General features: G+C 38.4%; 54 protein-coding genes, 1 riboswitch and 1 other annotated feature (2 of these 56 only partly in view). Of the genes, 31 read left to right on the top strand and 23 right to left on the bottom strand.

The features are described from left to right. The 20 genes from ABE099_RS08785 to ABE099_RS08690 form a co-directional block, all read right to left on the bottom strand. Window positions 1–946: the 5' portion of an SPRY domain-containing protein gene (locus tag ABE099_RS08785; RefSeq protein ID WP_430029403.1), read on the bottom strand. It extends 320 nt beyond the left edge of the window; 946 of the gene's 1,266 nt are visible here — the first part of the coding sequence; it begins with the start codon at window positions 944–946; the stop codon falls past the left edge of the window. 35 nt (window positions 947–981) lie between these two features. Further along, the gene (locus ABE099_RS08780; protein WP_430029401.1) at window positions 982–2,226 is read right to left on the bottom strand and encodes an SPRY domain-containing protein; all 1,245 of its coding nucleotides are present in this window, start codon (window positions 2,224–2,226) and stop codon (window positions 982–984) included. Window positions 2,227–2,263: 37 nt separating this feature from the next. Further along, on the bottom strand, window positions 2,264–3,556 hold the full coding sequence (locus ABE099_RS08775; protein WP_430029399.1) for a hypothetical protein: 1,293 nt from the start codon (window positions 3,554–3,556) through the stop codon (window positions 2,264–2,266). 4 nt (window positions 3,557–3,560) lie between these two features. Continuing rightward, the gene (locus ABE099_RS08770; RefSeq protein ID WP_430029397.1) at window positions 3,561–4,652 is read right to left on the bottom strand and encodes a hypothetical protein; all 1,092 of its coding nucleotides are present in this window, start codon (window positions 4,650–4,652) and stop codon (window positions 3,561–3,563) included. After that, window positions 4,653–5,240 (bottom strand): hypothetical protein, encoded by a 588-nt coding sequence (locus ABE099_RS08765; protein WP_430029394.1) that lies wholly within the window; start codon window positions 5,238–5,240, stop codon window positions 4,653–4,655. It abuts the gene before it with no gap. 48 nt (window positions 5,241–5,288) lie between these two features. Beyond that, window positions 5,289–5,621, bottom strand: a complete 333-nt coding sequence (locus tag ABE099_RS08760; RefSeq protein WP_430029392.1) for a hypothetical protein — start codon at window positions 5,619–5,621, stop codon at window positions 5,289–5,291. 24 nt (window positions 5,622–5,645) lie between these two features. After that, window positions 5,646–6,278, bottom strand: coding sequence for a hypothetical protein (locus ABE099_RS08755; protein ID WP_430029389.1), 633 nt, complete (start codon window positions 6,276–6,278; stop codon window positions 5,646–5,648). 148 nt (window positions 6,279–6,426) lie between these two features. Then, complete coding sequence (locus ABE099_RS08750; RefSeq protein ID WP_430029387.1) at window positions 6,427–6,972, bottom strand: hypothetical protein; 546 nt, start codon at window positions 6,970–6,972, stop codon at window positions 6,427–6,429. Between the two features lie 71 nt (window positions 6,973–7,043). Next, window positions 7,044–8,195 carry a hypothetical protein gene (locus ABE099_RS08745; protein ID WP_430029385.1) on the bottom strand — a complete coding sequence of 384 codons (1,152 nt, stop codon included), beginning with the start codon at window positions 8,193–8,195 and terminating at the stop codon, window positions 7,044–7,046. Between the two features lie 25 nt (window positions 8,196–8,220). Beyond that, the gene (locus tag ABE099_RS08740) at window positions 8,221–8,856 is read right to left on the bottom strand and encodes a hypothetical protein (protein WP_430029382.1); all 636 of its coding nucleotides are present in this window, start codon (window positions 8,854–8,856) and stop codon (window positions 8,221–8,223) included. Between the two features lie 9 nt (window positions 8,857–8,865). Continuing rightward, window positions 8,866–9,579, bottom strand: a complete 714-nt coding sequence (locus tag ABE099_RS08735) for a hypothetical protein (RefSeq protein WP_430029379.1) — start codon at window positions 9,577–9,579, stop codon at window positions 8,866–8,868. Between the two features lie 24 nt (window positions 9,580–9,603). Further along, the gene (locus ABE099_RS08730; RefSeq protein WP_430029377.1) at window positions 9,604–10,236 is read right to left on the bottom strand and encodes a phage tail domain-containing protein; all 633 of its coding nucleotides are present in this window, start codon (window positions 10,234–10,236) and stop codon (window positions 9,604–9,606) included. Between the two features lie 14 nt (window positions 10,237–10,250). Further along, a complete protein-coding gene (locus ABE099_RS08725; protein WP_430029375.1) occupies window positions 10,251–10,733 on the bottom strand; it encodes a hypothetical protein in 483 nt (160 codons plus the stop codon). Window positions 10,734–10,790: 57 nt separating this feature from the next. Then, window positions 10,791–14,276: a phage tail spike protein gene (locus ABE099_RS08720; protein WP_430029373.1), complete on the bottom strand. Its 3,486-nt coding sequence runs from the start codon at window positions 14,274–14,276 to the stop codon at window positions 10,791–10,793. Between the two features lie 46 nt (window positions 14,277–14,322). After that, on the bottom strand, window positions 14,323–19,962 hold the full coding sequence (locus ABE099_RS08715; RefSeq protein WP_430029371.1) for a phage tail tape measure protein: 5,640 nt from the start codon (window positions 19,960–19,962) through the stop codon (window positions 14,323–14,325). Between the two features lie 3 nt (window positions 19,963–19,965). Next, window positions 19,966–20,508, bottom strand: coding sequence for a hypothetical protein (locus ABE099_RS08710; protein WP_430029369.1), 543 nt, complete (start codon window positions 20,506–20,508; stop codon window positions 19,966–19,968). A gap of 133 nt (window positions 20,509–20,641) precedes the next feature. After that, window positions 20,642–21,388 (bottom strand): hypothetical protein, encoded by a 747-nt coding sequence (locus ABE099_RS08705; protein ID WP_430029366.1) that lies wholly within the window; start codon window positions 21,386–21,388, stop codon window positions 20,642–20,644. Window positions 21,389–21,427: 39 nt separating this feature from the next. Then, window positions 21,428–22,156: a hypothetical protein gene (locus ABE099_RS08700; protein ID WP_430029364.1), complete on the bottom strand. Its 729-nt coding sequence runs from the start codon at window positions 22,154–22,156 to the stop codon at window positions 21,428–21,430. Between the two features lie 16 nt (window positions 22,157–22,172). Continuing rightward, window positions 22,173–22,451 carry an HU family DNA-binding protein gene (locus ABE099_RS08695; protein WP_430029362.1) on the bottom strand — a complete coding sequence of 93 codons (279 nt, stop codon included), beginning with the start codon at window positions 22,449–22,451 and terminating at the stop codon, window positions 22,173–22,175. 255 nt (window positions 22,452–22,706) lie between these two features. Further along, window positions 22,707–25,286, bottom strand: coding sequence for an RNA dependent RNA polymerase (locus ABE099_RS08690; protein ID WP_430029359.1), 2,580 nt, complete (start codon window positions 25,284–25,286; stop codon window positions 22,707–22,709). Window positions 25,287–25,481: 195 nt separating this feature from the next. On the opposite strand from ABE099_RS08690, the gene ABE099_RS08685 reads away from it, so the two are divergent. Continuing rightward, window positions 25,482–25,736, top strand: coding sequence for a hypothetical protein (locus ABE099_RS08685; RefSeq protein WP_430029356.1), 255 nt, complete (start codon window positions 25,482–25,484; stop codon window positions 25,734–25,736). Window positions 25,737–25,863: 127 nt separating this feature from the next. Here the strand turns inward: ABE099_RS08685 and ABE099_RS08680 are convergent, their stop codons facing one another. Beyond that, the gene (locus ABE099_RS08680; RefSeq protein WP_430029354.1) at window positions 25,864–28,182 is read right to left on the bottom strand and encodes an endo-1,4-beta-xylanase; all 2,319 of its coding nucleotides are present in this window, start codon (window positions 28,180–28,182) and stop codon (window positions 25,864–25,866) included. Window positions 28,183–28,587: 405 nt separating this feature from the next. Further along, a riboswitch (FMN riboswitch) is annotated at window positions 28,588–28,765 on the top strand. A gap of 339 nt (window positions 28,766–29,104) precedes the next feature. Between ABE099_RS08680 and ribE the strand changes: the two genes are divergently transcribed. From ribE to ABE099_RS08610, 14 genes are all read left to right on the top strand, one after another. Next, window positions 29,105–29,764: a riboflavin synthase gene (ribE, locus tag ABE099_RS08675; protein WP_430029352.1), complete on the top strand. Its 660-nt coding sequence runs from the start codon at window positions 29,105–29,107 to the stop codon at window positions 29,762–29,764. Between the two features lie 14 nt (window positions 29,765–29,778). Then, the gene (locus ABE099_RS08670) at window positions 29,779–30,996 is read left to right on the top strand and encodes a bifunctional 3,4-dihydroxy-2-butanone-4-phosphate synthase/GTP cyclohydrolase II (protein ID WP_430029350.1); all 1,218 of its coding nucleotides are present in this window, start codon (window positions 29,779–29,781) and stop codon (window positions 30,994–30,996) included. A 76-nt stretch (window positions 30,997–31,072) separates the two neighbouring features. Then, on the top strand, window positions 31,073–31,540 hold the full coding sequence (ribH, locus tag ABE099_RS08665; protein ID WP_210091103.1) for a 6,7-dimethyl-8-ribityllumazine synthase: 468 nt from the start codon (window positions 31,073–31,075) through the stop codon (window positions 31,538–31,540). Between the two features lie 107 nt (window positions 31,541–31,647). After that, on the top strand, window positions 31,648–32,445 hold the full coding sequence (locus ABE099_RS08660; protein ID WP_430029348.1) for a segregation and condensation protein A: 798 nt from the start codon (window positions 31,648–31,650) through the stop codon (window positions 32,443–32,445). Further along, window positions 32,414–33,040 (top strand): SMC-Scp complex subunit ScpB, encoded by a 627-nt coding sequence (scpB, locus tag ABE099_RS08655; RefSeq protein ID WP_430029346.1) that lies wholly within the window; start codon window positions 32,414–32,416, stop codon window positions 33,038–33,040. Before ABE099_RS08660 ends, scpB begins: the two co-directional genes overlap by 32 nt. Window positions 33,041–33,184: 144 nt before the next feature. Then, on the top strand, window positions 33,185–33,874 hold the full coding sequence (locus ABE099_RS08650) for a DUF2953 domain-containing protein (RefSeq protein ID WP_430029343.1): 690 nt from the start codon (window positions 33,185–33,187) through the stop codon (window positions 33,872–33,874). Next, complete coding sequence (ytfJ, locus tag ABE099_RS08645; RefSeq protein WP_210091099.1) at window positions 33,847–34,326, top strand: GerW family sporulation protein; 480 nt, start codon at window positions 33,847–33,849, stop codon at window positions 34,324–34,326. Before ABE099_RS08650 ends, ytfJ begins: the two co-directional genes overlap by 28 nt. 134 nt (window positions 34,327–34,460) lie before the next feature. Beyond that, window positions 34,461–35,639: a D-alanyl-D-alanine carboxypeptidase family protein gene (locus tag ABE099_RS08640; protein ID WP_430029340.1), complete on the top strand. Its 1,179-nt coding sequence runs from the start codon at window positions 34,461–34,463 to the stop codon at window positions 35,637–35,639. A 54-nt stretch (window positions 35,640–35,693) separates the two neighbouring features. Next, window positions 35,694–36,275 (top strand): nucleoside recognition domain-containing protein, encoded by a 582-nt coding sequence (locus ABE099_RS08635; RefSeq protein ID WP_430029337.1) that lies wholly within the window; start codon window positions 35,694–35,696, stop codon window positions 36,273–36,275. A 27-nt stretch (window positions 36,276–36,302) separates the two neighbouring features. Beyond that, a complete protein-coding gene (locus tag ABE099_RS08630; RefSeq protein ID WP_430029335.1) occupies window positions 36,303–36,836 on the top strand; it encodes a spore maturation protein in 534 nt (177 codons plus the stop codon). Window positions 36,837–37,043: 207 nt separating this feature from the next. After that, window positions 37,044–38,072, top strand: coding sequence for a DUF2167 domain-containing protein (locus tag ABE099_RS08625; protein WP_430029332.1), 1,029 nt, complete (start codon window positions 37,044–37,046; stop codon window positions 38,070–38,072). A gap of 170 nt (window positions 38,073–38,242) precedes the next feature. Beyond that, on the top strand, window positions 38,243–38,995 hold the full coding sequence (locus ABE099_RS08620) for a pseudouridine synthase (protein ID WP_430029329.1): 753 nt from the start codon (window positions 38,243–38,245) through the stop codon (window positions 38,993–38,995). 162 nt (window positions 38,996–39,157) lie between these two features. After that, window positions 39,158–39,874, top strand: coding sequence for a response regulator transcription factor (locus ABE099_RS08615; protein WP_210091094.1), 717 nt, complete (start codon window positions 39,158–39,160; stop codon window positions 39,872–39,874). After that, window positions 39,875–41,272: an ATP-binding protein gene (locus tag ABE099_RS08610; protein ID WP_430029326.1), complete on the top strand. Its 1,398-nt coding sequence runs from the start codon at window positions 39,875–39,877 to the stop codon at window positions 41,270–41,272. Window positions 41,273–42,138: 866 nt separating this feature from the next. Here the strand turns inward: ABE099_RS08610 and serA are convergent. Together serA and ABE099_RS08600 are read right to left on the bottom strand one after the other, a co-directional pair. Further along, window positions 42,139–43,728 (bottom strand): phosphoglycerate dehydrogenase, encoded by a 1,590-nt coding sequence (gene serA, locus ABE099_RS08605; protein ID WP_430029324.1) that lies wholly within the window; start codon window positions 43,726–43,728, stop codon window positions 42,139–42,141. A 254-nt stretch (window positions 43,729–43,982) separates the two neighbouring features. Then, window positions 43,983–44,213 (bottom strand) — a binding site (T-box leader). Window positions 44,214–44,292: 79 nt separating this feature from the next. Then, window positions 44,293–45,207 carry a hypothetical protein gene (locus ABE099_RS08600; protein WP_430029322.1) on the bottom strand — a complete coding sequence of 305 codons (915 nt, stop codon included), beginning with the start codon at window positions 45,205–45,207 and terminating at the stop codon, window positions 44,293–44,295. A 91-nt stretch (window positions 45,208–45,298) separates the two neighbouring features. Between ABE099_RS08600 and ABE099_RS08595 the strand changes: the two genes are divergently transcribed. The 16 genes from ABE099_RS08595 to ABE099_RS08520 form a co-directional block, all read left to right on the top strand. Continuing rightward, on the top strand, window positions 45,299–45,871 hold the full coding sequence (locus ABE099_RS08595; RefSeq protein WP_210091090.1) for a CPBP family intramembrane glutamic endopeptidase: 573 nt from the start codon (window positions 45,299–45,301) through the stop codon (window positions 45,869–45,871). Between the two features lie 56 nt (window positions 45,872–45,927). Further along, entirely contained in the window at window positions 45,928–46,185 is a 258-nt protein-coding gene (locus ABE099_RS08590) for a hypothetical protein (RefSeq protein ID WP_430029319.1), read from the top strand. Then, window positions 46,172–46,693, top strand: a complete 522-nt coding sequence (locus ABE099_RS08585; protein WP_430029317.1) for a pyridoxamine 5'-phosphate oxidase family protein — start codon at window positions 46,172–46,174, stop codon at window positions 46,691–46,693. Before ABE099_RS08590 ends, ABE099_RS08585 begins: the two co-directional genes overlap by 14 nt. Window positions 46,694–46,755: 62 nt before the next feature. Beyond that, complete coding sequence (locus ABE099_RS08580; RefSeq protein WP_430029314.1) at window positions 46,756–47,112, top strand: hypothetical protein; 357 nt, start codon at window positions 46,756–46,758, stop codon at window positions 47,110–47,112. Window positions 47,113–47,305: 193 nt separating this feature from the next. Continuing rightward, complete coding sequence (locus ABE099_RS08575) at window positions 47,306–47,923, top strand: genetic competence negative regulator (protein ID WP_430029311.1); 618 nt, start codon at window positions 47,306–47,308, stop codon at window positions 47,921–47,923. Window positions 47,924–47,967: 44 nt separating this feature from the next. Then, entirely contained in the window at window positions 47,968–48,657 is a 690-nt protein-coding gene (prsW, locus tag ABE099_RS08570; protein WP_430029308.1) for a glutamic-type intramembrane protease PrsW, read from the top strand. 293 nt (window positions 48,658–48,950) lie between these two features. Continuing rightward, window positions 48,951–50,291: a germination protein YpeB gene (ypeB, locus tag ABE099_RS08565; protein WP_430029306.1), complete on the top strand. Its 1,341-nt coding sequence runs from the start codon at window positions 48,951–48,953 to the stop codon at window positions 50,289–50,291. Between the two features lie 193 nt (window positions 50,292–50,484). Next, the gene (locus ABE099_RS08560) at window positions 50,485–51,138 is read left to right on the top strand and encodes a flagellar brake protein (protein ID WP_430029303.1); all 654 of its coding nucleotides are present in this window, start codon (window positions 50,485–50,487) and stop codon (window positions 51,136–51,138) included. Window positions 51,139–51,243: 105 nt separating this feature from the next. After that, on the top strand, window positions 51,244–51,441 hold the full coding sequence (locus ABE099_RS08555; RefSeq protein ID WP_430029301.1) for a hypothetical protein: 198 nt from the start codon (window positions 51,244–51,246) through the stop codon (window positions 51,439–51,441). 127 nt (window positions 51,442–51,568) lie between these two features. Next, window positions 51,569–52,273, top strand: a complete 705-nt coding sequence (cmk, locus tag ABE099_RS08550; protein WP_430029299.1) for a (d)CMP kinase — start codon at window positions 51,569–51,571, stop codon at window positions 52,271–52,273. Next, complete coding sequence (locus ABE099_RS08545; protein ID WP_430029297.1) at window positions 52,270–52,851, top strand: lysophospholipid acyltransferase family protein; 582 nt, start codon at window positions 52,270–52,272, stop codon at window positions 52,849–52,851. Before cmk ends, ABE099_RS08545 begins: the two co-directional genes overlap by 4 nt. A 114-nt stretch (window positions 52,852–52,965) precedes the next feature. Continuing rightward, the gene (gene rpsA / locus ABE099_RS08540; RefSeq protein ID WP_430029294.1) at window positions 52,966–54,201 is read left to right on the top strand and encodes a 30S ribosomal protein S1; all 1,236 of its coding nucleotides are present in this window, start codon (window positions 52,966–52,968) and stop codon (window positions 54,199–54,201) included. 237 nt (window positions 54,202–54,438) lie between these two features. Beyond that, window positions 54,439–55,761 carry a ribosome biogenesis GTPase Der gene (der, locus tag ABE099_RS08535; protein WP_430029292.1) on the top strand — a complete coding sequence of 441 codons (1,323 nt, stop codon included), beginning with the start codon at window positions 54,439–54,441 and terminating at the stop codon, window positions 55,759–55,761. Window positions 55,762–55,775: 14 nt separating this feature from the next. Further along, window positions 55,776–56,384, top strand: a complete 609-nt coding sequence (gene plsY, locus ABE099_RS08530; protein ID WP_430030542.1) for a glycerol-3-phosphate 1-O-acyltransferase PlsY — start codon at window positions 55,776–55,778, stop codon at window positions 56,382–56,384. Beyond that, window positions 56,377–57,417 (top strand): NAD(P)H-dependent glycerol-3-phosphate dehydrogenase, encoded by a 1,041-nt coding sequence (locus ABE099_RS08525; protein WP_430029290.1) that lies wholly within the window; start codon window positions 56,377–56,379, stop codon window positions 57,415–57,417. The genes plsY and ABE099_RS08525 overlap by 8 nt, the downstream gene beginning before the upstream one ends. A 142-nt stretch (window positions 57,418–57,559) precedes the next feature. After that, window positions 57,560–57,671, top strand: partial view of a stage VI sporulation protein F gene (locus ABE099_RS08520; RefSeq protein ID WP_210091075.1) — the 5' portion only. Its footprint extends 161 nt past the window's final position; the window shows 112 of its 273 coding nt (coding positions 1–112); it begins with the start codon at window positions 57,560–57,562; its stop codon lies off the right edge, out of view.

The raw sequence follows: 57,671 nt of genomic DNA, 5'->3' as shown, positions 1-57,671 counted from the left end.
TATACTCTTTATCTGTATTGATAGCTGTCCAAGATTTACTAGTCTGAGTATCTAACACATCCCAATTAACACCATCATTTGAACCTTCAAAAGTCCAATCTTTAGGAAGTTCGTGTAAATAAGTAGTATGAGCCCCGCTCCTGACGATATATTTAAATATCATAATTTGTTTCTCAAATTCATAACCAAGATAACCAATTCCACCTGAACCATTTGCACTTACAAATCCCTCATAATCATCAAACCTATTGAATGCTCTCCATGCATCATAGTTAGTAGTATTATAAACACTACTAGAAAAAGCCCTACCACTAGGAGTAGTATTTGATGTCATTTGTGGAACGGCTGTTTCTGTTGCATAAACTTCTGGAATAATACTGTAGTGTTCATCTCCATATGAAATCAAGATTTTATGTGAAGGGTACATTGTGTATGCCTTAAAGCCACTAGGCATGTTATAGGTAAAAGGAGTTGCACCAAAATTTGCTGTTAATCTAGTTGTGTTACCGCTATCGCCTCTAAATGTAGGATAAACCTCACCTAATTCTTTTACATTAGTATGGCTTACACCCATACTTACACCATTTTTATAGAACTCTAATGTTCCGTTATCTAGATCAAGCGCAACACCTATGATATTTCCTACTGCCCAAGCATTATTAAATGAGACATTTTCAGGATACTTTTTTCCACTTCCTCCATAGTATGACCTCCAGTTTGTACTACCTACAAGAAAGGTAATATTTTCGGTTTTATTCGAGACTCCAATGAAAATCGAAGCATGACCACTATCTAATTTTACTTCCCAATACCATTTGCCATATGTTTTTCCATGAGTAGCACGAACTGCTGTACTTGAACTTATAGTCATTGTTAAATTCTCATTACTTAATACAATGCTTGACCCCATATCACTAGGATTTAATGTAACTGGATTTATCTCCATAACTTATTCATCTCCTTTCTACATATTGTTCTTGTCTATGAAAGTATTATTTTATCTACTCTTCGTTTTGATAGGTCAACTGTGTGAATAAATTTTTTTCCTGATTCGTGGGCTGTAGAGTTGGATTCGATAGATTTAATTCCGTCAAGTTGAGTTATATTGATAGGTGATTCCATACCATGATTGATGAAGGTTTGTTCTGAATAATTGGGAAGACTGATTAGCTTAGAGGATATGTATTCATACATTTTGAATAAACTAAGACGAGTATATGTTCCACCACCATTATTAGCAGTCCAATTTAAACGGTACATCTTATAGCTATTAATCTTACTGATATCAATCACATATTCTTTTTCTATATTGACAGCAACCCAAGTCTGATTAATTTGAAGATCTAATACTGTCCAATTACTTCCATCATTAGAACCTTCAAACGTCCAGTCTTTAGGTGCGTAAGTATGAATACCTGCTGAACTTATAGCATATTTCCCAATTTTAATTTTATTTATAAATTCATATCCTATGTAACCACTATTAGAGGTGTTTTGTGCACTGGCATATTCACTATTAGTCCCAAAAACTTTCCAAGGCTCGTAATTAGAACCATAAATGCTACTCGCAAAAGCTCTACCACTTGGGGCTGTATTACTAGTCATCTGTGGAATAGCTGTTTCTGTTGCATAAATTGGTGGTGTTATTGAGTATGTTTTATTACTGGATGAAAGTAAGATTTTATGTGAAAGTTTACTGTTGTAAGGTAAAAAGCCACTAGGTAAATTGTATACAAACGGTGTTGCGCCAAAATTACTGGATACAGTTTTAAAATTGGTAGACCCTGCTGTGCTTAACGTAGGATATACTTCTCCTAATTCTTTAACATTAGTATGACTAATACCCATTGATACACCATTTTTATAAAACTCTAATATTCCATTATCTAAGTCAAGAGCTACACCAATAATATCATTTACCAACCAAGTCGTACCATAGGTAGCGCTTTCGGGGTATTTATTACCACTAGCGCCCAAATATGATCTCCAGTTGGGATTAGTGGTAATATAGTTATTCGTTAAAAAGACTTTATTAGATATTCCTATGAATATATTTGTAGCCCCTGCATCTAATTTAACTTCCCAATACCATTTACCAGATGTTCTCCCATGAGTTGCGCGTATAGCTTGACTATTTGTACTTGCGCTAAATGTTAAATTACCATTGCTCAATGTAAATCCTGACCCCATATCATTAGGATTTAATGTAACATCAATTATCTCCATAGCTTATTTCATCTCCTTTCTAAATAAAATCATTATTTCATTCAATCTCAATTTTTCTTATCTCAAATAGTTTTTTTAAATCAATAGTACTCTTAAAAACCTTGCCTTCACCTAACACTCCATTATTACTCATATCTTGTTTAAACTTAGTTTCTTTTCTATCTAAGATTGATAAATCTTGCATTCCATCACTTATAAAAATAGATTCAGAAGGTAGCGTTGTGGAAATATTATTCCACTGATTGTTTTTAAATGTTTTATATTGATTATTAGATTTGATAAAAGAGTGAGTTTTTAAAGTGTCTTCTATGACTAGAATAGGATGGAAACCATAATTAGCATTAGTACTACCGAAAGAGTGTGTCCCAACAGCACTATTTCCTCTAACTACTCTATTGGAAGCTGTAGAAGTAGTTGATGTACTAACCCAAGACCAAATTCCATTCCAATTCCATACATTATTATCTCCTGCTACAATACTTCCATTAAGTGTAGAACCAACAATATATCCATCCCATTCATTGTCCTTATCTGTGTTGTTAATTCCACCAGTTAAAAGTCTAATAGAAGTGTTATATCGACTATTATCAATCCAATTGACAGATAATCCACTACCACTAGCAATACCTGCACTATTTAATGTGTCCCAAGAGATACTATGTTGAATATTTCTATCTGCAATTAACTTTTTTTTCTTATTTTCATCATCAACACAGATAAAATAAAAATCTCCATTAGGCACATTTGAACTTGAAACAGGAATAAAATCGGATGTTTCTTGACCTAGATTGCTAAAAATTCCTACAGTATTAGCAGTAGATGTTTGATAGTGACATCTGATTCGTTTGCCAATCTCAAGGTCTTTAATATCTGTTACTTCATCTGGATGGAGAAGACGACCTGTAGAATCAATGTCTATTGCGTCAAAATAAAAATCGTAAGTACTGCCTATACCAGAACTTTTTTGTTCAATTTCCACTTTGTGCATTCCAAAATTTAAATGAATTTCATATATTAAGACCTGATTAAGTTGACTGGAACCAGAAGGAGCTTTTACAGAAAAATTATATGATATATTATTAATTTTAATTTCTATACTTTCTGAAAAATATTGTGCAAGTGAGCCAATTATTCTAATATTAGAACCAATAAAATTAAATTTTATTTTATTCCCAAGATTACCTGTTTTATTGAGAGTTAAAGAACTTCCATAATAGTTTGCACTATTTGTTCTTACCCAAGTCCCAACATATTTAATAGCAGAATCGGTATCATCATACCTTTTCCAACCTTCTTCTGGTTGTACTAACGGTTGTCCTATTGTAGCCATATAATTACACCTCTTTCCACTCGAAGACTGGACGAAAACCTCCATCAGTTCCAGAATTACCTGATTGACGAATGCCAAAATCTCCCCAAATTCCTGACTTGCCACGCATAGTTCTAAATGTGCTATTAACGGTGGCTGAACTTGTTCCACTAGAAGATATGTAGATGCCATTTGATGCAGTATCCTGTGTCAATGTGTACATATCTAGGTAATGCCACACATCATCCAATGATTTACCTGATTGAATTTTTGATGTAGGAAAATTAATAATATATTTATCCCATTCATTGTTAGTTGGAAAGCAACCTTTATTTAAATTAGTCAATGACATGTTCCCAATTTCATCAGCATAAGCAACTCCACCAGTTAGCGATCTAATAGCCCCTGAAACACCACTAATTGCTATAGGCAATCCTTGAATCCTTTTCTGTGAATTTAAAGTGTCCCAAATAATAGTGTGTTCAGTAACTCTATCGCTAATTAATAGTCCAGTATCTACCTTAATAGCATAGTGAAAATGCTTTGTTGGTAATGATGAAGAGACTACTCCTGTTGTTGAAATTTCTGTATAACCATCTATACTTCCACCAAAAGAATGAGTGTTTCCATCTCGTTTCCAAACAATGTAATCTCCAATATCCATCTCACCTAATGTGTTACATAGTTTACCTGTAGTTGCAGGAGGGATAGGTAATAATCCTCCTGTAGAATCTATGTCAATTGCATCAAGATCAAGACTAGCTGACTCAAAGCCTATCTCTACTTCATGTTTTATTTCTGGAAGACCTGTCTTTTCATACACCAGCGTTTGAAATTGACTTGCGCCATTCTGGTTATATATTTCTTTTATCCCATCAATTTTAATATAGACATTACCTCTTGCTATATCACGAAGTCCTATTATTCTTAATTTAGTCCCTATAAATCTAAATGAGATTTTAGCATTTATATCTGTACTATAAATATTGTCGCTATTGTGATACGAAGCATGGTTGGCTATTAACCAATTACCGCTAAATGTAATAGATCCTATTTGCCCATTATACCTACGCCATCCTGCTTCTGGCTGTAATAATTGATCTCCTACAGTTGCCATTTAAATCACCTCAATCCTGATCTTATCTATTTTCTTAAACCTAGTATTAGGCACTGTCTTTATGTATACATGACTCTCATTATTTCCCTGATTCACATCATTTTTAGTCATCTCAAACTCATACTTCTTCTTTAATTCCAAATATCCATTGGTATTATCAATAAATTTATTATCAAACTTTTCTACATCCTTAAATGTATCAATAACAACTTCGCTTTCATTTTCCTTTGCTGTGATTTCAATTTTAACCCTAGCAAATAGTCCAAGAGGGGAGAGGATGTTACCTGTTTCGTAGTTGATTTCTTGCCATTCTGTCCATATGTATGAATCAAGTGAAGATTGGGTAAATATTTTGAATTGACCATTCGTTCCAGTCATTGTTTTCACAAGATGTTTGAATGACTTAAATTTATCCTTCAGTTTAATTGGTTCAGAAATCCATTCACCATGTTTCTCATAAATGGGATTGTTGTTAATGTCTCTTCCTAGTTCAATTAGTTGTAGTTTTCCATCCTTAAATACGGTTTTCGTAAATTCACCAGTTGAAGCACTAATAGGTATTCCTATCTCTATTTCTTGAATTGCCATAATGTTTTGTTCACCACCTATAATATGAAGAGAATAATTATCCTTTTGTTACATAAAAGAATCCACAAACGTTCCACTAATACTTGTAATTTCTTTTCCATCAGATGATCTAAAAACAACACTACTATACTTAATATCTCTATGTACTCGACCTAAATAAGCATCCACAAGAACCAGATCATCTTCAAATTGTTGATTAATGACATTGATGAGATCAGAGGTGTGTCGAGTATAAATAGTTTCATAGATTCCTGTTGGGATAGTTGCAGTATATTCTTCTTCTCCGATTAAAAAGTGGATATTGTTATTTGATGAAGTGATTTCAGCCATTCTAGGGATATCTTTTTCTCCCCAAACTCGATTATGAGCATCTGTAAACATTAACTTAATCCTCCTTCTATTTATTTAAATAAGTTGCCAATTGTAGACGCCAGCTTTATCCTTGACCAAAGGAGCATGTACTTTATTAGCAATCAGTCCATTTACTCTAAACACTAATTGTCCATCCATATCTTTGTCTGATGATATTTTGATTTCTAGATAAGGGGCAACATTTTTATCTTGAGGAATGTGTAATATATTTTTAAAATGAATATTTGCATCGACAAGGAACATAGACTTTTTGTAGCCAACAGATTGACTAGCAATATTATTTTTTAATGCGCCTCCTGTAGAAGTGGGAGAAAGTCTCATGTCCCCATATGCCTCTTTGTACTGAATAATATCGTTATATAAAAATGTTCTACCAGTTAAAGGATATTCTTCTTTATTAACAACATAAGATATTTGTATTCTGTTATTGTTAATATTAAAAATACCATTAGCAACATCAAAATACATTTGAGAACCCATACCAATCAATCCGAATTTCACTAGTTTTGTGCGATCTATACTATAGTAGTCATTGCTTTTTTTGTCATTCAAGTTGTATTCACATAAATAGTTTCCATCATAATACTCAGCCACCCAGATAAAGTTCTGAACATGGGGCATAGGTGAATATTTGCATTCATAATTATTTTTATTAAAAATCATCATTTTTATTGTTTCCCTCCACATTGTATTGTTGAGATCGTTATGTTTGTTCGGTTATTTATTATGTTGTTATCTTATATAAAAAAATAGAGAGCATGATTATATAAAATCACACTCTCTATTTGCATTAGTATACGAAAAGAAATATGTATTAGACGTATTGATAAAGAAAACGCCATTTAAATAATTGTTGTCCAGATGGTGCATCCAGTGGTGGATGTGCTTGGACTGTTAATGTAACAAAGTTACCAGCAGAATCAACAGCTACACCATTATTATTTATACCTAACACCTCTTGAGCAGCAGGTTTAACAGGAGTTTGTAATAATTCTCCTGCATGATTTTTTGTGGTAGCTCCAGTTGTTCCAACTGGTTTTGATCTATCCTTCCCAACACTATTAGAAGGGTCTTGTAGGTTTGTTTCCCCTAATGAATCAACTTGACAATGGAACCAGTTTCCAGATACAACTGGAACATTGTATTCATTTGTGTTTCCTTCTCCACCACTCATATCTCTAGTTGTAATCGTGCATTTTTCCAATTTCGGTAAATCTGTTTTACCATTTTTGTTATTCCAAATGTTAAATGTGAAAATTTCTGACCACTCATCTGCGGTAACAGTGCCAAAATCATATGTTGTGGTTTCTGGTATTTCTACATGGTTAGCAGTGTGCCATCTTACTAAAGGTGTTGCCATATCTATCATTTCCTCTCTATGTGTAAAAATGTTTATTTTATGATTAGTAATAATTTAGGTTCTAAGTAGTTCTAAGTTTTGATTCTAAATGTAATCGTCAAATTATCCATTAGTAAACCTTGTTGAATCATATTCACTCTAAAAATATCTTTAGGAGCTACACGTTTATCTTTGAACGTAATTTGTTTATCATCAAATCTAGCACCAATCGGAAAAGTTAATCTTCTGTCTGTTAGCTCTGTCCAGTCCACCATATTTCTTGTTTTTTCAATAGAGATGATGGTGGGTGTTTCTCCTGAAGTCGCACAACTAGCGTAAACCTCAACAATTTCACCTTCATATGGAAAGCTAAAGTTGTTCACAATGACTCCTTGAACAGCATCAGGTAGTGACATGACAACGACTCTTTCAGACAGTGTACTTGGATATGATTTTAACTTTAAATGCTCTGCAACTGACATAAGTCCATCTTTGTGCTCATTAACGGTCTGTAGATTACTACCGAAAATATCGATCAGAACCCATTTGCTACCGTCAAACCGATAGCGCTTGCCGTCATTTGTGGTTTGGGCTGTCCAACCCACATTAGGGTGGGGGTAAGCCAGGTATAGGTCCTTGTCACTTTGTACAGGCTCTTTCCAGACTAGCTTTGTCGTCACATAAGCATCTCGCGCAAAGGCGGCTGCCTCGTTGGTGGCATCAATTGCCTCTGCGGTTTGCTCTATGGCAAGCTTAGCTTGTTGTGTTGTTGCTTTCATTTCAGCCAAGGCAGCTGTAATTTGCTCAACAAGTGAAGTGTTTTGTGTAAGCTTAAGCTCAATTTCATCGATGTAGTCCTGCAATGTGACAACGACATCGGGATTTCTTGATATCATCGCATAAATGCGAGAAGCAGGATACATAATTAACCCTTTACCATAGTAGGTACATAGCTTGGTTGTGCCTTCTAAAGAGGGATGAAATTGAATCATTCCTGTCTGGTAATGGACGAGGAACTCATTTGGTGCTAGCTGTTTTTTTTGCTCAAAGTAGGACTGATCAACCTCCAGCATGTCTGAAATTTGTACACGTTTTGTAGTTGATGGGATTTCAAATAATGTGATGCAGCCATTAATAATGGGGAGTGAGTCGCTGCGACGCACATAGGGATCTTGATCATCACCCTTTCGACTAATAATGACTAACGGATCGTTGTACTGGAGTTGGGTAATTAAATCAGGCAAATTTTCACCTCCTTTCATATGATTTTCATAGATACGTATATTGATACCTAAATGAAAGATTTGCGTGTCCATCAACATGAAGCCTATTTTTCCCAGGGGGGAGCTGTAAATAGTGATCATTAAAATCTTTATAGCGGTATACAACAGGTAAGCTCGTTTCAATATGCTGCTGCTCGTTGTTAATATACAGCTGTTCTTCATCCAATAACTGAGTAAAGATAAAGGGGGGCTGTGCAGTAGATAGGTTGGTAATTGTGAGATCACCTTGATTTACCTTAGTAATCCACAGTTCAGGACGGCAATGCTGATCACCTTGATTATCAAATATAATAATTGGCTTCATATTAAATTGAATTTGATGGAGGGAGGGGCTGACCTCATAGCTGTTCGACCACATTGTAACTCTGTACATTAAGCTCACTTGATGGAAGGGAGTTAACTCATTTAAGCCTGGAATTTCAGCTTTAGCTATGCAGGTCCGCCATGGCGACCAATCACGTCCACCGATTTGGAATCGGGTTTGAACAACAAGCTGTGTCCCATTTGGTACGTTGGCTTGCCAATCCATGGAGCTAACCACTCCATCTGAGGTTAAGGGAATGGGAAAGGGGAGAGAGGTGTAAGTTCCACTTAGGTTTAATAATGTTGCCCATTTTGCCATAGGATCACCTTATTCTATCTTCCCGAAGGGTCTAAATAATGCTGCTGGTCCATGCTCTTCCCATACTGCAATCCGATAACCATGCCATGACGTATTATAGTCATAGGTGGTGGAGCCTTCTACGATGGACCAATTTGGTTCACGATCGCCACTTTCCCCCGCTTGAATACATACATAAAAAAATCCGTTCTCCAAGGATGGAAAAACGAGATCATTTACCTCATAAAATTCATTTGTCCGCCACATACCTGCACCACGTATATCCTGAACCAGCCCTTTTTCAGATACAGGAAAGATAGGCTCAGTGAGTCCTGAATGTCCTGACTGCCTGCAAATATACACATGACCGTTGTCTCGCGCAGGAACGACTTGATCGCCGTTATTATATCTGGTGAGTTCGCTCCATAGTGGGGCAGCAACTCCTGTTCTTAAATTCACCCACCCGATGTGCTGATCGATCTCAGGCTGATCGTTATAAATCATATGCTTGGCTTGCCATGTCCCCGCTGTAGGTGGAGTCTCCGCATAATTTGGTGCAAGCACCTCATCTATTTTGTCAAAGTTATCTGCTAAGGATTGAAGCGTATAGGCAATTTCATCGGTTGCCCAATTTGGCTTAATTAAGCTAAGCTTGGGTGTTTCATTATTGTTTTTATGTTGATTGTTATCGCCATTTTGATCTTTATGTTCAATTGAATTTGATTCTGAATTTAAGTTTGCCATTCCAAACATCACCTGCCTTAAAGTTTAAAATTGTTGCTCAAGCTCCTGTTCAAGTCTCTGCCAGCTTAAAGCTTGCCCCAAATCACTCCATTTTGCATGATGAGAGGGGAGAGTGAGCGCACCTGTCTCTGTTGGATGTAGAACGATTTTTTGCCCCTCCGTAAATTGTTGATCCTGCTTATCAAAGCTGCTTTCCCTACATGCATACAGTGGAGAGGTGATAAAGGGGGAATAAGCGTAAGGACTACTACATTCAAAGGTTAAAGTAATATAACCCTGCTGTAGGCTGTTGTGAATAAGTGTAGGATCATTTACAACAAGCGCATAATAAATTTTTTCAGGCTCTTGCCCTAGCTCATTTGTAAAATATAGCTCTTGATAGTAGCTGTAATCACCTGCAAGCCACCTTTTCACTTCTCGTAGCTTTCTTTCATCAAAGAAATCCTCAAAAGCAAAGGAGACATTAAACTTGAGTACATCCTTTTCTACCGATTGGAAGTAGGGAGTATCTCTCCCTTTGGTAGACAGCTTGTTGATTGCTCTGCTGTATGAGAGCGCTTCTTCTTGCATCCCAGAGCTAAGATCAATATTAATAATTCCAAAATCTACGGACTTTTTACCTGCATAGCTGAAATATAATGCATCACGTATCGTCACATGTTCACCTCCTCCTATTTTGAAAAATTCATTTTTGTATTGCCGGTTTCAATGGTGGTGATCGTGTCAAGGCATGTAAGAACCTGTGAGCCGATGAGGGCAATGGGTTTTCCGTCTAGGTTGACTTTGCTGCTACCGGAGAGGATTTTACCTTGACCCTTATCGGTAACCTTCCCTTGAGGAGGATCGTATCTATATCCAGTTGGAGGAGAGGGGATGGTTGCCTCCCACGTTTCAATCGTTATATCATCAACTCTAGCAACGTTAACACCTTGAAGTTTCATTTTTGATGAAGGTATGGATACAGTACCAGTAATTATGGCATCTGCACTTCCAGTCCCTGCATCTACCCAAGTTTCTTCTTGCCAATCAATGCAATTTCCATTTTCATCTCTTTCTTTACATCTTCGTTCAATATGTCTCTCAATCTTATATTTTACATGACCAGCTTTAATAACAGGAGCAATCTTCGAACCATTTATTGCAACACCAGCCAATTTCATCACCTCATTGCTTTAGTTCTTATATAAAACTATCTATTACCTATGTATAACTCAATTAAAATTATAACTAGTCGCCTCGACATCCAGCCTACCCGTTGCCTTTATCTTAATATTCCCATTCTCCAGTGTAATCATAGAACCACTAGCATCTGCGATGGTAACTTTTCCGCCTTGTGCCTTGACTTCAAAGTCTTTGCCTTGAATTTGCACTTTGTCCGTTTCAGCATTGACATAGACGCCATTATCCTTGAAATCGATACTCATATCTCGGCCAGAGTTGGAGGTATTGTAGGATACCTTGAAGCCACCGTTATATTTTTTTAGGTTAGCTTTACCGCTAGTCTCGCTACTGCCATCGCCTGCACCCATTGTAATAAAGGGGTTATTATCACCACTATCATCAAAGCCTTGCTCCATTTTTGTTTTGGTGGTTTCTTTATCCAAAATATATTCGTACACAGGATATGGGGTTGTGTCTGTGGTCATTTTGCCAGTCTGCGAGGCATCTAGCCAAAATAAAGGTCGTCCATCAGACAGCTTTTTTTGCTCTCCTTGAACGACCTTGCCTGTAATCCATTTGATGTTGTTTTTTTCAATATTGATAAAATTGGCGTATGCATTAATGGCACTTCTGGACATAGTGGATAGCTTACTAGCTGTAAGATCGGAGATATAACCAAATTCAGCAGAGACAAGATTAGCTGCAAGTAGCTCAGTATCCACCATACCTGCACCAACTAAATCCCAATTATCCATAAATATTTTTTTGGCTTCGGAATCGATCATCAGCCCGTCATCTTTGTCTTTGACAATGAGCTTTTTGAAAATGCCTGTTCCGTCCATTTTGATCCAAGTAGGGGCATCTTCTGCCTTTTCAGCACCAAACCATAACCCATACTGAGGGAACATGCTAATGATGCCACCCTTGCCATCTTCTAAAATTAAGTCAGAGCCTTTGATATGACCATCAGTAAACTTGCTCTTTTTGATGTCTGCTTCAAATGCAAAGAGTTTATTCATCCATACATTACCCTTGTAATCCGCATGAAAAGGGGCATTTTCCCAATCAGAGCTACCTAAAGCAAGTCCTTGCTCATTGATCGTAAATACCTCATCATCTGTACCTGCTCTAACATATAAATCACCCTCTGGGGTTGTTTTAAATATAGGCTGAAATTCTCCGTTTACGTTCCGTTCGATTCTAAAACCATTGTTATTAGTCATAGTAACTTTGTTAATAACAGTATTGTCACCACTATTTTCGGTGTTGTAATGTAAAACCTCTGTGCCAAATAAATCAGGATTTGTCGCCAATAATCCCATTTGTTGAACTAGTCTTCCTTGACGATCAAAAATCATAAACTTAGGCCCCGTAATCTCTAGCAACCCATCCACGTCACCTAACGTGAGACGTTCACCTACAAATAGCTTACCCCATACATTTTCAGCCACGATATGAGTAGGGGTAATTGCCATTTTGTACAGCAAACCACCGTTGTCCGTCATGCCAATTGCGCCGTGCGTCATCCGCACAAATTTGTTCGGATCATGGATGTCGTAGATCGTAATACCCCGATGGTCGATATGGACAAATTCGTTATTTGCCATATTAATTTGCTCTGTTACGTTGTTCCAGAAGTTTTCAAAAAGCTTGGTCATGTTGTTCGAAGAGATGACGGCTTTGCCCCATTTGCTTTTGTTGGTATCGACAATGATGTTGGTGGATTTGGCGTCGTGTAGAAATTTTTCTAAGCTTTTGCTCTCATCATGGACATCTTTAATGTTAGATAACGTTAATTTAATATCACTTTTTTCATAATCAAAAGTAATGTTAACGATACGAGCGGTGATCTTCGTTTGTGTTGGCTCGTATTTAATGTTTATAAAGTCACCCAACATGAGCTTGTCCCAATTGCGTTGTTCTTCTATAATTTCTAGAAAATTAACGATGTCAATATCAAGTGAGAGAGCGGGTCTTTGAAGCTCTGCAAATTTTTCTTGTGCTGCTAAGTAAAGATCATGCTCGTCTACATATGTATCATCACTAAATTCACGTTCAATCACATAAGGGTTGAGTTCTTGAAGCTGAGCAGGGGTAAAGTTGTTATGCGCTAGCAATTTGTCTTGCAAAGCATCAATTTGTGCTTGAACTCCTTTGATTTGATTCTGTTTTTGTGTTATTTGTTGTAATTTAAAGCCGATTTCATTTTCTTTGTTGTCTAGGCTATATTTTTGAATGATTACATCATGATTGTTAGGCGAGCTCCATTCATCTAGCGTGATATTGGCAACTTGAATAAAAACATTACTTTTAGCTCCTTCGACGTTGACCTGTAAGGATTCAATATCTTTAACTTTGCCAAGTAGCGTCCACTTATTAGCTGGAATTCTCTGAATAAGATCACCTACAGCAGCATTTACAGCATCTTGATCGACTTTAATCAAAACTGCAAAGGGGTACAATTTATTTATTTCGAAGGTTTTGGAGGAGCTACCGACATGGGCATAACGCTCAAAAAACATTTTTCCATCGAATTGCTGACTAAGCACCACATCTGTAATTACAGCTTCATTATTTTTGAGCTTATTAAGCTCAACTTCAAGCTGACCTAACTCTTGCTCGTGCTGTTTTAACTGTTTTAAGCGAGCTTCAAATTGTCCTGTGCTTTCTTCAACAAGTAACTGATAGTCTAAAATCGCATGACATAAAGAATCGCTCATATGATAGGAAGAGCTTTTCACTTGCTGTTGATCATTGCGTTCAAAGGGATACATAAAGTAACTAAAATCTTCAATATAGCCTTGTCCAGTAGGGTTGACCTTATGAATACTAAGCTCATCCTTACCTTTAGCAACCAATCTAGTTACCATTTGTTCTGCACTAATCGTTTGATTCATTGATTTCATATACTTGCCATAGCTGATCGTTAGCCCTTTATTTGTGCCAAATAGCTCAGGTTTTTTAAAGCTAATTTTTCTCTGATCTGTATTAAACTCGACAATGGCATTATACGTGTCTGCGACGGAATAAATTGCTTCTAACACATTACTTGAAGGGAAATCAAAAGCTCTGTAAGTGAGATCAAAATCAGCATCAATGTAGTCAATTTCCCAAATTGTGTTGGCTAATAGATCCTTAAGTACTTGACGACAATAATAGGATTCAACGGAGTAGCTTTTAATTAATTTATTAGTCAACTCGTGTGAGCATGAATAGCATTTTAGTGTTTTAACGTCGCTATTATTTGAAACCTCTTCTGATATTTCATGAATGATAAACCAAGCTATGTCTTTATTTGTTACCATTTTGATTAAGTATTTCTCATGAATGAGATCTACATTTTTGTTACGAGTAAGCTGATGGCGAATTTCTATTTGATAGGGAAGACTTAAGATAAGCTCATCTACACTATTTAACGAAATACTTAAGCGATCATTAAAGGCTTCGCTTAACTTGCTTATGATTTCTCGATTTGGCTTACATAAAAAATATTGTGGTTGAATCGGCTTCTTATGGTAGTCAATTTCTCCAAGCATATATTCACCTCCTGAATGGGGAAGAGTTCATTAACTTCATGTAACTTTAACTTCCACTTTTAAAAATACCAAGCTTATTTGCATTATTTAATGCCGTACTAAACTTGTCTAATAGCGTATTCGCTGTATCTCGATCATTTGCTTGAATGACAATGGTGTCTATGTTCACATCTCCTGAGCTTGTTTGCGCCATAGGAGAGGGGGCGGTGGAGGGACGTACTGTATTCATAAGGTTCTGTGCTGTATTCATTACGATTTCTTTAATAAAGGAGAGAGGATCATTTAGTACAACCTCGCCTTTTCTTAAAATAGAAGGGACCTCATCAGATTTTAATATGTTGTTCCACCACTTTTGAGTACTTGTACCCGCAATTCCAACCTCGCCACCTGCATGATACACGGCTAAATCCTTTAAGTCCGCATAGCTTTTATCAGCAAAACCAAATTGCGCTCTAAGCCGATCGTTTTCTTCCTTTAGCTTGTCGATTATAGCTTTATTTGTTTTATAGTCGGATGATTTTTTATCTAAGTTAGCAGTCTTTTCATAAAGAGCCTCTGCTTCATATTTATTATTTAAATACTTTGTCCATCCACTTGCTCGATCTGCAATCGGATTGGCAGGGGAAGGTGATGACGGTAATGGGGATGAGGTGTTACCTGTATCCGTTTGGAGATTATTATAATGATTTAACTTGTTTTTATCTTGTTCAAAGCTATACTTTAAGTTCTCGAACTCCTTAGCAGTAGTAAACATTTCAGTGGTCAATGATTTGAAAAAGGTCTCATATTCACCCTTTAAAGTAGCAATTGTTGAGCTAACCGTATTTTTATCATTACTGAGTAAGGCGTTTTTCATGTCATAAAATTTTTGCTCATTAGTCAAAATATCTTTAAAGTTTTGCTCTGTTTTCCTTTTCTTCTCATCCAAATTGTCCAGTAGTTTAGTATGATGATCGTTTTCTTCTGACTGTAACTTGCTAAGATAATTTTTGCGATCCTCTAGTTGATCACTTAATCCTTCTTTTCTAAGTTCCCGCTCTCGATCAAGCTTAAAGCGTTCAATTTCTTGATTTTTTGTATTTAATTGCTCTTGCAAGCCTTTCTTTTTCGCTTTAGCTTCCATGGAGTTATCAAGAGAGAGGGTATTAATGTTATCTACGAGAGTTTGACGTTCATTTAGCTTTTTACGAAGCTCATCTTCATAATCATCTGTAGCATCCTGACGATTCATCAATTTAAGCTTGTGATTAATATATTCTTCGAATTGCTTTTGCTCTTTATCTAGGTTGTCAGTGTAAGTTTTGTGCCTGTCGTTTTCAGCTTTAATTGAATTTTCAATGCCTTGTAGTTCCAAATCTCGTTTTTTCTCAAGCATTCGCTTGTAGTTGTTGACAATATCATTTGCATAAGTTTCAGCTAGAGTGCGAGCTGCTTTTTGCGCGTCTAGCAAGGCAAGCTTGTTTTTTTTAAGATAGTCATTGTAAAGCTCAATTTGCTCGTTAGTGAGATCACCTTGCTTTAATTTTTGCTCCGTTGCGACGATTTCTTCTTGATAAAACTTGATTTTAGCCTTCGTAACCTGATTTTGGAGAGCTTGCTGCTCGTTATACTCTTTTGTGCCTTCTGTATAAGTCGCTTGTGTTTTCTCTGCGACAGTAAGGTTATGATCCAACTCCTCAAGCACTTTATTTCGCGCATCTAGCTCTTGATTAGATTGACTTAATTTCAGTCCATCTAAATTTTTTTCTGTATCTGGTAAAGCATTATTTAAAGTTGTAATTTTTTCTTTATTTTCTTTAATGGCATTGCTGAATAATTTCCATTGATCAAAAGAAGTTTTTAATTTTTTTTGAGTTTTTTCGGATGAAGAGTTATATAACTTAACAAAGGATAAGCTCTCTTCACCTTTACTATCTAACCACCCAGACATGTTATAGCCCGTGTTTTTTTGGAGTTTCGTTCGTTGGCTCTCTAGTGTTTTGTTAGCTTTATTAAGAAGGTCTATTTCAATCGCTTGTGATTTAAGAGACATTGTAGTTTTGTTTATGGCATCGGAGTATCGTTTTTCATCTTCGAGTTTTTTTGCTCGATCTAAAATTGTTTTGTTAAGTTCTTCTCTAGCCTTGGCTTCTTTATTGATGTCATTAATTAGGGCAGTTGTAGTATCTTTTGTATCTTTTTCCTTGATTGTAGAAGAAGATGAAGGTGTAGTCGCCTTTTTAGTTCCACCAGAGCCTTTTTTATTAGATGAGGCGTTATCTGATTTTAGACGAGCTATTTCTTTTTTTTCTGAATCTATATATGCGAATAACCCCTGTATTCTTTTTTCTTCTTTACTGATTTGAGCTTCTAGATTGGTATTAATACCTTCTGTAAGTTTTGAATTAAGTAGAAAACTAACTAAATTAAAGGCTAACATTTGAGCCTTCAGCATTTCGATACGTTTTTTGGCTTCTTTTATTGTAATCTCAGTTTTATTTATTTCTGATTGTCTTGTAACGATTTCATCTTTTTTTACCTGTTTAATTAACTCTCCAATGCTTTCCCTTGTTAAATTCGTGACATCTATTCGATCTCCATATTTATCAATAACCTGTTGCAAAGTGGATGCCGACAGAAGATTGTTATCTGTTAGCTCTTGTTGAGCCTTTTCTAATAAAGAAATCCCACTTTTAGTGTTATCAACATGTTTTGCTAAGGAGAGAAAACGGTTCGTAATATTATCAATGGCGCCTGTATAACCTCGAACGTTACCGTTAGCGTCTAGCTTTTCTTCTAAATCAATAAAGCTATTCGCAGCTTGATCTGCTTTGCCACTAATTTCACCGATTATTTTTCCAAACTCATCCCATACAGGAAGTTTAGCAGTAGGGGCATTCATGGCTGTGTCAGCACTCGTTCGCATCTTCTCAAATAAAGCTTCATATTGTGGGAACTGCGCTTTAAGCCCATCCAAAACCTCATTAAGATTGCCGTTGTTAATCGCTTGGGATATATCAATTTTATTTTCTGCTAAATAGCTGTTCACTGAGGTTGCGAAATCTTGATAGTCATAAATTAATTGTTGAGTCCCATTCTCAGTAATTGTAGAGCCTTCTGCAAATGAGGTCGCAATCTTATTGAAAAATAGCTTCATATTGCCATCTGTATTGTTGCTTTCAGCTAACAATTGATTGTTAAACGACGCAAAATGACTGGAGTATTGTGAAACACCATTTTGAATCGTTTCGTTGTAACCTTGTATGTCATTGTTTACGTTGGTTAAATTCATACGTACATTAGCAGCAAATTGATCTAATTGATCATAGTCTCCACCAATTTGATTCATTAACCAAAAATCAGGCATAACTATATTGTTATTTGCAAAAATTTCTTTTATTTTATTGTTTAATTCCGTAGCTTTCGTAATATAATCTTGTGAATTTTTATCTAGCTGATTTAAATCATTATCATTAACAAATTGCTGTGCATAGGTAACGGCTTCATAGGCAGTGGAAGCATAATTTTGTGGATTCTGCTTTTTGTTTATATCGCTTTTAGCTTTTTCTACCTGTTCTCCAACTTGCGCTAAACTATCTCCTTTTTCAGCATACAGTCTTTTTTCACGTGCAAGATTTAGTTTCTTTTCCGATTCGATCATTTCATCAATCGCTGCTTTTGATTTGTAGACTGCATTTCCTTCACTATCATAATGATCGATCAATTCAGGAATTAGACTGGAGCTTTGAGAAAATAAACTATTCAGTTCTTCTTGTGATTTAGAGTTATCATCTAAGGCACTTTTAAGATTTTGTAGTGAATTAATCTTTTCATTGGACTGATTAATGTTTTCATTAAGATGATTAAAATATTGTTCTTGTTTATCGTCTGCGTTGGTAAATTTATTGATCAGCCATTCTAATCCAGTTCCGATCAAAGTAAATAATGCACCCACGACAGTAGCCGACATCAGTCCTTTGAATGCAACCTTTGCTGCGGTAGTAGCTGCGCCTAGACCACGCATACCTAATGCACCTGCCGTTGCTGCCGCGTTTACACCTGAAATGCCAGTTGCAGCGCTAACGCTAGCTGCGGGTAAGCTAAGCATTGTCTTCACTGTGTTTGAGATGCTTGTCATTAAAGCTGTGAACGATGTTTTTAACAATGATAATACAAAAGTCGTTGCGCCTAATGCGACAGGTAAAGCACCAAATTTTTCGGTTAAGTAGGTCACTCCATTTGTTAGGCTAGTTAGAAGGCTTGCAAGCATACCAATTGCAGTATTAACCCCACCATCCCCCAAACTCACCGCCAACCCATCCCAAGCGGTCTTCATCCCCTGAATTCGCCCACTTAGCGAATCCATATAAACTTCATTGCTTTGCATCGCAGTGCCTTGGGCATACAGGGAAGAGGTGGTTGCTTGACTGGAAAGATCGTATTGTCCCATCAGGGCAATAAAGGCGTTTAGCCCGTCTTTGCCTGCAATTTGCGTTGCAAGGTTCGTTTGCTGGGCTTGGGTCAATGAAGACCATTTGCCTGCGAGTTCAGCTAAAATAGCAGATCCACTTTTCATATTCCCACTTACATCCTGCATGGAAATGCCAACATTAGATAGGAGAGGACCTGCGGTAGACAAGGAGGTAATCCCTGCGTAAATTGACTGTAGTGAGCTTGCGATTGCTTCTCCACTTTGGTGGGTGACGTTAGAAATGGCGGCGGTATTGCCAAGTACGTCATCAATGGAAAAGCCATAGCTACGTGCCGCCTCGGCGGCGTTTGCTAAGCTGGTGGACAATACTGTAGTGGAGGTGCCAAAGGTTTGATTCACACTTGCGACCTTGTCGGCAATGCTTGTGCTTTTTTCAGCTTCAATCTGGAAGGCAGACATCGCAGCAGTAACCGTCTGGATACTTTGTTCTGGAGATAGATTCGCAATATTTTGGAATAAAGCAGCGGTATTGCTTAAGGCAGTGGTGTCACTTTCGTTATACCCTAACCCAGCAAAGCTAAGCATATGCTGATTAATCTCTTGAATCGAACGTCCATATTGACTTGCCGTTTGCTGACTGCTATCTAGCATTGCCTTTAAATTGGCTGTATTCCCCATTGTAGCGCCAAGGGAGGTCATTTGGGCATCGATCTCAATGATCGTTTTTACAATATCCTTTGCACCTGTCCATGCCAACTGCTTACCCCAAAGACTGACCTTTTCCAATGCTTTACTCAGCGCTTGTGATTTACCATCTGCTACGGTTAATTCATTGGAAAAACTAGCGATTTCTTGCTCTAATCCTGCGATAGGGGTAGAAAAATCCCCGATATTCGTAATTTGCTTAAGCTTGCCCTCTAGTGCTTGCAGGGAGCTAAGTGCCTCTGAATTTACAGGTAGACGACTTTTAATCTGTCCTAATTTTGCTTTAGCTGAAGCAATTTGCTTGTAATAGTCTAAATCTCTTGCCGCATTTTGCTGTAAGGCGAAGTAATGGGCTTTATCTATAGCGAGCGCCTTGCTATTGTAAACAGCCTGCTCCTTCAATGCTTCCTTTAGCTTCTCTTTTAGAGTGGTGTCTACAGAGAGATTTAAGGTCAGCCTTTTAAGCGTCGCATTTTTTTCGATCATTTTAATGGCTTTATTTAACTGAGAAATAGATTGCTTCTGATCGATATCTAACGTGATCTTTATTGGAGTGCTTTTAGAGGCCATAGGTTATTCCTCCTTTGCGGAGCCAGTTCCTAGCAAAACTTCCTTAATGACATCACGATTTTCTAAATTCAACTCATCAATATGATTAGCAAGGGTGGCACGAGCCGCCTCGTTATTTTCTAATAGCAGCTGGTATTGTTCGATTTTTTTGAAAATCCGCGTATATACCTTAGTTAGCTCACTGGCTGGAAAGGCCTCGAAAATTTGCTCAGTGAGATCGCTTTGTAGCATTTTTTCAAATAGCTGAACCTTTTCCTCAAAGGCGTATTCTCGTTCCACTGTAAGTGTGGAGAAATGGAAAATAATATGTAGAGATAAATAATCGAGAAATTTAGAATCGGGAAGTTGACTGATTTGTTCATTATAGCTTGCTACAAATGTAGATAAGTCGTCTAGCATCACATCGATTTTGGCATGAGAAAAGCTTTTGTATACTTCGGTATATGTATGGTTGTCCAAGGTAACTTTGATCTTTTTATCGTATTGCGCGGCATCCTTTGTAAGCATATCTAGCGTTAACATTTTTTTGCGTGGAGTACGTGCCATGAATATAAACCTCCTGTAAATTTTATGATCAAAATAAAAGAAGCGTAGGAGGGGGCTGTCAATATGCCCCACATTCTACGCTTTTAGTGGTTGAGCGATAGCTAACTTCGTCGATCTACCGCATTCCTTCATTTTATTGCTCTAGCAAATCAATAATCACCATGGAGGTAGACTTGTTATCCTTTAATACATCGGCAGTAAATGTGAATGGTTGTGGGTCACCAGAGCTCGCCATACCAATCTTGAAACCTGGTTGAATTTTAAGCTTAGGAATAGTGTATAGTGCTTCTACATCTTGACCTGCTTCATTTTTCCAAATCGTAGTGCCTTCGAGCATGTACGTGCCAGGGAATACATTGGAGTTAACAGTTAAGCTTTGAGTTGTATTTGGTGCAGTATAGTAGTAATCCGCGATAATTTGATCGCCAGCAGCTACACTAGTGACATCCTTAAGATCGATGATGTTGGAAGCAGACGCAGGTGTAATTTCCAGCTTTTCATCCATAGAGGTACCGTCAGCACTTTTGTAGAAAAAGCTTTTTTGAGAAGACATTGGTGCTTTAGCAAGTGTGATTTTCTTATCTACATCTACGACGATAACTTCTTTTTTATGTACAATTTTAGCTGCCTTTGCAAATTTAGAGCCAGTAAGCACGGCTAAAGATTCCTTAGAGATTAAAGCATCCTCCATCGTCATCGTAATATCCTTTTCAGAATCCCAGCCGATGAGCTTCGGATGACCTTTGCCACCACGCGCATAAACGGTAGAGCCAGCAAATTCGAGTGAGCTAGTTGTAAGACTTTCAAGGTATACCTTAGGCTCCTTTGTCACAACATCCTTTAATACTACATCCATAATTTCACGAGTTCCATAACGCATATGTAATTTCCTCCTTAAATTTGCAACCCTAACTTTTTGTTATGATTTGCTGATCCAATGTTTTAGTTTAATATGTTTTGAGTCTGCACCATGCAGTAATGCTTGTATGTTAAGCTCATAATCAGACACTAGCTTCATCCGATAGAACTGGTCGTTGAACTGGAAAATATTCAAGTCAAATACGTTGAAAATATGTATCCCATTTGCATGGCTGCATAAGCTGGATACCAAATCATAGAAGGTGGGGGTATCTTGATTTTCCAGTTGCTCATTTTTGAGACGTCTAATTTTTTGACGATTTGCCTGCATTTTTTGCTGTAGCATACGCACACGTTCTGTGGCAGGAGCAAACGTAGTTGTTGTTTCTTGTGGTACACAATTTTGAGTCTGAATGATCCTGATGAGCTGTTGATACATAGGGATATCCACTTGTACATCATCGATGAACAGCCCATTGTCATAATAGATGTTATCCGTTCCGATTAGGAACCTAAGTGCCGTATAAAATAATGAATACAATGGGTGGGATGACCCAAACATCTCAATCACATCATATACAGCGATATGCTCTGGCACACTGTCAGCAAACTGCGGCTCTAATAGATGCTCCTTTTGCAAGGCAGTAATAGACAAATACTGCTGATAGCTTTCATAGCCAATACGGGCAATCTCTCTGAGCACAACAGGCTGGATGGTTACACCAGAGAGAATAGTAGGGAGTCCTGCGAGTGCACTAAGCTTAATATCTGCTTCATTGATCTTCATCATCACATGTCATCCTAATTTATTTCTTATGCATCCTTTTTTTTAATGAAAGGGAAGGGGAGAATACTAGTCTGTGCGATGGCGGTAAATGAATAGGTTCTCCAGTATGAATGTTTCTTGCTTTACGAGCGGCTACAGGCTTAACGGCAAATTTACCGAAGCGCGTAATATGTACGTTTTTCCCCACTGCAACCGTGTCTGCCAACGTATCAAAAATCGTGGTGACATAATTTGCAGCTTCTTTTTTAGGGATATCTAGCTTAGTTGCAATAAGTGAAATAAACTCAGATTTGTTCATGTAATCAACTCCTTTCTAATTGGAATTAGGAAGAGGAACGAACTTATGTTCCCCTTAGAGGCAATCAAGAAATTAAGAACTTATTTACCGTTTTGGTTGATCTATCAAGTCTTTTAAGCTTTCTAGCATACAGGAGATACGATGAACAGATGGTTTACCACGTGCAAAAAATATTGATTTATCAAGCAAAAATACATTTTTTTAAAATGCTTATGAATTTTATGCTGCTCATGCAATTTATGCTGCTCCTTATGCTCATGATGTTTTACTAGTAGACTGATACCATTTTTGAAAATGGAGCTTGTTTTGCGCTCGGCGATTTTCTAGCTTACAGTGCTGACAATACTTTTGTCGATTAGAGGTGAGCTCAATCCGTTCCCCGCAGCATTCACATTGCGCCAGATGCGTGCTCACATTACGATGCAGATTTTGCACTAAAATATCGCCAAAGCATTCCCAAAGCGTAGTTTTATAGCTTGATTTTTTATGTACATATAGGTACTCCACAAGTACATCAGCAATGTAGCTTGGTTCCTTTTGCGATAAATTTACCAGTTGAGTTCGTATATGCTGATACACCTGGAGCAGGGCAGGGTCCTCGTCATGCTTAATCATAAAATGACTGCGTTGATCCAGTTCTATATAAAGCTCAATAAGTTGTGGATCTAGCTCAACATTTGTGTTCTGCATTAAGCTTTGATAATGAAAGGTTCCGATATTTTTAGCTTGAAATTGTAGTCTTGGGTTAGGGATCAAAGCCTGTAGCTGATTGACCACACTTTGGTTTATTGTCTCAATGCCCCCATCATCCTTGTCTTTTGCATAATAAAAAAAGTGAGGCACACGTTTTGCTGTATATGTACTAATTTGCTCGTGAATATGAGGTGGTCGCTTTGGCTTGTACAACGTTTTGGCATAATCAATCGTAAAATTATTTTCCATGCAAAGCCATTTAATCGCATCTAATTTGATAACTGGACTGTTCCATATTTTACTAATATTATTGCTGATCACGCCAATATTTCCGCCCGTATAGGCAGCTTGTAAGCCATTAAAAATCGCCTCGTTCGTAATCCTTTCATCTGCCGCCTTTGCCATCTTATAGTAGAGTGGAACTGTATTTTGCATATGACGTTTGGCAACTTCAATTAAGACAGGTTCCGCACAAACTAGACTTTTATCCCCATCTACATCAAACATAAGCAATTTGCTAATCGTATCGTGCACACTAGTGTATAAGCCATTTGTGACAAACCACCGACCATGCTCCTTACTCACAACATTGCGCCGCACCGCGTGTTCGCGATATAAATGTGGACTTCGCAAGCAATCCACCTCATTAGCTGCTTCAAATAGCTTGCAATAGACCTCACCATCCTGTAGCAAGCCCTTAGGCAGAACATGCCCCAATATCAAATGCTCACAAAAGGCATACAAATCAGGACAAATAAACGTATATTTTCCCTCTATATCTAGCTTGCCTGCACGCGCCTCCTTGACCATTTTTCGTTTTACACTTTTTAAAATTTCCTTGCTGTATGTATCCTGTAGCATTTCGGGGTAAATCTGTAATGCCTGTTGATAATAGTTTTTATGTATATTTGCAGGCACGACACCTAAAATTCGTAGCATGGCTTGCTTATCCTTCCCAATTTGCCCAATATGCTGGATCGTTGGTTCACATAACGCCGCTAGTTCATTGGTTGTCATCTCACTTAATGATTGTAGAACCTGATAGTTAAGCTTTGCATCTGCAAAATAGGTTTCCTCTTCATTACAGTAGCCAGCCTCACAATCAAATTGCTTATAAAACTGACTGTATTGCTCCCAAGAGTCATAATAGTTCCAGAGCTTAAATTGACTTCTCGTAAAAATAACCTCAATTTTTTCAGCGAGGAGGTCATGCTCCTTCCCGTAAATGTCCTTTACAACACCATACTTGTTGCCCGTGTTTCTGTTTTGCTCCCGTATAAATTTATCGAAAGGGAAGGGGACGAGTAAGCCTTTTACCCAAGGCAAACGAATCATTTTGCTTCTTTTACTTTTTCTTGGCAAAATCATGCCACAGCCGTCCGTATGATTGATCGGAATCGACATATGTTGTCGCGTAATCTGATAGGTACTTTCATCGATATAATCAAATTCCCCATTAACTAACGTCTCCATATCCTCGACTACAATAGCTTTATCAATATCAAAGTCATGCCAGGCTTCAGTAGCCGTCGAACAAAGTGCCAGGTAAGCAAGAAATTTATTAATATTGATGCCTCCTTTGGCATTGATCGTTGCTTGGCTTAATCCACACATCAGCGTGGGCTGGTGCTTTATAAATACGTCCTCTTTAATAAACATTGTTTTTTTATTGCGGATTTGACCGGCGCTTGCAGTAAAGCACACATATTTATTTCCTTGAAACCAAAAGCCATCCTGAATCAAATTTTTTAAAATATCAAAATAATACGTTTTGACGACTAAAATATCAGTACTTAACGTATTAGTTTCAATCCCTATTGTTCTAGTAAGCACCGATTCAAATATTGAAATTTGATAGCGGGGGTGTGTGAGCCAATCCTCTGTTAACGTCCTCATCTGCTCATTTTTTTTAATTTCTGTTGCTAGTTGCTCCTTTAAACGTTTAATGCGGGTTTGAGTGCTCTCTTGATGTTGTGTTAGCTTCGCGATAGGATAAGGTGCATTTTTGCTCTCCATTAACCTCTTAATTTGCTTGCGAAATACATAAGCTCGCAGTAGACGGCGATGTATTTTTTGCTCATGTGGATGATAAAAGAAGCTAGTATCAACACTGTAAATTTGGACCTGCTTTTGTAAATTCATAGGTTGCCCCCCTGTGTTTAAAGCCATTATAGATAGTTCATTGCCATTATGGTACTGGAAATAAAAATAACAATGACTGACATGACAATCTCATTTCTTTTTGTGTTGCCAATACGGTAATACTATCATATAATAGAGTTATAATCAAACATATGTTCCTATAATTAGTGGGCAATTGGAGGACTGATTGTTACAATGACAAATGAACGTGATGATTTTAAAACTGAGCAAGTGCTTATTCCATTAGGTAAAATATTGCTGTATCCAATAGAGCAAGGTGAGCAAGCCCATATTAAAGTGAAGTGTAGTCGAATAGAACAACAGGGGAGACGAATCTGTTATCAATTTGACTGGCAGGACCCTGAAGGGGATCATGATTGGAGTCCAGTGTTTGAGGTGCGTAGCAGTGAGGCATTACTTCGATTTTTTGGTGCACAGCTAGCCTCATAGGGGAAAATTATATCAACATCAAAACAGCAAAAAAGAGGAAGCGAATATTGGCTCTTTATTTAAATTAGTGGTTGACAACCACTAATTTTATTTAGAGCACGAATATTAGCTTCCTCTTACAGCTTCATTACTCTGGCTCAACGCCCCAGACGAGTTGACCATTGCGGTACAAGGTTACCTTTGACCAATCACTAAATGTTGTCTGGGTTCCCTTGTAGGAGTAATCGTTATTTTCGTTGAAATTGCTCCAATCTGATTTGTGAAGCCTTGCTTGAATGCTGCCTGAGTCGCCATTTGGTGCAAGGACACCTGCATCAGACTTAAAAGAAATTTCGATATAATGGTCAGCTCCCTCGACTGCTGGGGTAACAGCGACCACTTTACCTAGTACATTTGCATTGCCAATCTGTGCATAATCTATAAAGAAGTTAAAACCAGATGCGTTATCGGCGGTAAACCAATATCGAAGGGTGAGATTTGCTAAATCTACAGGCTGACTACCATGATTCACTATTTTAAAATTAGGATTAATTTGATTGTCTAACGCATTGCTGTCTCCTACACGATATTGAATGGATAACTCCCCAGTTTCGACCGGTTCACTGGTTGGCGTAGCGGAAATAGGTGAGGATGCCTTGCTTTCACCAACCGAATTAATAGCCGCAATTGTGTAGTAATACGTTGTACCATTACTTACCGTCGTATCGCTGTACGTTGTCCCATTCACGGTTGCGATTGTTGTAAATGGACCACTTGCAGTTACTGCTCTTTTAATTTGATAGGAGTCAGCATTTGCGACCTTATTCCAAAATAAATCAATTTGGCTATCGCCTGCTTGAGCTGTAAACCCCGTTGGCACAGCAGGTGCAGTTGGGCCCGCAGGTACATCTACTATTGCCCAATATGCGGGCTTAGCTTTGAGTTGCTCATCAAACAATAACGGCCAGTTGTTGCGTACAACAGGAAAGGTACGGAGCCAAGTGTTGGCATCATCCTTACCCCATACGGTCACGTTAGTAATCGTATCTGTATGGCGTTTGAAAATATCGAATAGCTGCTTGTAAACTTTAGCTTGATTTTGGCTAATATCATTTGGCAATGTTTCATAGGATTGAGAATCGCTGTGATATACACTCACATCTAGCTCTGTAATATGACTTTCTAAATTAAGCGCTTTAAATTTAACGATGGAGGCTTCAATTTCACTCATCGAAGGATAATAGATGCTCACATGCATTTGATGACCTACACCATCAATTGGAATATTTTTAGCCTGCAAGCGCTGAATTAAATTGTATAATGCCTGTAATTTTGCAGGTTCGTGTGTGTTGTAATCGTTAATAAACAGCTTGGCATCTGGATCGGCTGCATGAGCATATTCAAACGCCTTTTCAATAAATTCTTCACCCGCAATCTGATACCATAAGCTACGACGCAAGCCATCAGGCTGAGCAGGATCAATAACCTCGTTCACAACATCCCACGCATATATTTTTCCTTTGTAGCGCTCCATTACAGTGTCAATATGGTTTTTCATACGAGCATAAAGCACCTGCTTGCTCACTAAATTCCCAGCGTTATCGTAAAATACCCAGTTTGGTGTCTGGGAGTGCCATACTAGTGTATGCCCGCGCACTAACTGTCCATTGTCAACGGCAAAGTCAACGGCCGTATCCGCACCTTCAAAATTAAATTCATTTTCAGCCGGTTCTGTCGCATCCCATTTTAAAACGTTGCCTGGTGTTACTGTATTAAAATGCTTCTTTAATAAATCTCGATCTCCCTTCGTATATAGTTCACTATTTGTAAATGCGGTACCAAAGGAGAAATCATTTGCAAACACATCCTTTAAGGATGGAATATCCTCTTCGATTTCAAGTGGAGGTGCTGCGGGCGCACGCTCTAACGTAAAATCATCTAAATAAAATGATTGTGTTGCACTACTTGGAACCTCAAAATAAACCGCAATATTGTCAACAGGCTCCAAAAATTTATAAGTTGCCTCTAGCTTGACCCAACCTGATGAGGTTGCATTAGCATTTGTAACATTTTCATAATACGTATTAGAAGGGGTTGTACGTTGTAGGGACATATAGATTGGGGTATTACCTGCGCCTTGGGGTAGCTTCACCCACGCTTTGAAAATATACGTATTGCCTAACTCCATCTCATTGGTAACGTCTAAAGTAGGGCCATGCCATTCCATAGATCGATTCGTAATGTGCAGTCCATATGAGCCTGAGCGGGCGGCAGCCGCAGTTGCATTCAGCTCCTCTGTTGTGCCACGAGCTGCCCAATTTTGTAATGTACCATCTTCAAAATCACTTTGAATTAGGATGGTGTTGTTGGCATGTGCTGTTGAACCTGTAGCAAGGAAAGGGAGAAAGAGACATAAAATAAGCAAATAATTAAGCGCTTTCAAATAGGGCCTTTTGGTAATCATCATAATAATCATTACTCCTTCCTGAACTCGTAATAGGGTATAACGATGAAGGTCTAGATCATGATGATAAAAGCTTGTCACTTATTTTCGCGCATCACCTCCTTTAAAGTAAAGTGATCAGATGAAAGATGTTTGAGGTTTTTGAGGGAGTAATTTTGATGTATTTCAAAGTTTGATTAAGCCAAAACTGAGTATGGTAGAAATATTCTTGGAGTAATGAAAAGTGAGATAATAGAGGATGAATTTATGAGATATAAATGTAAGTAAGAGGTTTTTTATCCATTTATAAATAAATAATACTATAAAAAGAATTATATTCATAGTAGTGAATTTTTTTACATTTAAATTAGAAGTGGGATTGATTTTTAAATTATTCAGTGCTAATATACTGTGTAAATCAAATATTGATTTATCCTTCGGGGCGAGGTGCAATTCCTCACCGACGGTAATGCTTGGGTAACATGATTGATAATGTTGCCTAAGACAAGTCCGTGACCCGTATAGCTTGTGACATACGTTATTGCTATGTGGCTGAGCCGGTGTGATTCCGGGACCGACAGTATAGTCTGGATGGGAGAAGGAGTGACGATAAGGACATTTAATCTGTGTACTTTACAACATAAAGGCATGCAGTTATTTGACTTATCACACAAAGTAAAGAAATTAGTTTATGGTGTTTTTTTACGTTGACGTAATTAAGCGCGAGCTTTTTTGCGTACCCGTAGCTAACTAAGTTACTAATTTTAGTTTGTGCTAATTTTCACAATAAATTTATTGTGTATTTAAATTGGCATAAAACTTGCTTTGTTTGTCATGGATATTTCTCTCACGCCCCTGCCAGATTTAGGTAGGGGCTTATTTGTATTGTTTTTTGGCTCAATTTTTTAAGATCGTTTGCATTTTTAGAACGAAAAGAGGTGAATTCATGTTTACAGGTTTAGTAGAAGAAGTAGGGACGATGACGGGGATGCGACGTCAAGGAGAAGCAATGAGTCTGTCCATTGCCGCTAAGCATATTTTGATAGGTGTTCAGCTAGGTGACAGCATTGCGGTAAATGGCGTTTGTCTCACGGTCACTCATTTTACGAAGGAGCAGTTTACGGTAGATGTCATCCCACAGACTTATCGTAACTCCAACTTAAAGGATTTAAAGTCTGGTAGTAAGGTCAACTTGGAGCGTGCGATGTTAGCTGGGGCAAGGTTTGGGGGACATATCGTACAAGGACATGTGGATGGGATTGGTGTCATTTCTGGGTTACATCGAGATGGCAATGCTTATGTATATGAGATTAAGCCGAACACTCGTAATATTTTTAAGTTTTTATTGCCAAAGGGCTCGATTACAGTGGATGGGATCAGCCTAACGGTGTCAGACGTGGGGGAAGACAATTTTACGATATCAATCATTCCTCATACTCGTGCTGAAACTGTACTGCAATATAAAGCAGTAGGGGATACTGTGAATTTAGAAAGCGACGTTATTGGTAAATATGTTGCTCATTTACTTCACTTTAAGGATTCCTCTGTTGCTGAGCGTGAGGGAAAGGTCAATGAATCCTTTTTGATGGAACACGGATTTGTATAAGGAGGCAATTTGAAATGGAAGGGCAAAATGAGTTTAATACGATTGAAGAAGCATTAGCCGATTTACAGCAAGGTAAAGTGATTATTGTGGTGGATGATGAGAATCGTGAAAATGAAGGTGACTTTATTGCACTAGCTGAAAAAGCCACGCCAGACGTTATCAACTTTATGATTACAGAGGGACGAGGACTAGTCTGTATGCCAATCACTAAGGCAAGGGCAGCCCAATTAGATTTACCACCAATGACATTACAAAACACAGACAGTCATGGAACAGCCTTTACAATCTCAATTGATCATAAAAATACAACTACGGGCATTTCCGCATTTGAGCGCTCTCATACGGCTCAGGCAATCTTAGATCCTGCGGCAACCCCTGCTGATTTCAAAAGACCTGGTCATATGTTCCCTTTGATTGCTGTCGATGGAGGCGTATTACGTCGGACAGGGCATACCGAAGCTGCGATTGATTTAGCTAAATTGTGTGGTGCTTATCCAGCAGGGGTCATTTGTGAAGTCGTTAAGGCAGATGGACAGATGGCAAGATTGCCAGATCTGATCACTTATAAAAATGAACATAATATGAAGCTGATTACGATTCAGGATTTAATTGCGTATCGCCTTAAGCATGATAAGCTGGTGCATCGTGAGGTAGAAGTGAAGCTACCTACAGACTATGGAGACTTTAAAGTAATTGCATACCGGAATGAAGTGGACGATAAAGAGCATGTGGCGATTATAAAAGGTGATTTAAGTACTCCATCACAGTCTTTGCCGCTTGTAAGAATACATTCAGAATGTTTAACAGGAGATGTGTTTCACTCCAATCGTTGTGATTGTGGTCCTCAGCTAGAAGCGAGCTTAGCTCAGATTGAAGCTTCAGGATATGGCGTGTTGTTGTATTTGCGTCAAGAGGGACGAGGAATTGGACTAATGAATAAGCTTCGGGCTTATAAGCTGCAAGAAGAGGGGCTTGATACTGTGGATGCAAACCTTAAGTTAGGCTTCCCAGCAGATGCACGTGATTTTCGCATCGCAGCTCAAATTTTAAAAGATTTGGGTGTCACCAAAATCAAGCTATTAACAAACAATCCCCGCAAGATCACCAGCTTGCAGGAGGTAGGCATTGAAGTTGAGGAGCGTGTTCCTATTCAAATTAAACCGAGTGAACATAATGCGGCCTACTTAAAAACAAAGCAAGGTAAGCTAGCACATCTACTGGATTTAGAATAAGAATTCAGTATTTAAATAAATTAGTTGTCAACTACTAATTTAAATAATCTAAATGACCGAGAGGAATGGTTTAATAATGGCACATATATATGAAGGAACTTTAGTATCAGAAGGTTTGAAATACGGGATTGTGGTGGCACGGTTTAACGAATTTATTACGAGTAAGCTGTTAACGGGTTCACTAGATGCTTTAAAACGTCATGGTGTAGCAGAAGATGAAATCCATGTGGCTTGGGTGCCTGGAGCATTTGAAATTCCGTTTGTTGCTCAAAAGATGGCGGAAAGTGGAAAATATGATGCTGTGATTACTTTAGGGACAGTTATTCGTGGCTCTACCTCCCATTATGACTATGTATGTAATGAAGTGGCGAAGGGCGTTGCCGCAATTGGCTTAAAAACAGGAGTACCTACTATTTTTGGAGTAGTAACAACAGAAAACATAGAGCAAGCGATTGAGCGAGCAGGAACTAAGGCAGGAAACAAGGGCTGGGATGCTGCAATTTCTGCAATTGAAATGGCAAACTTGACGAAATTGATAAAATAGTGCTTATTTAATGTAGTACCTATTGTTAGGCTGACATGATTTAGTGTCTAAGCTATTACCTAACACAAGGGGTACTACATTTTTTGTAGGTTGGTGGGGGAGACGTTTTGGCAACAGTATCATATAAATTGGAGACATTTGAAGGTCCACTTGATTTGTTACTCCATCTCATCGATAAAGCAGAAATAGATATTCATGAAATACACGTAAGTGAAATTACAGATCAGTATTTGGCTTATTTGCATAGTATGCAGGAGCTAGAGCTGGATGTCACGAGTGAATTTTTGGTGATGGCAGCTACACTGTTATCGATGAAAAGCAAACAGCTTCTTCCAAGACCTCCTGTTATTGAATTTGACGAGGACTTTGAATATTTAATGGATGAGGAAGAAGACCCACGTGAGGAATTGATTCGAAAGCTAATTGAATATCGAAAATATAAAGGGATTGCGACGATGCTACATGAACGCGAATGGGAGCGTAGCCAGATTTTTAGCAAGGAGCCCGAAGATTTAGCTCCTTTTATGCCAGAGCGTTTAGAAAATCCTTTGCAGGGAATTCATACAGGAGATTTGATTGCTATGTTTCAAAAGGCGCTCCGTAAAGCGGCAAAACGTAATGTCGTCGCACGGATCCAACGAGATGAAATATCCGTTAAGGATCGGATTAGTCAGGTTGTACAGGCACTTGAAACAGTGGGACAAGGCGGACGTATGCTTTTTTCCAAGCTATTACATCCTGAAATGTATCGGCACGAAATTGTCGTGACATTTCTTGCTATTTTAGAACTAATGAAAATGAAGCAAATTGTGGTTTATCAAAGTAAAGTTTTTGAGGATATTGTGATGGAGTGGAGAGGGGAAGGCGCAACAAATGGATTTTCAGCAGTTGAAGTCGATTATTGAGGGATTATTGTTTTTAGCAGGTGAAGAAGGCATTACAATGAAGCAATTTGTTGAGGTGACTGAGCAACGTAAGGAATTAATCTCAGATGCAATTGAGGAAATGCGTGCGAACTTTAAGCAAGAGGGCAGAGGTCTACAAATTTTGCAAATTGCTGGCTCTTATCAGCTTGCGACGTTGCCAGAGCATGCACCGTATTTTGAACGATTTGCTTATTCACCATCGAGATCGTCACTGTCTCAAGCGGCGTTAGAGGTATTATCTATCGTAGCTTATCGCCAGCCGATTACAAGAGTCGAAATTGAAGAGATTCGTGGTGTAAAGTCAGAACGCGCTATACATACATTAGCGAATCGGGATTTAATTAAAGAGGTTGGACGTGCTGAGGCGATTGGACGACCTATTTTATACGGTACAACCAAACTGTTTTTGGATTATTTTGGCATGGATAGCTTAGCTGATTTACCTGAACTAAGTCAGGTCGAAGGAACGGATCAATTGGAGGAAGAAACAGACCTGCTATTTCAGAAGCTAGACCAAGAAAAACAACTTTCATTTGAGGATGTTACAGCTGAATTAGATAATTCTGAAAAATAAATATCATGTGTCTAACCTTTCTGTTTCATATCATCGGTACAAGTATTCAAACAGAAGTGGGAAAATAATCATTTCTTTTGAATGGGTTTAAGAGACCTTAGCCATACTAAAGTAGATATGATTGAAACGTAGGGGGCTTGGCCCATGTGGATTGCTATACTGGGTAGTATTGTATTACTGCTTGTCATTATCGGTTTGCTGATTTGCTTCTCTAACATTACTTGTGATATCACGATGCAAAAACATAATCATGATGAAGATATTGTTGCTCATCTTTCCTTTTTATATGGCTTGGTGTCGTTTAATTATGAGGTGCCAAGTATTCGATTTCAAAAATGGAAGGAAGGCCTTAAGCTAGAGAAAATTAAAAGCAATCAATTTTTTAACGCAAGTCAGGAAAATGAAGCAGAAACCAAAATTGACAAGGAAAAGGTAGAAGGCTGGATCGATCAACTACAAAATATGCTACTTGCAACCTTTGGTCTCAAAAAATGGATAAATCAAGCATTAAGTAAAATTACAGTGAAAGATTTAGAATGGAGTACCCATCTGGCTTTATCTGATGCTGCTCATACCGCAACGTTATCAGGTTTAGTGTGGGGAATTAAGTCTTCACTTATTGGCTTCCTATCCTATCATCTTATTTTGCGTAAAAGTCCTGAACTTGATGTTGTGCCCGTTTTTGGCAATGTGCCCGTTTTTTTCACCAAATTTCATTGTATAGCTAAAATTCGCTTCGGTTATGCTATATATGCTGTACTAGTACTCATGTTTCGCGTGCTAAAAGTGAAAGGAGGAATGAAAAAATGGCTGAACATCCTATTCAAGGGCTAATGCAAACAGCAATGGAAAACATCAAGGATATGGTTGATGTAAATACGATTGTTGGCGAGGCGGTAGAAACGCCAGATGGCAGTGTTATTTTGCCAATCAGCCGCGTTGGCTTTGGTTTTGCCGCAGGTGGTAGTGATTTTAATATTGCTGGCATGGAGCGTGAACGTGAACCACGTTCAGGCCCAAATGGTGAGCATAGTCCCACAAGTAAACCAAGACCGTTTGGTGGAGGTAGCGGGGGCGGTGTATCCATCAACCCAATTGCTTTTCTAGTGGTTGGGAAACATGGTGTAAATATTGTACCTCTTGATAACCAAACACATTTAGCTGAAAAAGTGATTGATGCTGTCCCTCATTTTTTGGATAAAGTACAATCATTTTTTGGTAAGGATCATCATCATGATGAACCCCATGCTAACATTATTATTAGTACCGATGAATCTGCACATTAATAATGATGTTGATAAAAGGCCCTTTTCCAGTTATGGAGAGGGGCTTTTATTATTGTTTAGTAACATACTTTAATCTTGTCCGCATATACTTGTACAAGTATTATTACAGTCCTGATCCATCGGAGGATAAATCAATGACAATAAAGAAGAGATGGCTTACAAAGTTTGGGATAGGGGTTCTTTTACTTACGATTGCTGTAGGTGGCGTTGGCTTTAGAGGACATGCTCATGCGGAAGAAAAGGACATTCCTCTCCCACCAAAAACAAATGCACAATCCTTTTCGTTAATGGATGTTACATCTGGACGCTTGCTATATTCCGAACAGGGTGATGAGGAATTACCGATTGCAAGCTTAACCAAAATTATGACCGCGATCGTTGCCATTGAGCATGGTAATTTAAGTGACAAGGTAAAGGTAAGTGCAAATGCATTTGGCAAGGAAGGGTCTTCCCTTTTTCTTCGATTAGGGGAGGAGATGAGCTTACATGACATGTTATACGGTCTGATGTTAAGGTCAGGTAATGATGCTGCTACGGCAATTGCCGAACATGTTGGCGGATCAGAGCAAGGTTTTGTGTATTTAATGAATGAAACGGCGGCATTAATTGGTCTCCAGCATACTAAATTTCAAAACCCACATGGCTTAGATCAGGAAGGGCATTATTCTACGGCAAATGATTTAGCTAAGCTAACTGCCTATGCTTTGCATAATGAAACGTTCAAGCAAATCGTAGCTACACAATCAAAACGAGCGCAAAACCCAATTGATCCTTGGGATTATAAATGGAACAACAAAAATAAAATGCTGCGATTATATGAAGGTGCAGATGGAGTTAAAACGGGATATACAAAAATTGCGAAACGATGTCTGGTTAGCTCTGCAACAAGAGATGGGCAACAACTTGTCGTTGTAACGATTAATGATGGAGATGATTGGAACGATCATCGTAAGTTGCTTGATTTTGGCTTTGAGCATTATCCACTTGCATCTCTTGTTCACAAGGGCCAACAAATTGCACCAGATATGAAGGTAGGAGATAGCTTTAGTTATGCGCTAGCACCTGGGGAACAGGACAAAATAAAACGAAAGCTAGTCTTAAAGCAAAGTCAAAAGGATGAAACACAATTTGGTTTTCGTGGCTACATTGAAATGTATTTAGATAATAAAAAGATTGGTACCGTACCTGTATACGATAAAGATAGCTATATACCCGATTCAAAAGCATCTTCAAGACCATCAAATGCAAACATAAATTCGAATAGCTTTGGATCTTCCTTGCGTCTCGTATTAAAGAAGTTGTTTTTAGGCTAATGCTTAAATAGACATTGCTAGATATATACGTATGTATAAAGAGGGGAAGCCAAAATGGTTAATAAAATTTGGTTGGCATTAATTTTAATCGGCTTTATTTTTGCAGCGCTCAAGGGTGATATAAATATCGTTACACAAGCGGCATTTGAAGGGGCGGCAACAGGGGTTACCGTATGCTTTGGACTTATTAGTGTTCTAGTATTTTGGCTCGGTATAATGCAGCTTGCTCAAGATTCGGGTCTTGTATCTAAAATATCGAAGCTACTAGGACCAGTCGTTTCCTTCCTATTCCCTGATGTCCCTAAAAATCATCCTGCTATGGGTTACATATTATCCAATATGAGCGCCAATTTATTAGGATTGGGGAATGCAGCAACACCGATGGGAATTCGCGCTATGCAGGAGTTACAGGAGCTAAATCCAGATAAAGAAACCGCCTCTGCTGCGATGTGTACACTACTTGCTCTAAATACTGCAAGCATTACGTTAATACCAACTACATTAATTGCAATTAGACTTAACTATCATTCAGCCAATCCGACTGAGATTGTAGGTTCAACACTGCTTGCAACTGCAATTGCGACAATGGCAGCGATTATGGCAGATCGTTGGTACCGAAGAAAAACGAAATTTTGAAGTGTGGTCTGAAAAGAGGTGATGGTTGTGCTAGCGATAATTAATATAATATCTGCTTGGGCGATTCCGATTATGATTGCCTTTATTCCTCTATATGCTTGGATCAAAAAGGTGGCTGTCTACGAATCATTTGTAGAGGGAGCTAAGGATGGCTTCTCAACCGCGATTAATATTATGCCTCATTTAGTAGGTATGATGGTAGCTATTAGTGTGTTTAGAGCCTCTGGGGCACTTGATTTTTTTGTGGGCTGGTTTACCCCACTGCTAAGTAAGCTGTCGGTTCCATCTGAGATATTACCGTTAGGTATTTTACGCCCACTTACGGGCACAGGCTCCTTAGCCTTTACAACAGACCTCATTAAAACATACGGTCCTGATTCCATGATTGGTCGTATTGCTTCCACTATTCAAGGCAGTACAGATACGACATTGTATGTGCTAACTGTTTATTTTGGCGCAGTAGGCATTCGTAAGGGAAGATATGCTTTAAAGGTAGGTCTATTTTCAGATTTTGTAGGATTTGTCGCCGCAATTGCGGTGTGCTTGCTTATTTTTAGCTAAAGCTAATATAAAAATTTGTATTCACTATTTCTAATTGAATATTACTTTTGTCATGCAATGATTTCCAATTCATACACTTACAACTACTTTAGAACTAGTTCTGAGGTAGTTTTTTTGTGTGTTTTACTATAATGCGCTATACAACTTATTACACAGCTTGTAAAATATTAACGATTAAATGAGGGAGTAAAAAGGGAGGAAATACCAGTGATTAACAAACAACATTTTAGGTTCGGGGCATTATCATTGATGATTGCTGTTTTATTAACTGCGCTGTTACCAGCACCATCTTATGCAACAAACGAAGATGGAGCAACAAATAACACGCAACAAAATAGTCCATTAGCTAACTTGAATTGGATTGAAGGCCAAGGACAAACGATTGATGTAGGAACGGCTCTTGCGCAATTAAAATTACCAAAAGGCTATTATTTTCTTGATGAAAAGGACTCGATCGTTTATTTAAAGGAAACAGGAAATATTCCTAATGGTCGTGAAATTGGAACGATTCTTCCAGAGGATATGTCATGGTCATTGTTTTTAGAGTATGAAAATACCGGTCATGTTAAAGATGAAGAGAAAAGTGATATCGATGCTAGTGCACTGTTAGATAGCTATCGTAAAGGTACAGAGGAGTCCAATAAACAGCTAGATGCTAAATATCATTTAAATGTATTGGGTTGGCATGCTGAACCACATTATGATGAGAGTATACATAGCTTAACTTGGGCTACATTGTTGCAAGATGCAGAGCACAATAAACTTGTAAACTACAATACACGTATACTGACCCGTGAAGGTACAATTTCAACGATTCTTGTCTCTTCACCTGATACGCTTGATAAAGATAGCGCAATCGTCCAAAGGGATATTATTCAAAACTTTTCACTTAAGGATGGAAATAAGTATACTGATTTTAACCCAGATACAGATAAAGCAGCGGCTTATGGTTTAACTGGACTTATTTTAGGTGGTGCTGGTGCAGTTGTCGCTAAAAAAACAGGCTTCCTTGCTTTGATTTTAGCGTTTTTGAAAAAGGGATTTGTCCTTATTATTGCCGCTTTTGCATGGTTAGGGAAAGTTATATTTGGTAAAAAGAAGAAACAAGATCACACTCCAGATATGATGAATGAGGTTCAAGAGCCTATCATGTCAGATACAACAACAGAATCGAAATCGGATGATCGTTTTAACCAGTCGGATGATCGCTTTAATTCAGATAATCGTTTTAAATAGATGGCTCTATAATAAAAAATAACTTTAAATAACTCGGTGGAAAAACATTTTCATCGAGTTTATTTTATTTTATTGCAGCAAAAGTTACGCTCTTTTAAACAGTATAAGTTTTTTTCTGTTGTGATTTTATGCTTTGATGGGTATCATGAATAAGAGGTGACTTAACAAACATGGAAAGATTGCAAAAAATATTGGCACAAGCAGGAGTTGCTTCTCGCCGAAAATGTGAAGAATTAATATTACAAGGGAAGGTTGAAGTCAATGACGAAGTGGTTACGACACTTGGTACAAAAGTTGACCCTTCCGTTGATGTCATTAAAGTAAGTGGTAAAACTATTGGTGCTGAAAAAAAGATGTATATGATGCTTAATAAGCCTAAAGGCGTAATTACAAGCGCTTCAGATCCTCAAGGAAGAAAAATCGTAAACGATTATCTAAAAGGGGTCTCAGAGCGTCTTTATCCAGTAGGTCGATTAGATTACGATACAGAAGGTTTATTGCTGTTAACCAATGATGGAGATTTTGCGCACATGCTTACTCATCCTAAGCACCATGTCCCTAAAACGTATATTGCGACAGTTAAGGGTGTACCCCATGGTACAGCATTAGATAAGCTGAAAAAGGGCATTATGCTAGAGGATGGCATGACAGCACCTGCTGAGGTCGAATATCAAGATATTGATCCTGCAGGTAAATTTGCCACGATTTCAATTACGATAACAGAAGGTAGAAATCGTCAGGTTCGTCGTATGTTTGATGCAATTAACCATCCTGTTAATAAGCTAAAACGGATTGCATTTGGCGATTTATTTTTGGGCAACCTGAAAAGAGGGCTTTCACGTCCGCTAACAAAAGAAGAGATTGAGGGTCTATATAAACAGGCAAGATTAGCAGGGAAAAAATCGCAAAATAAAACAAAGTAAAGTGAACATATGGTCTGAATATATTTTGTTATCACTCTACGGGGACAAGTTATGTAAAAATACTGTAACCTGTAACAAATTTGAGTTATAATGTTCGATATATGTTCACAAATATTTTTATTCCTATTCACAAATAGGGAGTGTCTGAAGGAGGTGTTGTCTATGACAGATCATGAAAACCGGATTTTGGTGGTTGATGATGAAGAACGTATTCGCCGCCTTCTTAAAATGTATCTAGAAAAAGAAGGATATGAAATTGATGAGGCGGAAGATGGTGAAATTGCGCTTAAGAAAGCGACAAATAATGATTATGGTTTGATTTTACTTGATGTGATGTTGCCTGGAATAGACGGCATTGAGGTATGTAGTCGCTTACGACAAATTAAATCAACCCCTGTCCTAATGCTAACTGCAAAAGGCGAGGAAATGAATCGGGTTCAAGGATTTGAGGTTGGTGCTGACGATTATGTTGTTAAGCCATTTAGCCCGCGCGAAGTCATTTATCGAGTCAAAGCCATTATGCGTCGTGCATCTGCTACTGCTTATTTGACAAAAGAAAGTGGTACAAGCAACAATATTGTTTTCCCTCATTTAATTATTGAGCATGATGCTCATCGTGTGACGACCAATGGACACGAAATTAGTTTAACCCCAAAAGAATATGAGCTTCTTCATTATTTGGCGATTTCCCCTGATAAGGTTTTTTCGCGTGAAGAGTTGCTTAAAGATGTCTGGAATTATGAATTTTTTGGCGATTTGCGTACAGTAGATACCCATGTGAAGCGGTTAAGAGAAAAGCTCAATAAGGTGTCCCCGGAAGCGGCTGCGATGATAACCACAGTGTGGGGGGTTGGCTACAAACTGGAGGTAGCAAAATAGGTGAACTTTTGGAGAACACTCGTTGGCAAGCTATGGATTACCATTATTGGTTTAGTCGCTTGTGTGATGCTAAGTTTAGGTTTGTTTTTATTGCCCTACATAGATACTAATTTTACAAATCCAGAAGCAATAAAAAAGCTATTTGTGATTGTGGCGATTATTGGCTTTTCCCTCACCACTTTTTTTGCGTTGTTCTTATTTACAAAGATTACACAACCAATGCAGCAGTTGATTGCTGCCACTGACTCAGTACGCAAAGGGAACTATGATACAAGGCTGTCGTTACGAACAAGCGATGAGATTGGTGAGCTTGCGAATACGTTTAACCACATGGCAGAAGAGCTTGAAAATACGATCCAGAGCTTAAACCATGAAAAAGAACATTTAGCTAGCATCCTTAAAAGCATGACTGATGCGGTCATTACATTAGATCGGACAGGGCACATCATTTTAACCAATCCACCAGGTGATGATGTTTTGGCGATGTGGGGGCAGCTTACAGACTCTCCAATTCCACAGCCATTACAGGATATGTTTGAGAAATTGCTACAGCAAGGTAATGATCAAAGTGAGCATGTATATGTGAAGCAAGGAACTTGGTCTGTGCACATGGCCCCTTTATTTTCAAATAATGAGCTACGTGGTGCTGTTGCTGTGCTTAGGGACGTGACAGAAGAGGTTAATCTTGAGAAAATGCGTCGCGATTTTGTAGCCAATGTGTCCCACGAAATTAGAACGCCATTATCTATGATGCAAGGCTATAGTGAGGCTTTAATCGATGGTATGGCAACTTCACCAGAAGAGAGCCAAGAGCTGATTCAGGTTATCCATGACGAATCGCTTCGAATGGGGCGACTTGTCCATGATTTGCTTGATTTAGCTAGAATGGAAGCTGGGCATACGGAAATGGTCATGGCGCAGGTGGATTTGCATGAGCTACTTGAACGTGTTTATCGAAAGTTTTTAGTACGCGCAAAAGAGGCGGGACTTGATCTTCATTTAGCGCTTGCCTCAGATGATCTTATTTTGTCTAAAGCAAATGAAGATCGATTAGAGCAAGTTTTCACGAACCTACTTGATAATGCTTATCGTCATTCCGGTGATCATACCATCGTGACGATCGGAGCAGAGCATATAGTACGGAATCAACAACCGATGATCCATGCCTTTATTGCTGATCAGGGTATGGGAATTCCACCTAAAGATGTACCTTATATTTTTGAACGTTTTTATAAAGCAGACAAGGCTAGAGTGCGAGGCGTAGCTGGTGGAACTGGACTTGGCTTGTCGATCGTTAAAAATATTGTTGATGCACATGAAGGTGAAATTACAGTTGAAAGTGAGTTAAATGAAGGAACGGTGTTTCATCTGTTTTTCCCTGTCGAATCAAAAGGATAGATGGAATAACCTAAAAGGCAGGTTTTGCTGAATGAAAGGGATTATTCTTGTTCATCGTGGAACAATTTGCAAGCTTTGTTAAGGCGGGTAAATCAATGCTTGACAGCGATATTGTGTGGAGCTACGAGACAGAGAGTTGTTTCGCACCGTTGTTAAAACCAGATTTCTTACAATGAGATTAAGGGTGGGAATCTGGTTTTAAAGACGCTACTCCACAATCTCTCTGTCACTTCGCCTTGATGGGCTGGCTGTCAAAGCACTGATTTGTAGATAGAGCGCTTAAATAAGCTCTATAATTGAAAAACCCCTTCTGTTAGTAGGAAAGGAAAGTCTGTTTTAAACTTTCCTTACTAACAAGAAGGGGTTTCGTTTTTAAAAAGAAAATTACTATTCTGAAGGCTCAATCTTAAAATCGGTTTTTGACAAAAAGCTAACGAAGCGAAGGAGCAGGGAGATGGTGGAGAAGCGAGAGCGCGACAATCTTTCTGCAAGAAAGATACTTCGAGAGCATAAACACTTTAAGGACACAATTCCATCCATTCAACACATGTTATAAAGAAAATGGGGCCTTAACAGCGGTTGAAGCCACTCCCTGCTACGTAGTCTCTTACTTTATAGATTGTCAAGAACCGATTTCTGTGTTGAGCCATTCTGAAGGCTACTTTTACTTCATCATTTTAATTAGTGGTTGTCAAACAACTTACTTTAGCGAAGGGACAGAGAGATTCTGGAGATCGTCTTTGAAACCAGATTACAACTATTAAGTTTAATTATAATGAAAGGAATCTGGCTTCAACAACGGTCGAAAGAACTCTCTGTACCGTAGCCACCCACCTTGAGGCATTGTCAACCACCAATCTTCGCTTCTATTTGAACTCGATTTGCTTCGCTTTATTAATTTCAGTAACTTTGAGTAAGGCATCAATGACATTTTTATCGAGCTCTTTATCAACGGAAAGAACCATGATCGCTTCTCCGCCAACAATTTTACGACCTACCTGCATCGCCGCGATATTAACTTCATTTTCTCCAAGTAATGTACCTACTTTACCGATTATTCCCGGTTTATCATTGTGGGAAATGAACAATAGGTTGCCATGTGGCGCAACATCAACAGGGAACTTATTAATTTGTACAATACGTGCACCGTACCCATTTAATAAAGTACCAGCAATTCGTTGTTCTGAATCATCTTCACCTTTAAGTGCAACAGTCACTAGGTTCGTAAAGCCCTTAGTTGCAACCGTCTTAGACACAACAACATTAATATCACGTGCTTTTGCTAAATGCATAGAGTTGACGATGTTAACATCCTCCGCAAAGTGACGGGATAATACACCCTTAATAATGTAGCGAGTAAGCGGTTGTGTATCCACCTCTGATAAGTCACCTGCATAGTCCACATGAATTTCTTTTACTGCTTGATGATTAAGTTGGGAAGCAAACGTCCCTAGTTTTTCACCTAATTCAAAATATGGTTGTAATTTATTCATTACGCTTGGTGCAACCGGTGGCATATTAACAGCATTTCTAAACGGTTCATTCCGCAAAATGTGTAATACTTGCTCAGATACATCAATCGCAACATTTTCTTGTGCTTCGACTGTAGACGCACCCAAATGTGGTGTAACAATAATTTTAGGATGGTTTAAGAACGGATGATCCGCTTCTGGTGGTTCTTTTTCAAATACATCAAAGGCTGCGCCTGCAACGATGCCATCATCAATTGCTTTTACTAATGCCGCTTCGTCAACTACGCCTCCACGTGCACAGTTTATAATCCGCATTCCTTTTTTCATTACATTAAATTGCGCTGTAGAAATCATATGCTTCGTTTCTGGTGTTAATGGAGTATGAACTGTAATAAAATCGGCTTCTCGGACAACTTGATCCACAGTTGCAAGTGTGATGCCTAGCTTTTCTGCACGTTCCTCTGTCAGGAATGGATCGTAGCCCAAAATGTCCATGCCAAAAGCTTTTGCACGTTTTGCAACCTCACTTCCGATACGCCCCATGCCAAGTACACCAAGCTTTTTATTGCGAAGCTCAACACCAAGGAATTTACGATCCCATGTGCCTGTAATCGTTTTGGCATAAGCTTGAGGGATATGTCTAGCAAGTGCCATCATCATAGCAAAGGCATGTTCACAGGTTGTAATGGTGTTTCCATCAGGCGCATTAATGACAATAATGCCTCGGCTTGTTGCTGCGTCCAAATTGATGTTATCAACACCAACGCCTGCACGTCCAATTACTTTCAATTTGGTAGCTGCATTCATCACTGTTTCAGTTACCTTAGTTTGGCTACGTACAAGCAAAGCATCGTAATCGCCAATAATTTGAACTAATTCATCTTCGCTCAGGCCTGTTTTTTTATCCACCGTTACATCTTGTGCATTAATCAACTGCTCAATACCTAAGTCACTAATTGGATCCGATACTAATACCTTTAACATGTTAATCCTCCTAAAAATTTGATGAGCTAAGCATAATGACAAATGCTAGAGCTTTTATATAGCATTGCCGCTTAAGTTAGAATAAAATAATCAATATCTATCTTAGGGCATTCGCTTCTACTGTAAACGCTTTTTTGCATTAATGTTTTGCTAATGCAGTGGAGCAAAGGATAAGGGTGTATAAAGTCCCGTTTCTCTACAAAATTCCTTGGAACAAAAATAAAAAAACTCTCAATCCGCATACTAATTCCTTAGTAAGGGACGAGAGATATTCGTGGTACCACCCTAATTCGCTGTATTTTCGCAAATGCAGCCTTGTGATGTCTTAAGACAACAAATGATAACGGACTTTATCCGATTACGCCTACTACAAATTTCAACGTAATAACTCAGGAGCGCTAAAGTGTAACTTTCAACTACCGGTTCACAGCACCACCGGCTCTCTGGGAGTCTCATCGTTAACTTTGTTCCTTCTTCGTGTTTGCGATAGTTTAATTTTCAATAATGTACCACGACCTATGAAGCCTGTCAATAGGTGTTGTTTACACTATATTACTCCTTAACCTAGTCCTCAACAAAAAACGGTAACGTTGGAAGAAACTCTCCAACATAATAAGCGTTTCTCCATTTAACGAATTCCTTCTTCTGTACGGCCTCAGTTTCTGTGAGGATTTTCACAATCGAATTGATCGTTTCAAGCTTTAAGGTTGCTGCTTTGCCGCTGTTAATCATTTGATCTATTTTGGCTGTCATATCTTGTGGCAGATATGAAACGAAAAGAGTATTCTTTAACATAATATCTGTCACTGCTTTGTTTTTAATGGACAAGGAGAAACCTTTCCATTGCTTAATCGTAGTATTGTTATTAAATGTGTAATCTGTTGCGACGTTATGATTACTTTTTGCAGTCCACTTTAAAATTGATGTATAATATTTTTTCTGAGCCTGTAATCCATAAGTTATACCTTTAGAAGTAAAGTTGTTTTCATACAAAATATTTCTTAATTGGTCTACATTTTTGTTCTCATTTAGAATGTTCCCAATTCCTTGATCAAAAAGTTTAAGACTTTTAAGAATGTCATTATGGGATTCCTTTAGTAATGGTGATTCCGCAGCGATTGAGTTGGCTGCAATTTGCTCATATTGCTTTTCAGCTTCAGAACGAATTTTCTTTAACGCTTCTTTAGATTTAGCCGATGAGTCACTTTGCTTCACGATGTCAGACATTTTGTCAAAGTGATCTTTAAATTGCTGATAAGGCTGAAACACGACATAATAATATGTAACTAAATCCTGCTGCTCATAGGAAGAAGAGGATTCTAACTCTGGTGGTGAGGTTTTAAGATAGCTATATTTAGCTTCAGTCTGGCTCACACCCATTCTTAATCCTAAATAAAACGTACCAAATGCAATAATAAGTGTAGTTAAAAAACCAATTACAAACAAAACTTCGACCTTAATTTTACGTTTATGTATCATAGTGATATAGACGCTCCTAACCAATAATTTGGGTCCCACTTAAGTATGCTTGGTCAAAAATACATTCAAAAGAATAGGACTAGATTACGTAATGAAAAAACTAAAAATAAAGAAACCCGTTGTGTTAACTGATCGTCTTTTGCTAATTAATTTATACCTAACTCAAGGACTTACTTTATTTATCGGTCTCATCCTCATATTTTTTCAGAAAAGAAGTCCTTTTTCTGTGATGGAATTTCCTAAAAGTGACGAATTTTTGTACTACGGCATCGGACTAGCATTAATTATGTTTTTAGTTGACTTAATTATTTCACGATTTATCGGTGAGGAAAGTTTAGATGACGGGGGAATTAACGTATTATTGTTTCGTAAAAGGCCTGTATGGCACATTGTTGTTATATCGATAGTTGTAGCGATATGTGAGGAGCTTTTATTTCGTGGAGCGATTCAATATGCGATAGGTCCTTATTGGACAAGTATTTTATTTGCCCTCATTCATGTACGTTATTTAAACCATTTTATTCCAACCGGTTGGGTGTTTCTCAGTAGCTATGGTTTGGGTTTTATTTATATTGCGACAGGTACGTTATGGGCACCTATTTTATGTCACTTTCTCATTGACTGTATCTCTGGTTTAGTGATTAAGTTTCGGAGGGAATTATGAGCGAACAAAATTTAAGTAGAATAAAAAAGTTCGGTAGGAGGAGAAAACTGTCAACGGTGCAGGAAAATCCACCTTCAGAATTAGTCTCAACACAACCAGAGGAAAGTTCCGGAATATCTAGCCTTTATTTAGATGAGGATGAATCAACTGTAACGGATATGCCATCTCGTAGGGAGTTATATCCTTCTCAGCGCTTGAAAATAACAAGGTGGTTTTTTAATTTCCTTTTGTTTATTTTTGTAGTTATTTTATTTATGTTACTTTGGTGGGGGATCAGTGAATCCCCTTGGGGCAAGGTTCATGTTGGTAGTTGATTTTGAAGTGATTGGGCAATACTATGGTGTACGCAAAATTACTACTTTAAGCAAAAGGAGTGTTTTAGACATCATGGACAATCATCAACTAAACAATAAAGCAGAGTTGGAACAAAAAATTATTTCAACGTTAGATCAACACCATATTGCATCCTTTGCAACGGTTGAGGAAGGAAAACCCAAGCAACGTTACATGGCAATGCAGCATGATGGCTTAGATATTCATCTAGCTACAGATCGCCGCAGTGCAAAAGTGGATGAACTGAAGCAAAATCCAAATGTTAGCCTGTTATTAGGTGCTGAAGCAGGGGATAAGCATGAAATTGTTGAGATTGAAGGAAAATGTAGCATTACAAGTAATGAACAGCTCCGACATACGATGTGGAAGGAAGAGTACAAGCAATGGTTCGAAGGACCAGACGACCCTAACTACGTAGTGCTTGATATTACGCCAAATACGATTATTTATTATGATCATTCAACTGAAGAACAAGTGTGGCATGCATGAGTTTGCATTAAGATGAGAACAATAAGCTTGGCTTTAAAATATTTAAAGGAGGCTGTTCGCATATGAAATCATCTTCATTTTTATGTGGAGTGTTTTTGGGTGCAGTTAGTGCAATGCTTATAAACAGAAATAAAGCACTCATGTCCGCTGGTAAAGAGGCAGGGATGATGTGGAACTGGTCTAGCCTAAAATCTGGTGACAGTTGCAAAACACATGATAAGGAGCATCACCATTCCACTTGTCATACTGAAGACAAACATGATAAGGTGCATCCTAGTTCAAGCGGACTCCATGATGAGACGCATATGAAGCAATCCAATTTAAAGCAAATCACCAACTTTATAAAAAGCAATCCTGAGGTACGTAAAGAAGTGGAAGGTATCCTAAAGGAAACAGGTACGATTATCCCAGGTTTGTAAAAAAAGTGACCACTTTTGAATCATTTTCCACAAGGATTTTAGTCCTGCGGAAAATGATTCTTTTTTTGTCTATTTTATTGCGTGCATTTCATGAAAAATAATGATAACATACTTACAAAGAACCATTTCCAGCACATATTACAGAGGGAATCATAATCTGTTATTACAAGCTTGGAGAGGAGGGTCCTGTTTTATGAAAATTGAAAGATTAGGTCAGGATAAGATACGGATTTTCCTCACATTTGATGATCTTAGCGAACGCGGCATCCAGAAAGAGGATATGTGGCAGGAGATTCCTAAAGTTCACGACTTGTTCACTGAAATGATGGATCAAGCTTATAGTGAAGTTGGCTTTGATGCTACAGGACCTTTGGCTGTTGAAGTTTTTGCATTGCCAGCTCAAGGGATGGTGGTCATTGTGACAAGAGGAAAATACGATCACCATAGTGATGAAAGATCATCCTATGAGGATGAAATACCGGATGAGGTTTACGAAATGGAAGTCACATTAGAGCAAACCGATACAATTCTGTATTCATTTGACGATTTCGAGATTCTAATTGAGGCTGCACATGTGTTGCGGCATATGATTCCGGACGTAGGTATACTTTATAAGTATAATCGAAGCTGGATTTTGCAATTGGAACCTGAAGAGATAGAAGAAGGCAAACAACCTGCTGTAATAGCCGTGTTAGCTGAATATGGGGAAGCTACCTCTGTCACCCCGGCAGTCTTAGAGGAATACGGACAGGTGGTTATGGCTGAGAAAGCAATCGAAGTGATTTGCAGCCATTTTAAGAGAGTGAACTAAAGCGTGAGAATGCATAGGCGAGCAAGGCGGGAGGGGGAAAATCGTTGCTATTATTCTCAATATTAATTGCAGCGGTAGCCCCTGGCTTTGCCTTGCTGACTTTCTTTTATTTAAAGGACAAGTATGACTCTGAACCATTACATTTAGTACTTAAAATGTTTTTTCTTGGTTTTTTGATTGTTATACCTGTCATGATTATTCAACGAGGACTCGTGATTTGGCTTGGAGAAGGATCTTTTGTTTCGGCTTTTCTGATCTCTGCCGGGATTGAGGAAACGCTAAAGTGGATTGTGCTATTTTATTTTATATATCATCATGCTGAATTTGATGAACCCTACGATGGAATTCTGTATGCAGTTGCTATCTCACTTGGCTTTGCTACTGTAGAAAACGTATTGTATGCGATGAGTAACCAAGTGTTTTTCGGAACCGTGCTGCTTAGAGGTTTATTGCCTGTTTCTGGACATGCCCTTTTTGGGGTCATGATGGGTTACTATTTAGGGCTAGCTAAGTTCACGAAACAATGGAAAAGCTGGAGAATATTGTTGTATTCACTTTTAATTCCATGGTTTTGGCATGGTGTATATGATTGGATTTTAGATAACATTATAGACTACTGGATATGGTATATTGTTCCGTTGATGTTATATTTTTGGTATGGAGGTTTAGGCAAAGTTTATCGTGCCAATAAACGTTCTCCATTTAGAATGATGAAAACAAGGGAAATGGATTAACTTCCCAAAGATAAGGACATCCTAATGAGGTAAAAACTCAAAGGGGTGTTTTTTATTGCGTGTTAAAGTCAAAATTACTTGTAAAACGTGTGGAGAAAAATTTATTTTGCGAGGAACCTATATACATGGAGAACTGGTAACAGGCTTTAAACAGTGTATTTGTGACAATGAAATGTATTTTAAAATTGAAAGTTACGAGCCATAATAACCAAAAATATAAAAACATGAATAAAGCTTCTTTTTTCTTGTCAAACTAACGTCAAGTTAGAAATAGAAAGGAGAGCGTATAAATAATGTATAAACGACTAAGTGCTATATTATTTCCTGTAATGACTCTTTTATTAATCGGTTCTGTCGTATGGGGGTATCAGGAAAACCAAGAGAAAAATGCGATTTTAATTAAAGCTGAAAACCAATATCAACGTGCCTTTCATGATTTATCCTTTCATGTAGATCGTCTACATAATGAGCTTGGCAATACGTTGACCTTAAATTCAGCTTCAGTTGGCGCACAACGCAAGGGACTTGTAAATGTGTGGAGAATCACGAGTGAAGCACAAAATGAAATCAGCCAATTACCTGTGACGATGCTTCCATTTAATAAAACGGAAGAGTTTTTATCTCGTATTTCTAAGTTTTCCTATCAAGCTTCTGTTCGAGATTTGACTAAATCGCCACTTACCGAAAAAGAAATGAAGAATTTAAAACAGCTGCATAAAAGTGCAGAGGAAATTGCCAAAGATTTGCAAGGAGTTCAGGATAAAGTTATCGGCAATCGTTTACGGTGGATGGATGTGGAGACTACCCTTGCAACGGCAAAACAAGGCGGAGATACCACAATTATAGATGGCTTCAAATCGGTCGACAAAAAGGTTGGGGAATACCCAGAGCTTGATTGGGGACCCACGATTTCTAATTTATACACTAGACGCTCGGTTAAGAAGCTAGGGGATAAACCAATTACTCAGGAAGAAATTAAGAAGAAAGCGGCTCAATTTGCTGGGGTGAAGGATCAATCCGCCATTAAGGTAACAGAAAACGGACGTGGAACAGAGTGGGCGTCATATCGAGCGAAAATAGATAGTGGCAAAGATGGAGAATACACAACTTTAGATTTTACACGTAATGGTGGACATTTAATTTCGTTTAACTATGAGCGTACCGTTGAGCAACCTAAGCTTTCCTATGGCGAAGCGAAGCAACAAGCAGATGAATTTTTGAAAACTAAAGGTTATGATGATGTTGTTGCAGTTAGCTATGATCAGTTTGGTGAAGTGGGTAATTTTACCTATGCAAGTACAAGAGACGGTGTTGTTGTGTATCCAGAGAAAATATCACTACGTGTTGCGTTAGATAACGGACAAGTAACAGGGATGCAAGCAAGTGACTACGTTTATGAAAAGGATAATGGTGTAGATATTCCAAAAGCGAAGTTAACTGCGGCTCAAGCGAAAAAATATTTAAATCCTGACTTTAAAGTGAATTATGATCGGTTAGCATTGATTAAAAACGATATGTCTGAGGAAGTATTAACGTATGAGTTTGGCGGAGAAATCAATAAAACACAATATCGAATTTATATTAATGCGGACAATGGCAACGAGGAAAGCATTGAACGTGTGAAAAATAAATAGAAAAGTAACAAAAAATGTTTAAAGAGAACTGTACTGCAAGTGGCTAAAATGCTGCGAATGCAAGTACAGTTCTTTTTTTTGTGATCAGCCCGTAATGTATTAAAAGTCGCTAAGTGATTCATGCAAAATGAAGAGGTACATGCTATAATCGTGTAGTAATATTGATCTAATATAAGTAGGGGCGGGTGAGGACTTGTTACCTAAAGTCAATGATTTGTTGTACATTCAGGTTGCGTCAGCAGACGAGAATAACACAGACAAAGAATGCAAATCCAGAATTGCGGATGTACAGGATGAATTTATGCTGATTGAGGTCCCTATTGAAATAGGAAGTGGTCGTGTCAAAAGGTTATATACTGGTGATGAGCTTTCGATTTACTTCTTAACAGAAGGTGGGGTTAAAAATTATTTTAATACGTATGTACTTGGATTTAGTGATGATGTCATCCATCTAATTAGAATACGTAAGCCTGAACCAGAGAATATTACCAAAATTCAAAGAAGGAACTTTTTAAGAGTAACTGCCAAATTAGAAATTGCGGTACAGCTAAAGGATCAAAGTCGTTTTATTGCTTTAACAGAAGATGTAGGTGGCGGGGGATTAGCTTTCCGATATGAAGGGCATCGTCAATTAGTTCAAGGCGATGAAATTTACTGCTGGCTCTTAATTTCCTATAAAAATGGATCGATTGATCATGTTCCTTTTGAGGCTGAAATTGTAAGAACTAAGCAATTGGACAATGGACATCATATGATTTTTTTGAAATTTACAAGTATTTCGGATATGGAGCGGCAAAAGCTGATTCGCTATTGTTTTGAACGTCAGTTTGATTTTAGAAACCGTTAGAAATAATTGTAAATATTTAGATATGCAAACTACGAATGGTTTTGTTATGGAGTGGACATGCTGGTGATAATAATACAAAGCATCATTTTTAGGAGGCTAATCAGCATGGATTCACGACAAGAACAGGAAAATTACATAAGGTTATTTCTCGTATTTTGTCATATCATTGAGCCTTGGCTAAAAAGAATTGCTATTATATTGCTTACATTGCTTATTGTTTTCCAGGGTGCATTATGTGTGCCTGAAATTCGAAGTATTTTATCTTCAGCTGAAAGGTTAGAAGGGGTGCGAATTGTACCTTAAATTAGTCTAAAAAAGGCTGTAATATCACACTTGTCTTTTGCATGAACCTGTGATGTGTGGTATAATTTTCACGTCGCAGGCAATGCCTGCTTTTTTAGTGAGCAAGACTTGAGGAGGAAATAACCTGTTGGCTAATGGGGTTTCACTACAACATAACAAAATTAACATCGCCATAGATGGACCGGCAGGTGCAGGTAAAAGCACGATTGCCCGTATGGTTGCAAACCAGCTTGGTTATGTATATGTAGATACGGGGGCAATGTACCGCGCAGCTACCTTGTATTTTGTTGACAAAGGTATTCCACCAGAGCAATCTGTGGACATGCTAGAAGCACTTAATTCGCTTCAAATTGTGCTTGAGCCAGGCGAAGAACGTCAACAAGTATTTTTGAATAATAGAAATGTAACAGATGAAATTCGTTCTAATGCTGTAAATAACATTGTGTCGCAATACTCACAACTGGAGGCGCTAAGAACAAGATTAGTTGCCTTACAGCAGCAAATGGCTACGCGCAAAGGTGTTGTCATGGATGGCCGAGATATTGGAACAACCGTTTTACCTGATGCAGAAGTGAAAATATATATGACTGCTTCAGTGGAAGAACGGGCAGCACGTAGATATAATGAAATGTCAGATAAAGAATTCATTACACTTGAACAGCTACAGCAAGATATCCAGCAGCGTGATAAGCTAGATCAGCAAAGAGAGATTTCTCCACTGACACAAGCACATGATGCTATATTGTTGGATACAACTTCTATGACAATTGAACAAGTGGTGGATGCAATTATTTCATATTGCAATAGGCAAGGGATGGAGAGCAAAGCATGATCTATAATTTTGCTGTAGCAGTGCTTAGAGTTTTATACAAATTGTTGTTCCGCTTAGAGGCAACAGGAATTGAGCACGTTCCAAAAGAAGGTGGCGTAATACTTGCTTCCAACCATATTAGCAATTTTGATCCACCTACGATTGGGATTTTGCTGGATCGCAAAGTTCATTTTATGGCGAAAAAGGAATTGTTTGAGGTTTGGGGTTTTGGATGGCTTATCACTCAACTAGGTGCATTCCCTGTTAAACGTGGGGGAGTGAGTAAAGAGTCCATAAAAAACTCATTAAATATATTACGCAGTGGTAAAATCATGGGCATCTTTCCTGAGGGTAGTCGTCATGATCAAGGAGATGGGAAAAAGGGAGCCGCAAGCTTCGCTTTGCGAAGTGATGCAGCGATTGTTCCTGTTGCCATTGTTGGTAACTATAAATTGTTCCGTAAGGTGCGAGTTATTTATGGGGAACCACTTGATTTGGCAAAATATAAAGAAAATCCCTCGCCAGATAACGTTGATTTGTTAACTGCCGAGTTGATGAATAAAATTACGGAATTGAAGTTAGTTGGCGAATCATTGTAATATATAAGTTAGAATTACTTGCTTACAGGCATTATTTATTATTTTATTTTGTTTTGAACCTCGCGAAGTGCGGGTTTAAATAAATGGCTTTTTTGAATTGAGGAGGGTATTGACATGTCGGAAGAAAACAATGTGCAAGAAACGAATGAAGTAGTGAATCAAGATCAATTGGAGCAAATCGTATCTTTGAAAAAAGGGGATACCGTCAAAGGCACCATTATCAAAATTGAAGATAACCAAGCTTATGTAAGCATTGGATATAAATATGACGGTATTATACCTATTCGTGAATTATCATCCCTTCATTTAGAAAATGCAGGTGATGTGGTTGAGGTTGGACAAGAGGTAGAAACAAGAATCGTTAGCATTGACGATGAAAAAGAACGTCTTGTTTTATCCAAACGTGCGATCGATAGCGAAAACGCTTGGGACGTATTAGCACAACGCTTTGAAAATGGTGAAGTTTTTGAAGTTGTTGTAGCTGATGTTGTTAAAGGTGGTATCGTTGCGGATGTTGGCGTACGTGGTTTTATTCCTGCATCTATGGTAGAGCGTCATTTTGTTGAGGATTTCACTGATTATAAAGGACGTACACTTCGTGTTAAAGTGAAGGAACTTGATCGTGAAAACAATAAAGTGATTTTATCTCAAAAAGATGTGTTAGACGAAGAGTTTGCTGCAAATAAAGCGCAAGTTATGAGTGGATTAAAAGTAGGACAAGAGCTTGAAGGTACAGTACAACGCTTAACAGATTTTGGTGCATTTGTTGACGTAGGTGGCGTTGACGGTTTAGTACACGTATCAGAAATTTCTTGGTCTCATGTAAATAAACCTGCTGATGTATTATCAGAAGGGCAACAAGTAAACGTGAAGGTGCTTAAAGTTGAGCCGGAAAAAGGTAAAATCAGCTTAAGTATTAAAGCAGCTACACCGGGTCCTTGGGAAACTGCTTCAGAGCAATTCAAAACTGGTGATGTTGTATCTGGTGAAGTTAAACGCATCGCTGATTTTGGTGCTTTTATTGAGATTGCACCTGGCGTTGAAGGTTTAGTGCATATTTCTCAAATTTCTCACAAGCACATTAATACACCACATGAGGTTCTTAAACAAGGCCAAACTGTGCAAGTGAAGGTGCTTGATGTGAATGTTGCAGATAAACGTATCAGCTTAAGCATTAAAGAAACAGAAGAAGCTCCAGAGCAAGAGCTAAGAACTGATAAGCCTGCTCGTGGCGGAAATAGTGTAAGAAAAGAAGATTTGGGAGATAATCCTAATGTATCCCTAAGTGGTCAAGGTCTTAGCATTACACTTGGCGAGCGTTTCGGCGATAAGCTTAGCAAATTGAAATAATCGGGATATCAGCGTGCATAAAATCGGCGGACCCCCAAGGCGGTGGTTCGTCGTTTTTTGTTTCATGTTTAGTCATGCTTGGAAATTACGACGATATTCGTTTTCCATTTCACACTTTTTTTGCTATGATGAGAAGCGTGAAAAATGGGGATTTGGATATCAAATATCAGCTTCACTCGATTTTATTGTGTTGAAGTTGCTTAGTAGTATATAAAATGAAGTGCAGGAGGTATGTCTATGGCACGGCCAGTAGTTGCTATTGTTGGAAGACCTAACGTAGGGAAATCAACGATATTTAATCGTATTATTGGGGATAGACTCGCAATTGTTGAAGATAAACCGGGTATAACAAGAGACCGTATTTACGGTGTTGGAGAATGGAACGGCAAATCGTTTAGCATCATCGATACAGGTGGAATTGAAATGGATGATGAGGAGCCAATTTTAAAATCAATTCGTGTGCAAGCAGAGCTTGCGATTGAAGAGGCGGATGTCATTGTATTTATGACAGATGCCAAGACAGGTGTAACTGGCTCAGATGAAGAAGTAGCTAATATTTTGTACCGATCAGGTAAGCCAATTATTGTTGCTGTAAATAAAGTGGATAATTTAGAACGTGCAGATCATATTTATGAGTTCTATAACCTTGGATTTGGGGAGCCGATTGGGGTATCTGGAAGTCATGGTACAGGGATCGGTGATTTGCTTGATGCGATCACAGATAGCTTACCAGAGCTAGAGGATAACGAATATGACGATGATGTCATTCGTGTTGCATTGATCGGACGTCCCAATGTAGGTAAATCCTCTTTAGTCAATGCTATTCTTGGAGAAGAGCGTGTCATCGTTAGTAGCATTGCTGGTACAACACGTGATGCGATTGATACGCCATTTGAAAAGGATGGACAACGTTATGTCCTCATTGACACGGCTGGAATGCGAAAACGTGGTAAGGTGTATGAAACGACGGAGAAGTATAGCGTGATGCGTGCTATGAAGGCGATTGAACGTGCAGACGTTGTTTTAGTTGTTGTTAATGGTGAAGAAGGTATTATTGAACAAGACAAGCATATTGCAGGTTACGCTTATGAAGCAGGAAAAGCAACGATGTTTGTTGTAAATAAATGGGATGTTGTTGAAAAAGATGATAAAACGATGCAACAGTTTGAGCAAAAAATTAGAGACCACTTTTTGTTCATGACTTATGCACCCATCGTATTTTTATCAGCAAAAACAAAGCAACGCTTGCATAAGCTATTACCAGTTGTAACGCATGTGGCGGATCAGCACTCTAAGCGGGTTCAAACGCATCTGTTAAACGATGTCGTTTCAGATGCGATTGCGATTAATCCACCACCAACAGATAAAGGTCGTCGTTTACGGATTAACTATGTGACACAGGTTGCTGTAAAGCCACCTACTATTGTGGTGTTTGTAAATGATCCATCCATCATGCATTTCTCCTATGAACGTTATTTAGAAAATAAAATTCGTGCTGCGTTTGATTTTGAGGGTACGCCGATTCGGTTGTTTACTCGCCGCAAGTCAGACGAAGGATAGGGGAGAGTTCTGTGATGTGGTCAATCATTGCGATCGTGCTTAGCTATTTAATTGGCTCCATTAGCTTTAGTGTCGTTTTAGCCAAGCTGCTAAAAGGCATAGATATTCGTCAACATGGTAGTGGCAATGCAGGAGCAACAAATACATTACGTGTACTTGGTAAAGGACCTGCCATTATGGTGCTTGTGCTGGATATATTAAAAGGCATCGTAGCCATCTGGCTTGGAGTTTGGCTTGGGAATGGATCAGAATGGATTCCTGCTATTTGTGGGCTTGCTGCGATTGTAGGTCATAATTGGCCGATATATTTTCGTTTTCGCGGTGGAAAAGGGATTGCCACTACCATTGGGGTAATGGCTACCCTGTCTTTTTTGCCTGCACTCTACGCAGGGATTGTTGCCATTTTGTGCATCATATTTACGAGATATGTTTCATTGGGATCTTTGATCTTTGTGTTTTTAACTCCAATCTTTTTAGGCTTGCTACAGCCAATTAATGCTGTTTTTTGGAGTAGTCTAATCATTTGTCTCTTTGCATTTTGGCGGCATCGCAGTAATATTGTGAAGCTTGTGCATGGAGAAGAAAATAAGATAGGTTCTAAGGGAGGAAAGCAAGTTGGGTGAGAAGGTAGCTGTACTCGTAGCAGGTAGTTGGGGAACTGCCTTAGGCAGTGTGCTAGCAGATAACGACATGAATGTTATGATCTGGACGAGAAGTGAAGCCCAGCGTGATGAAATTAACAATAAACATAGCAATGAACATTTTTTGCCTGGTGCTGTGCTTCCTACAAACCTAGTTGCGACATGTGATATGGAGCAGGCAGTGACTGGTGCAAAAGCTGTTGTTATCGTTGCCCCGTCTTCCGCAGTAAGGGATGTAAGTCGTAGTCTTAAGGCGTATTGGAATAGTGAAATGACAGTGATTCATGCAACAAAAGGTTTTGAAACAGAAAGCCTAAAGCGAATTTCTACAGTCATTGCAGAGGAGCTAGAGTGCGATGAAAATGAAATTGTTGTATTGTCGGGTCCAAGTCATGCAGAAGAGGTAGTGAAGCGTTGCCCTACGACGATTGTTGTGGCTTCACTTAATGATGAACGTGCTAAGCTTGCACAAGATTTGTTCATGAATACTTATTTCAGAGTTTATACCAATCGAGATGTGATTGGAGTAGAGCTTGCTGGCGCACTCAAAAACATTATTGCTTTAGGGGCAGGTCTATCTGATGGACTAGGTCATGGCGATAATGCAAAAGCTGCGCTAATTACGCGAGGTTTAGCTGAAATTACGCGAATTGGTGTAGAAATGGGAGCCAATCCATTAACCTTTGCAGGTCTTGCGGGCATAGGCGACTTAGTGGTGACAGCGACAAGTCAGCATAGTCGTAACTGGCGAGCAGGATATATGTTAGGGCAAGGGAAGTCTTTAGAGGATGTATTAAAGCAAATGGGTATGGTTGTCGAAGGAATTCGGACAACAAAAGCAGCTCATGTCATTTCAAATAAATACAATGTACAAATGCCAATCGCGGCACAAATATATCATGTTTTGTTTGAAGGACTCGATCCTAGCATTGCGGTGGATGCATTAATGGGCAGAGATCGTAAGACGGAAATGGAAATGATTTCATTACAGACCTATGAACAATGGCACACTTAATGGGATTATAATTGTTTATGGTTCTATGTATTAGATTATAAATTGGGTTACATAGGCTATATATAGGCTCAGTAGGGCTTCACCAAACGTTTTCTCCCCTCATACACTGTCTTGAGGACAGTAGAGGAGGTAAGAGAAAAGTATGAGTAAAGTTCCTAAGGATGCGTTGAATGCGATTAACAAAAAAGCAGGAAAGCACATTTCTGATAACCAAGTAAAGAAACTTGCAAGTACAGTAAAGCCGTCTACGATGC

The organism is Paenibacillus turicensis, assembly GCF_050461185.1.
Taxonomy (GTDB): Bacteria; Bacillota; Bacilli; order Paenibacillales; family Paenibacillaceae; genus Fontibacillus; species Fontibacillus turicensis_A.
Note: the sequence above shows the minus strand (reverse complement) of the source record. Positions and strands in the feature narration are given on the sequence as shown.

Coding starts and splice junctions, on each gene's coding strand:
- ABE099_RS08780 (WP_430029401.1), bottom strand. CDS start 2,226: ATGGAGATAATTGATGTTACATTAAATCCTAATGATATGGGGTCAGGA.
- ABE099_RS08775 (WP_430029399.1), bottom strand. CDS start 3,556: ATGGCTACAATAGGACAACCGTTAGTACAACCAGAAGAAGGTTGGAAA.
- ABE099_RS08770 (WP_430029397.1), bottom strand. CDS start 4,652: ATGGCAACTGTAGGAGATCAATTATTACAGCCAGAAGCAGGATGGCGT.
- ABE099_RS08765 (WP_430029394.1), bottom strand. CDS start 5,240: ATGGCAATTCAAGAAATAGAGATAGGAATACCTATTAGTGCTTCAACT.
- ABE099_RS08760 (WP_430029392.1), bottom strand. CDS start 5,621: ATGTTTACAGATGCTCATAATCGAGTTTGGGGAGAAAAAGATATCCCT.
- ABE099_RS08755 (WP_430029389.1), bottom strand. CDS start 6,278: ATGATGATTTTTAATAAAAATAATTATGAATGCAAATATTCACCTATG.
- ABE099_RS08750 (WP_430029387.1), bottom strand. CDS start 6,972: ATGGCAACACCTTTAGTAAGATGGCACACTGCTAACCATGTAGAAATA.
- ABE099_RS08740 (WP_430029382.1), bottom strand. CDS start 8,856: ATGGCAAAATGGGCAACATTATTAAACCTAAGTGGAACTTACACCTCT.
- ABE099_RS08735 (WP_430029379.1), bottom strand. CDS start 9,579: ATGGCAAACTTAAATTCAGAATCAAATTCAATTGAACATAAAGATCAA.
- ABE099_RS08720 (WP_430029373.1), bottom strand. CDS start 14,276: ATGCTTGGAGAAATTGACTACCATAAGAAGCCGATTCAACCACAATAT.
- ABE099_RS08715 (WP_430029371.1), bottom strand. CDS start 19,962: ATGGCCTCTAAAAGCACTCCAATAAAGATCACGTTAGATATCGATCAG.
- ABE099_RS08710 (WP_430029369.1), bottom strand. CDS start 20,508: ATGGCACGTACTCCACGCAAAAAAATGTTAACGCTAGATATGCTTACA.
- ABE099_RS08705 (WP_430029366.1), bottom strand. CDS start 21,388: ATGCGTTATGGAACTCGTGAAATTATGGATGTAGTATTAAAGGATGTT.
- ABE099_RS08700 (WP_430029364.1), bottom strand. CDS start 22,156: ATGATGAAGATCAATGAAGCAGATATTAAGCTTAGTGCACTCGCAGGA.
- ABE099_RS08695 (WP_430029362.1), bottom strand. CDS start 22,451: ATGAACAAATCTGAGTTTATTTCACTTATTGCAACTAAGCTAGATATC.
- ABE099_RS08690 (WP_430029359.1), bottom strand. CDS start 25,286: ATGAATTTACAAAAGCAGGTCCAAATTTACAGTGTTGATACTAGCTTC.
- ABE099_RS08685 (WP_430029356.1), top strand. CDS start 25,482: ATGACAAATGAACGTGATGATTTTAAAACTGAGCAAGTGCTTATTCCA.
- ABE099_RS08680 (WP_430029354.1), bottom strand. CDS start 28,182: ATGATGATTACCAAAAGGCCCTATTTGAAAGCGCTTAATTATTTGCTT.
- ribE (WP_430029352.1), top strand. CDS start 29,105: ATGTTTACAGGTTTAGTAGAAGAAGTAGGGACGATGACGGGGATGCGA.
- ABE099_RS08670 (WP_430029350.1), top strand. CDS start 29,779: ATGGAAGGGCAAAATGAGTTTAATACGATTGAAGAAGCATTAGCCGAT.
- ribH (WP_210091103.1), top strand. CDS start 31,073: ATGGCACATATATATGAAGGAACTTTAGTATCAGAAGGTTTGAAATAC.
- scpB (WP_430029346.1), top strand. CDS start 32,414: ATGGATTTTCAGCAGTTGAAGTCGATTATTGAGGGATTATTGTTTTTA.
- ABE099_RS08650 (WP_430029343.1), top strand. CDS start 33,185: ATGTGGATTGCTATACTGGGTAGTATTGTATTACTGCTTGTCATTATC.
- ytfJ (WP_210091099.1), top strand. CDS start 33,847: ATGGCTGAACATCCTATTCAAGGGCTAATGCAAACAGCAATGGAAAAC.
- ABE099_RS08640 (WP_430029340.1), top strand. CDS start 34,461: ATGACAATAAAGAAGAGATGGCTTACAAAGTTTGGGATAGGGGTTCTT.
- ABE099_RS08635 (WP_430029337.1), top strand. CDS start 35,694: ATGGTTAATAAAATTTGGTTGGCATTAATTTTAATCGGCTTTATTTTT.
- ABE099_RS08620 (WP_430029329.1), top strand. CDS start 38,243: ATGGAAAGATTGCAAAAAATATTGGCACAAGCAGGAGTTGCTTCTCGC.
- ABE099_RS08615 (WP_210091094.1), top strand. CDS start 39,158: ATGACAGATCATGAAAACCGGATTTTGGTGGTTGATGATGAAGAACGT.
- serA (WP_430029324.1), bottom strand. CDS start 43,728: ATGTTAAAGGTATTAGTATCGGATCCAATTAGTGACTTAGGTATTGAG.
- ABE099_RS08600 (WP_430029322.1), bottom strand. CDS start 45,207: ATGATACATAAACGTAAAATTAAGGTCGAAGTTTTGTTTGTAATTGGT.
- ABE099_RS08595 (WP_210091090.1), top strand. CDS start 45,299: ATGAAAAAACTAAAAATAAAGAAACCCGTTGTGTTAACTGATCGTCTT.
- ABE099_RS08585 (WP_430029317.1), top strand. CDS start 46,172: ATGTTGGTAGTTGATTTTGAAGTGATTGGGCAATACTATGGTGTACGC.
- ABE099_RS08580 (WP_430029314.1), top strand. CDS start 46,756: ATGAAATCATCTTCATTTTTATGTGGAGTGTTTTTGGGTGCAGTTAGT.
- ABE099_RS08575 (WP_430029311.1), top strand. CDS start 47,306: ATGAAAATTGAAAGATTAGGTCAGGATAAGATACGGATTTTCCTCACA.
- ypeB (WP_430029306.1), top strand. CDS start 48,951: ATGTATAAACGACTAAGTGCTATATTATTTCCTGTAATGACTCTTTTA.
- ABE099_RS08555 (WP_430029301.1), top strand. CDS start 51,244: ATGGATTCACGACAAGAACAGGAAAATTACATAAGGTTATTTCTCGTA.
- ABE099_RS08545 (WP_430029297.1), top strand. CDS start 52,270: ATGATCTATAATTTTGCTGTAGCAGTGCTTAGAGTTTTATACAAATTG.
- rpsA (WP_430029294.1), top strand. CDS start 52,966: ATGTCGGAAGAAAACAATGTGCAAGAAACGAATGAAGTAGTGAATCAA.
- der (WP_430029292.1), top strand. CDS start 54,439: ATGGCACGGCCAGTAGTTGCTATTGTTGGAAGACCTAACGTAGGGAAA.
- plsY (WP_430030542.1), top strand. CDS start 55,776: ATGTGGTCAATCATTGCGATCGTGCTTAGCTATTTAATTGGCTCCATT.